The organism is Kribbella sp. NPDC043289 (genome assembly GCF_056436705.1).
Window position 1 is genome coordinate 337,862 of record NZ_JBWKCB010000006.1, and the last position, 57,671, is coordinate 395,532.

52 protein-coding genes (2 of these 52 running past the window's edge) are annotated in these 57,671 nt (G+C 68.9%); 30 read left to right on the top strand and 22 right to left on the bottom strand.

Annotated elements, in window-relative coordinates; all coding sequences use genetic code 11:
- The 8 genes from folP to dacB form a co-directional block, all read right to left on the bottom strand.
- On the bottom strand, positions 1-299 hold the start of the coding sequence (gene folP / locus AC0662_RS32360; RefSeq protein ID WP_452193797.1) for a dihydropteroate synthase. It extends 499 nt beyond the left edge of the window; the window shows 299 of its 798 coding nt (coding positions 1-299); the start codon lies at positions 297-299; its stop codon lies beyond the left edge, outside the window.
- Between the two features lie 125 nt (positions 300-424).
- Entirely contained in the window at positions 425-1,561 is a 1,137-nt protein-coding gene (locus AC0662_RS32365; RefSeq protein WP_452193242.1) for a S1 family peptidase, read from the bottom strand.
- A gap of 130 nt (positions 1,562-1,691) precedes the next feature.
- On the bottom strand, positions 1,692-2,264 hold the full coding sequence (gene folE, locus AC0662_RS32370) for a GTP cyclohydrolase I FolE (RefSeq protein ID WP_452193240.1): 573 nt from the start codon (positions 2,262-2,264) through the stop codon (positions 1,692-1,694).
- A 111-nt stretch (positions 2,265-2,375) separates the two neighbouring features.
- Positions 2,376-4,409: an ATP-dependent zinc metalloprotease FtsH gene (ftsH, locus tag AC0662_RS32375; RefSeq protein ID WP_452193238.1), complete on the bottom strand. Its 2,034-nt coding sequence runs from the start codon at positions 4,407-4,409 to the stop codon at positions 2,376-2,378.
- Positions 4,410-4,583: 174 nt separating this feature from the next.
- On the bottom strand, positions 4,584-5,135 hold the full coding sequence (hpt, locus tag AC0662_RS32380; protein WP_452193236.1) for a hypoxanthine phosphoribosyltransferase: 552 nt from the start codon (positions 5,133-5,135) through the stop codon (positions 4,584-4,586).
- A gap of 5 nt (positions 5,136-5,140) precedes the next feature.
- The gene (gene tilS / locus AC0662_RS32385; RefSeq protein WP_478305396.1) at positions 5,141-6,157 is read right to left on the bottom strand and encodes a tRNA lysidine(34) synthetase TilS; all 1,017 of its coding nucleotides are present in this window, start codon (positions 6,155-6,157) and stop codon (positions 5,141-5,143) included.
- Between the two features lie 37 nt (positions 6,158-6,194).
- Positions 6,195-7,289, bottom strand: a complete 1,095-nt coding sequence (locus tag AC0662_RS32390) for a zinc-dependent metalloprotease (protein ID WP_452193232.1) — start codon at positions 7,287-7,289, stop codon at positions 6,195-6,197.
- A 202-nt stretch (positions 7,290-7,491) separates the two neighbouring features.
- A complete protein-coding gene (dacB, locus tag AC0662_RS32395; protein ID WP_478305398.1) occupies positions 7,492-8,868 on the bottom strand; it encodes a D-alanyl-D-alanine carboxypeptidase/D-alanyl-D-alanine endopeptidase in 1,377 nt (458 codons plus the stop codon).
- A gap of 50 nt (positions 8,869-8,918) precedes the next feature.
- Between dacB and AC0662_RS32400 the strand changes: the two genes are divergently transcribed.
- Positions 8,919-9,407, top strand: coding sequence for an inorganic diphosphatase (locus AC0662_RS32400; protein WP_452193228.1), 489 nt, complete (start codon positions 8,919-8,921; stop codon positions 9,405-9,407).
- Between the two features lie 4 nt (positions 9,408-9,411).
- Here AC0662_RS32400 and AC0662_RS32405 read toward each other — a convergent pair whose 3' ends face one another.
- Positions 9,412-9,843 (bottom strand): MarR family winged helix-turn-helix transcriptional regulator, encoded by a 432-nt coding sequence (locus AC0662_RS32405; RefSeq protein WP_452193226.1) that lies wholly within the window; start codon positions 9,841-9,843, stop codon positions 9,412-9,414.
- Positions 9,844-9,930: 87 nt separating this feature from the next.
- Here AC0662_RS32405 and AC0662_RS32410 point away from each other — a divergent pair, with 87 nt between their 5' ends.
- From AC0662_RS32410 to AC0662_RS32420, 3 genes are read left to right on the top strand one after another with little or no spacing between them, the layout of a single operon-like run.
- Complete coding sequence (locus AC0662_RS32410; protein WP_478305400.1) at positions 9,931-10,893, top strand: quinone oxidoreductase family protein; 963 nt, start codon at positions 9,931-9,933, stop codon at positions 10,891-10,893.
- A 37-nt stretch (positions 10,894-10,930) separates the two neighbouring features.
- A complete protein-coding gene (locus AC0662_RS32415; RefSeq protein ID WP_478305402.1) occupies positions 10,931-11,821 on the top strand; it encodes a LysR family transcriptional regulator in 891 nt (296 codons plus the stop codon).
- A gap of 46 nt (positions 11,822-11,867) precedes the next feature.
- Entirely contained in the window at positions 11,868-12,575 is a 708-nt protein-coding gene (locus AC0662_RS32420) for an SDR family oxidoreductase (RefSeq protein ID WP_478305404.1), read from the top strand.
- Positions 12,576-12,631: 56 nt separating this feature from the next.
- On the opposite strand, the gene AC0662_RS32425 is transcribed toward AC0662_RS32420, so the two are convergent.
- The 5 genes from AC0662_RS32425 to AC0662_RS32445 form a co-directional block, all read right to left on the bottom strand.
- Positions 12,632-14,056 carry a C40 family peptidase gene (locus AC0662_RS32425; RefSeq protein ID WP_478305406.1) on the bottom strand — a complete coding sequence of 475 codons (1,425 nt, stop codon included), beginning with the start codon at positions 14,054-14,056 and terminating at the stop codon, positions 12,632-12,634.
- A 257-nt stretch (positions 14,057-14,313) separates the two neighbouring features.
- On the bottom strand, positions 14,314-15,138 hold the full coding sequence (locus AC0662_RS32430; RefSeq protein WP_478305408.1) for an endonuclease/exonuclease/phosphatase family protein: 825 nt from the start codon (positions 15,136-15,138) through the stop codon (positions 14,314-14,316).
- 94 nt (positions 15,139-15,232) lie between these two features.
- On the bottom strand, positions 15,233-16,303 hold the full coding sequence (locus AC0662_RS32435; protein ID WP_478305410.1) for a WD40/YVTN/BNR-like repeat-containing protein: 1,071 nt from the start codon (positions 16,301-16,303) through the stop codon (positions 15,233-15,235).
- Between the two features lie 155 nt (positions 16,304-16,458).
- Positions 16,459-17,343: a ThuA domain-containing protein gene (locus AC0662_RS32440; RefSeq protein WP_478305412.1), complete on the bottom strand. Its 885-nt coding sequence runs from the start codon at positions 17,341-17,343 to the stop codon at positions 16,459-16,461.
- A 43-nt stretch (positions 17,344-17,386) separates the two neighbouring features.
- A complete protein-coding gene (locus AC0662_RS32445; RefSeq protein WP_478305414.1) occupies positions 17,387-18,253 on the bottom strand; it encodes a helix-turn-helix transcriptional regulator in 867 nt (288 codons plus the stop codon).
- A 99-nt stretch (positions 18,254-18,352) separates the two neighbouring features.
- Here AC0662_RS32445 and AC0662_RS32450 point away from each other — a divergent pair, with 99 nt between their 5' ends.
- Positions 18,353-19,093 carry an SDR family oxidoreductase gene (locus AC0662_RS32450; RefSeq protein WP_478305416.1) on the top strand — a complete coding sequence of 247 codons (741 nt, stop codon included), beginning with the start codon at positions 18,353-18,355 and terminating at the stop codon, positions 19,091-19,093.
- On the opposite strand, the gene AC0662_RS32455 is transcribed toward AC0662_RS32450, so the two are convergent.
- From AC0662_RS32455 to AC0662_RS32465, 3 genes are read right to left on the bottom strand one after another with little or no spacing between them, the layout of a single operon-like run.
- On the bottom strand, positions 19,082-19,381 hold the full coding sequence (locus AC0662_RS32455) for a thiamine-binding protein (RefSeq protein ID WP_478305418.1): 300 nt from the start codon (positions 19,379-19,381) through the stop codon (positions 19,082-19,084). The two genes, AC0662_RS32450 and AC0662_RS32455, sit on opposite strands and share 12 nt — an antisense overlap.
- 24 nt (positions 19,382-19,405) lie before the next feature.
- Positions 19,406-21,016 carry an MDR family MFS transporter gene (locus AC0662_RS32460; RefSeq protein WP_478305420.1) on the bottom strand — a complete coding sequence of 537 codons (1,611 nt, stop codon included), beginning with the start codon at positions 21,014-21,016 and terminating at the stop codon, positions 19,406-19,408.
- Positions 21,013-21,615 (bottom strand): TetR family transcriptional regulator, encoded by a 603-nt coding sequence (locus AC0662_RS32465; protein ID WP_452193205.1) that lies wholly within the window; start codon positions 21,613-21,615, stop codon positions 21,013-21,015. Before AC0662_RS32465 ends, AC0662_RS32460 begins: the two co-directional genes overlap by 4 nt.
- Before the next feature lie 150 nt (positions 21,616-21,765).
- Between AC0662_RS32465 and AC0662_RS32470 the strand changes: the two genes are divergently transcribed.
- The 5 genes from AC0662_RS32470 to AC0662_RS32490 all read left to right on the top strand — a co-directional run bounded on the left by AC0662_RS32470 (position 21,766) and on the right by AC0662_RS32490 (position 24,886).
- Positions 21,766-22,302: a hypothetical protein gene (locus tag AC0662_RS32470; RefSeq protein ID WP_452193203.1), complete on the top strand. Its 537-nt coding sequence runs from the start codon at positions 21,766-21,768 to the stop codon at positions 22,300-22,302.
- Between the two features lie 98 nt (positions 22,303-22,400).
- Entirely contained in the window at positions 22,401-22,529 is a 129-nt protein-coding gene (locus AC0662_RS32475) for a keywimysin-related RiPP (protein ID WP_452193201.1), read from the top strand.
- A 19-nt stretch (positions 22,530-22,548) separates the two neighbouring features.
- A complete protein-coding gene (locus AC0662_RS32480; protein WP_478305423.1) occupies positions 22,549-24,225 on the top strand; it encodes an asparagine synthase-related protein in 1,677 nt (558 codons plus the stop codon).
- Entirely contained in the window at positions 24,222-24,473 is a 252-nt protein-coding gene (locus AC0662_RS32485) for a lasso peptide biosynthesis PqqD family chaperone (protein ID WP_478305425.1), read from the top strand. Before AC0662_RS32480 ends, AC0662_RS32485 begins: the two co-directional genes overlap by 4 nt.
- Entirely contained in the window at positions 24,470-24,886 is a 417-nt protein-coding gene (locus AC0662_RS32490) for a lasso peptide biosynthesis B2 protein (protein ID WP_478305427.1), read from the top strand. Before AC0662_RS32485 ends, AC0662_RS32490 begins: the two co-directional genes overlap by 4 nt.
- Here the strand turns inward: AC0662_RS32490 and AC0662_RS32495 are convergent.
- Positions 24,875-26,035, bottom strand: coding sequence for a cation:proton antiporter (locus AC0662_RS32495; RefSeq protein ID WP_478305429.1), 1,161 nt, complete (start codon positions 26,033-26,035; stop codon positions 24,875-24,877). The genes AC0662_RS32490 and AC0662_RS32495 overlap by 12 nt on opposite strands.
- A gap of 173 nt (positions 26,036-26,208) precedes the next feature.
- On the opposite strand from AC0662_RS32495, the gene AC0662_RS32500 reads away from it, so the two are divergent.
- The 9 genes from AC0662_RS32500 (at position 26,209) to AC0662_RS32540 (ending at position 36,622) form a co-directional block, all read left to right on the top strand.
- Entirely contained in the window at positions 26,209-26,505 is a 297-nt protein-coding gene (locus AC0662_RS32500; protein WP_452193192.1) for a hypothetical protein, read from the top strand.
- A 248-nt stretch (positions 26,506-26,753) separates the two neighbouring features.
- On the top strand, positions 26,754-28,964 hold the full coding sequence (locus tag AC0662_RS32505; protein ID WP_478305431.1) for a glycoside hydrolase domain-containing protein: 2,211 nt from the start codon (positions 26,754-26,756) through the stop codon (positions 28,962-28,964).
- Positions 28,961-30,280, top strand: coding sequence for a glycosyltransferase (locus AC0662_RS32510; RefSeq protein WP_452193189.1), 1,320 nt, complete (start codon positions 28,961-28,963; stop codon positions 30,278-30,280). The genes AC0662_RS32505 and AC0662_RS32510 overlap by 4 nt, the downstream gene beginning before the upstream one ends.
- 128 nt (positions 30,281-30,408) lie before the next feature.
- On the top strand, positions 30,409-30,999 hold the full coding sequence (locus AC0662_RS32515; RefSeq protein ID WP_478305433.1) for a hypothetical protein: 591 nt from the start codon (positions 30,409-30,411) through the stop codon (positions 30,997-30,999).
- A gap of 72 nt (positions 31,000-31,071) precedes the next feature.
- Entirely contained in the window at positions 31,072-31,518 is a 447-nt protein-coding gene (locus tag AC0662_RS32520; protein ID WP_452193186.1) for a MarR family winged helix-turn-helix transcriptional regulator, read from the top strand.
- Positions 31,515-32,729: an MFS transporter gene (locus AC0662_RS32525; RefSeq protein ID WP_478305435.1), complete on the top strand. Its 1,215-nt coding sequence runs from the start codon at positions 31,515-31,517 to the stop codon at positions 32,727-32,729. Before AC0662_RS32520 ends, AC0662_RS32525 begins: the two co-directional genes overlap by 4 nt.
- 104 nt (positions 32,730-32,833) lie before the next feature.
- Positions 32,834-35,254, top strand: coding sequence for a GH116 family glycosyl-hydrolase (locus tag AC0662_RS32530; protein WP_478305437.1), 2,421 nt, complete (start codon positions 32,834-32,836; stop codon positions 35,252-35,254).
- Positions 35,255-35,583: 329 nt separating this feature from the next.
- Positions 35,584-36,114, top strand: a complete 531-nt coding sequence (locus AC0662_RS32535) for a TetR/AcrR family transcriptional regulator (RefSeq protein ID WP_478305439.1) — start codon at positions 35,584-35,586, stop codon at positions 36,112-36,114.
- Between the two features lie 10 nt (positions 36,115-36,124).
- On the top strand, positions 36,125-36,622 hold the full coding sequence (locus AC0662_RS32540) for a DUF2867 domain-containing protein (RefSeq protein WP_478305441.1): 498 nt from the start codon (positions 36,125-36,127) through the stop codon (positions 36,620-36,622).
- On the opposite strand, the gene AC0662_RS32545 is transcribed toward AC0662_RS32540, so the two are convergent.
- Positions 36,579-38,405, bottom strand: coding sequence for an ABC transporter permease (locus tag AC0662_RS32545; protein ID WP_478305443.1), 1,827 nt, complete (start codon positions 38,403-38,405; stop codon positions 36,579-36,581). The genes AC0662_RS32540 and AC0662_RS32545 overlap by 44 nt on opposite strands.
- A 103-nt stretch (positions 38,406-38,508) precedes the next feature.
- Complete coding sequence (locus tag AC0662_RS32550) at positions 38,509-39,063, bottom strand: TetR/AcrR family transcriptional regulator (RefSeq protein WP_452193174.1); 555 nt, start codon at positions 39,061-39,063, stop codon at positions 38,509-38,511.
- Positions 39,064-39,154: 91 nt separating this feature from the next.
- Here AC0662_RS32550 and AC0662_RS32555 point away from each other — a divergent pair, with 91 nt between their 5' ends.
- Positions 39,155-41,722, top strand: coding sequence for a bifunctional FO biosynthesis protein CofGH (locus AC0662_RS32555; protein ID WP_478305445.1), 2,568 nt, complete (start codon positions 39,155-39,157; stop codon positions 41,720-41,722).
- Positions 41,723-42,209: 487 nt separating this feature from the next.
- On the opposite strand, the gene AC0662_RS32560 is transcribed toward AC0662_RS32555, so the two are convergent.
- Both AC0662_RS32560 and AC0662_RS32565 read right to left on the bottom strand, forming a co-directional pair.
- Positions 42,210-42,833 (bottom strand): hypothetical protein, encoded by a 624-nt coding sequence (locus AC0662_RS32560; protein WP_478305447.1) that lies wholly within the window; start codon positions 42,831-42,833, stop codon positions 42,210-42,212.
- Positions 42,826-44,748 carry an acyl-CoA dehydrogenase family protein gene (locus AC0662_RS32565; protein ID WP_452193169.1) on the bottom strand — a complete coding sequence of 641 codons (1,923 nt, stop codon included), beginning with the start codon at positions 44,746-44,748 and terminating at the stop codon, positions 42,826-42,828. Before AC0662_RS32565 ends, AC0662_RS32560 begins: the two co-directional genes overlap by 8 nt.
- Before the next feature lie 99 nt (positions 44,749-44,847).
- Between AC0662_RS32565 and AC0662_RS32570 the strand changes: the two genes are divergently transcribed.
- From AC0662_RS32570 to AC0662_RS32615, 10 genes are all read left to right on the top strand, one after another.
- The gene (locus tag AC0662_RS32570) at positions 44,848-45,243 is read left to right on the top strand and encodes a TOBE domain-containing protein (RefSeq protein WP_452193167.1); all 396 of its coding nucleotides are present in this window, start codon (positions 44,848-44,850) and stop codon (positions 45,241-45,243) included.
- Positions 45,243-46,028, top strand: a complete 786-nt coding sequence (gene modA / locus AC0662_RS32575) for a molybdate ABC transporter substrate-binding protein (protein ID WP_478305450.1) — start codon at positions 45,243-45,245, stop codon at positions 46,026-46,028. Before AC0662_RS32570 ends, modA begins: the two co-directional genes overlap by 1 nt.
- Entirely contained in the window at positions 46,025-46,831 is an 807-nt protein-coding gene (modB, locus tag AC0662_RS32580; protein WP_452193163.1) for a molybdate ABC transporter permease subunit, read from the top strand. The genes modA and modB overlap by 4 nt, the downstream gene beginning before the upstream one ends.
- Positions 46,828-47,916, top strand: a complete 1,089-nt coding sequence (locus AC0662_RS32585) for an ABC transporter ATP-binding protein (protein ID WP_452193161.1) — start codon at positions 46,828-46,830, stop codon at positions 47,914-47,916. The genes modB and AC0662_RS32585 overlap by 4 nt, the downstream gene beginning before the upstream one ends.
- A 43-nt stretch (positions 47,917-47,959) precedes the next feature.
- Complete coding sequence (locus tag AC0662_RS32590; protein WP_478305453.1) at positions 47,960-48,895, top strand: hypothetical protein; 936 nt, start codon at positions 47,960-47,962, stop codon at positions 48,893-48,895.
- 809 nt (positions 48,896-49,704) lie between these two features.
- Positions 49,705-52,260 (top strand): class III lanthionine synthetase LanKC, encoded by a 2,556-nt coding sequence (gene lanKC / locus AC0662_RS32595; RefSeq protein ID WP_478305455.1) that lies wholly within the window; start codon positions 49,705-49,707, stop codon positions 52,258-52,260.
- A gap of 4 nt (positions 52,261-52,264) precedes the next feature.
- Positions 52,265-52,402, top strand: a complete 138-nt coding sequence (locus tag AC0662_RS32600; protein WP_130387812.1) for a SapB/AmfS family lanthipeptide — start codon at positions 52,265-52,267, stop codon at positions 52,400-52,402.
- Between the two features lie 177 nt (positions 52,403-52,579).
- Positions 52,580-54,412, top strand: a complete 1,833-nt coding sequence (locus AC0662_RS32605) for a prolyl oligopeptidase family serine peptidase (RefSeq protein ID WP_478305458.1) — start codon at positions 52,580-52,582, stop codon at positions 54,410-54,412.
- Entirely contained in the window at positions 54,409-56,061 is a 1,653-nt protein-coding gene (locus AC0662_RS32610; RefSeq protein ID WP_478305459.1) for an ABC transporter ATP-binding protein, read from the top strand. The genes AC0662_RS32605 and AC0662_RS32610 overlap by 4 nt, the downstream gene beginning before the upstream one ends.
- A protein-coding gene (locus AC0662_RS32615) for an ABC transporter ATP-binding protein (RefSeq protein WP_478305461.1) crosses the window boundary here: on the top strand, positions 56,058-57,671 show its 5' portion. Its footprint extends 84 nt past the window's final position; the window shows 1,614 of its 1,698 coding nt (coding positions 1-1,614); its start codon is at positions 56,058-56,060; its stop codon lies beyond the right edge, outside the window. Before AC0662_RS32610 ends, AC0662_RS32615 begins: the two co-directional genes overlap by 4 nt.

The window sequence follows — 57,671 nt, forward strand, 5'->3', positions numbered from 1 at the left end:
GACACGTCGTTGATCATCGTGGCGCCGGCGTCGAGGGCCAGCGCGGCGACCTGCGACCGCATCGTGTCGACGGAGATGATCGCGCCTTCGGCGGCCAGCGTCTCGACCACCGGCAGCACGCGCCGGATCTCCTCCTCCTGCGAGGGCCGCGCGGCGCCTGGGCGGGTCGACTCACCACCCACGTCGAGAAGGTCGGCGCCTTCGGCCAGCAGCTCCCGGCCGTGCTTGATCGCGGCGCTCGGCTCGAACCATTCGCCGCCGTCCGAGAACGAGTCCGGCGTCACGTTCACGACACCCATGACGAGGCACCGGTCCAGCACCGGCAGCCCGTCCACGTGACTCCACGACTGAGTTCTCACCCACACACCGTAGTAGCCCCCGCCCCCAGCCGGGCAACCAGCCGCCGATCGGGCGGCCGCCGGGGTCAGTTCGCGAGGACCAGGCGGGACTCGGTGGAGCGCAGTACCTCGCCGATCGGCTGTGAGTACGACTCGTTGGTCCGGCCGGACTTCTCCAGGCACTGCCCGTTGATCAGCGCCGCGCCGCTGGTGATGCCCTGGGCGGTGTTCCCGGTCATGTTCGCGCCACCGGAGTCACCCGCCTCGACGCACGCGGTGTGCTGGAACAGGCCGCGGACCACGCGGTTGTTGCCGTAGTTCACGGTCACGTCCCGGGCGACGATCCGGCCGCAGGTCCAGCCGGTGCTCTTCCCGGACTTGCACAGGGTCGAGCCGATCGTGGCGTCGCCGATCCCCTTGACCGCGACGTTGCCGGAGCCCCAGCCCTCGACGTACCCCTGCTGGTCCCAGCCGTCGATGACGCCGACGGAGCCGAAGTCGTGGCCCGGGAAGTTCGAGGTGTAGGTGTTGCCGAGGACGTACCCGTTCCGCGAGAACGACGGCTTGCCCGAGGTGCAGTGGCCGGCGGTCAGGAAGATCCGGTTGCCCTTGCGGGTCCGGGCGTTGAACCCGAGCGAGCAGGTGTACCCGGTGTTCTTGTCGACCTGGAGGCCGCCGCGCAGGCCGAAGTCGTCCGCGGTCGGGCGGATCGTGCCGGCCGCCGGGCGCACCGTCACACGGTCGCCGTTGGCCACCGCCCGGGCCAGGAACCGCTCGGTGATCGAGTCGCGGGCGTTCTTCGGCACCGTGACCACCACGGTCCCGGAGATCGGGTCGACGTACCAGGACCGGACCTTGCCGGCGCTGGACGTCAGGGCCAGCTTGTTCAGCTGGTTCTGGACGGCGTTCAGCTGCTTCGCGGTGAACTTGACCAGGCGCGGGACCGCGCCGATCTGCCGGACCAGCGCGGCCGCGGACAGGTCGGACACCGCGACGACCAGTTGCCCGGCGTCGTCGTAGTAGCTGCCGACGACACCCGAATCGGATCCGAGCTGCGCGTCGAGGGTGTCCGGGACCAGCGGTTTCGTGTCCGCCTTGGTGGTCGTCTGCGGGCCGTTCTTGGCTCGCGTGTCCGCGGTGGCCCAGTTCGCCGCGACCAGCCCGGCGGTCGTCAGGACGACGACCCCGGCGAGTGCGGCGCCGACCCGGAAACGCCCTGACATCTGTCCTCCTCACACCGGCACCTGGTCCCCGTTGGCCAAGCACCACTACGGAAAGTAAACGTTCAGCGACAGAATGTCCATAGGGCTGGACTTTTAAACTCAACGAACGTGGCGACCCGCGAGCTACGGCTCAGCCGACGATCAGGCTCATCGCCTCCGCGCGGGTGACCGGGTTCCGGAGCTGGCCGCGGACCGCCGAGGTGATCGTCTTCGCGCCCGGTTTCCGGACGCCGCGCATCGTCATACAGAGGTGCTCGCACTCGATCACCACGATCACGCCGCGCGGCTGGAGGATCTCGACCAGGGACTCGGCGATCTGTGTGGTCAGCCGCTCCTGGACCTGCGGCCGTTTCGCGTACACGTCCACCAGCCGGGCGAGCTTCGACAGCCCGGTGATCCGGCCGTCCCGGCTCGGGATGTACCCGACGTGCGCGACACCGGTGAACGGGACCAGGTGGTGCTCGCAGACGCTCCAGACCTCGATGTCCTTCACGAGCACCATCTCGTCGTGCTCGAGCGCGAACGTGGTCGTCAGCACGTCCTCCGCCCGCTGTCCCAGGCCGGCGGTGATCTCGGCGTACATCCGGGCCACCCGGGCGGGCGTGTCCAGCAGGCCCTCGCGGTCCGGGTCCTCGCCGATCGCCAGCAGCAACTCGCGGACCGCCTTCTCGGCCCGTGCGTGGTCGAACTTCGGTGACGTCATTCCCGGATCTCCTCCCGACAGCGGCACTGGAACGCTACCCGGCGGCAAAACGAAAACGCCGCCACCCGTCCGGGTGGCGGCGTTTCCTGGAGTCTCAGCGCACTTCTGGGCTCACTGGTTGGTCGGCGGCGTCGGGCCGCTGCCGTAGTCCGGCGGGCGGATCGCCTCGTCCGGGCCGACGGAACCACCGGGCAGTACGTCGGACAGCGAACCGTTCTGCTCCGCGCGGGTCGGGATCGGCATCACCGGCGGCTGGTCGGACGGGACCCGGGTGGACGAGCCGGTCCAGGCCGGCCGCCGCTCGCGCTTGACCACCGGCGTGAACACGCGGGCGATCTGGTGCTTGTCCAGGGTCTCCTTCTCCAGCAGCTCCTCGACCAGGTGGTCCAGGACCGCGCGGTTCTCGACCAGGATGTCGAAGGCCTCCTGGTGCGCGTTCAGGATCAGCTTGCCGACCTCTTCGTCGACCGCGGCCGCGATCTCCTCGGAGTAGTTCCGCTGGCTACCGATGTCGCGGCCGAGGAACGGCTCGGCGCTCTCCTGGCCGAACTTGATCGCACCGAGCCGCTCGGTCATGCCGTACTGCGTGACCATGGCCCGGGCGAGCGCCGTCGCCTTCTCGATGTCGTTGCTGGCACCCGTGGTCGGGTCGTGGAAGACCATCTCCTCGGCGGCGCGGCCACCGAGCATGTAGGCCAGCTTGTCCAGCATCTCCGACCGGGTGGTCGAGTACTTGTCCTCGTCCGGCATCACCATCGTGTAGCCGAGCGCGCGGCCACGCGGCAGGATCGTCACCTTCTGCACCGGGTCGGAGTGCGGCAGCGCCGCGGCGACCAGCGCGTGCCCACCCTCGTGGTACGCGGTGAGCACCTTCTCCTTGTCCGACATCAGGCGGGTACGCCGCTGCGGACCGGCGATCACGCGGTCGATGGCCTCGTCCAGCGCGCGGTTGTCGATCAGCTGCGCGTTCGAGCGGGCGGTCAGCAGGGCCGCCTCGTTCAGCACGTTGGCCAGGTCGGCACCGGTCATACCGGGCGTCCGGCGGGCGACCGCGGTCAGGTCCACGTCCTGCGCCATCGGCTTGCCGCGGGCGTGCACCTTGAGGATCTGCGTCCGGCCCGGCAGGTCCGGGGCGTCGACGGCGATCTGCCGGTCGAAACGGCCCGGGCGCAGCAGCGCCGGGTCGAGCACGTCCGGCCGGTTGGTGGCCGCGATCAGGATCACACCGCCGCGGACGTCGAAGCCGTCCATCTCGACCAGCAGCTGGTTCAGCGTCTGCTCGCGCTCGTCGTGGCCACCGCCGAGGCCCGCGCCACGGTGCCGGCCGACGGCGTCGATCTCGTCGATGAACACGATCGCCGGCGCGTTCGTCTTGGCCTGCTCGAACAGGTCGCGGACCCGGGAGGCACCGACACCGACGAACATCTCGACGAAGTCCGAACCGGAGATCGAGTAGAACGGCACGCCGGCCTCACCGGCGACCGCACGGGCCAGCAGGGTCTTACCGGTACCGGGCTGGCCGTAGAGCAGCACGCCCTTCGGGATCTTCGCGCCGACCGCCTGGAACTTGCCCGGTTCCTGGAGGAACTCCTTGATCTCGCCGAGCTCCTCGATCGCCTCGTCACATCCGGCGACGTCCGCGAACGTCGTCTTCGGAGTGTCCTTGGTGATCAGCTTGGCCTTGGACTTGGCGAAGCTCATGACCCGGGAGCCGCCGCCCTGCATCGAGTTCATCAAGAAGATGAACACGACCGCGATCAGCAGGAACGGGATCAGCGTGGAGAACACCTGGCCGATGAAGCTCGGCTTCGGGTTCTCGACGTTGTAGGTCTGGATCTTGCCGTCCTGGAAGAGCCCCTGCAGGTCGCTGCCGAGCGAGTCGGCCTGCCCGTCCACCCAGTTGGCCTTGATCTTGGACCCGTCGGACTTCTCGACCCGGATCTCCTGATCGGGGTCGATCAGCGTCACCGACTTGATCGTCTTGTCGCTCGACGACTTCGCCTGCTGGATCAGCTGCACGACCTGGCCGGTCGGTTCGGACTTGTACCCGGTCGAGCCGGTCAGGAGCTGCCCGATCACCAGGACGCCAAGGAAGGCGACGACGATCCAGAACAGGGGTCCGCGGAAGATGCGCTTCACGTCCATGATCGAGGCCTAGGCCCCGTCCCTCCTAGCTCGGCAGGCCCGGGTTTGCGGGCTTGTGACGGTAACACCAGTCCAAGTGTCTCGTGCCGGGCAAGCCTGCCGACCACGAGGGTCACCGAACGACGGTACGACCTGTTGTACAGGCTGTCACCAAGTCTGCCCCGAGAGGCCGGGTCAGGAATAGACGTGCGGCGCCAGCGTCGCGACGCACCGCAGGTTCCGGTACTTCTCCGCGTAGTCCAGGCCGTACCCGACGACGAACTCGTCCGGCAGCTCCAGACCGACGTACTTCACCGGGACCTGCATCTTGGCCGCGTCCGGCTTCACGAACGCCGTGCAGAGCTCCAGCGAGGCCGGTTTCCGTGACTCCAGGTTACTGACCAGCCAGCTGAGCGTGAGGCCGGTGTCGATGATGTCCTCGACGATCAGCACGTGCCGGTTGGTGATGTCGGTGTCCAGGTCCTTCTGGATCCGCACCACACCCGACGACTTGGTCCCGGAGCCGTACGACGAGATGGCCATCCAGTCCATCTCGATGTGCCGGCTGAACGACCGGGCCAGGTCGGCCATCACCATCACCGCGCCGCGCAGGACGCCGACCAGCAGCAGGTCCTTGCCCTCGTAATCGGCCTCGATCCGCGCTGCGAGCTCCCGCAGCTTCTCGAGGATCTGCTCCTCGGTGTAATGGATCTTGGTCAGGTCCTTCTCGATGTCCGCCGCATCCACGGCGCTCAGCCTGTCACATTCGGCCCGAGGATGATGAATCCGGCCTTGCGGATGGCGCGAATCCCTTGGGGCAGATCGATCCAGCGCTGCCCGCGCCAGCCGGTCACCAGGGCGTCGACGGACGCCACATGGCCGGCGGTGAGGTCCGTGGCCCGGCAACCCGCCTCCAGCGCGGCCTGCCGCAGTACCCGGGTCCTGATCGCTGCGGGCTCGTCAGTGAGTACTGCGATCTCGCTGCGTACTTCACCTTCCCCGCGGCTCAGCGCGGTCTCGGCAACGTCCGCGGCGAGCTGATCGAGCGCATCCGCGTCCGCGCGCAGCAGCCCCGCCGTACGGGCCAGTGCCTCGACCACGCCAGGCCCCAGCGCCTCTTCCAGCACCGGCAGTACTTCGTGACGTACGCGAACCCGCGTGTACTGCGGATCGTCGTTGTGCGGGTCATGCCACGGCCGAAGCCCGCCAGCGATGCACGCGGCGGCTGTAGTGGCCCGCGGTACCTCGAGGAACGGCCGCCGCAGCAGACCGACCACTGCAGCCATCCCGGCCAGCGACCGCGCCCCGGACCCACGTCCGAGCCCGAGCAACACGGTCTCCGCCTGGTCGTCCCGCGTATGAGCCAGCAGTACGACGTCTGCGCCCAGCTCATCGGCAGCGTCGCGAAGTGCGTCGTACCGCGCTGTCCGCGCAGCGGCCTCCGGACCGCCCTCGACGCCGACCGTCACCTGCCGCACGTGGACAGGGTCGAGTCCGAGCGTCCTGCACTGGTCTGCGGCCGTCTCCGCGACATGGGCCGAGTCGGGTTGCAGACCGTGGTCCACGATGACCGCACCGGCCCGCAGACCGAGCTTCGGCGCTTCAAAGGCCGTTGCCGCTGCCAGCGCCAGTGAGTCGGTACCGCCCGAGCAGGCGACCAGGACCGTCGTGCCCTGCGGCAGCTCGGCCAGCGTGGCTCGCACCGCCTCACGTGTCCTGGCGACGGCGGGGTGCAGCTTTCCACGCCGCTGCTCGACCAGCTCCTCCATAGCCGACTCAGCCGACCCAGCCGGCTCAGAAGCGGGCTCAGCCGTGGAGTCGGGTAACCCAGGCATCCGGGTTCGCGATCTCGTTCTTGGTCGGCAGCGTGTTCGGTCCGGTCCAGACGCGGTTGAAGCCCTCCATACCGACGCGGTCCACCACCCGGCGTACGAACGCGGCTCCGTCCTTGTACTGCCGCAGTTTCGCGTCCAGCCCGAGCAGGCGCTTCAGCAGCTGGTCCACGGGGTTGCCGCTCTGCCGGCGGGACGAGAACTTCGACCGGATCGCGTCCACCGTCGGAATCACCGACGGCCCGACACCGTCCATCACGAAGTCCGCGTGGCCCTCCAGCAGCGACATCACCGCAGTCAGTCGGTCCAGGACCGCACGCTGCTCCGGGGACTGCATGAGGTCCACCAGACTCAGCTCGGCCTCACCGCGCACCGACCGGCCCAGCCGCTGCACGGCCTCGCGGAACATGGCGGCGTACGCCGAAGCGTCCAGCTCGGCCTGGTCCAGGAACAGCGCGATCTCCGAGCGCAGGTGGTCCCGCAGCCACGGCACCGCGGTGAACTGCACCCGGTGCGTCTCCTCGTGCAGACACACCCACAGCCGGAAGTCCCGCGGTACGACGCCCAGCTCGGACTCGACATGCACCACGTTCGGCGCCACCAGCAGCAGTCGACCGGTCAGACCGGGACGGTCCGGGTCGGGCTGCGCCGGGTAGAAGGGGTCGAACTGCCCGAGCACCCGGGACGACAGGAACGCGAGCAGCGCACCGGCCTCGATCCCCGTCACCCGGGACCCGACCGCGGAGGACAGACCGGCGGCCCCGTTCGCCTTCTCGCGGAGCTTGTCCGCCAGCGGCTGCAGCACGGTCCGGAAGCCGTCCGCGTTCGCCTGCACCCAGCCCGGCCGGTCCACGATCACGACCGGTGCGGTCGCCGATGTGGCCTGCAGACCGGTGAACTCGCGGACATGCCCCTCGGACTCGGCCGCGAACCGGCGCAGCTCGGCGACCACCTGGTCCGCCTCCGCGCGGCTGACCGCCGGCCCCGGGCGCACCAGCTTCCGCGCCACACCGGTCGCCAGCTGCCAGTCGACCATCTCGGTCGTGGTCCCGCCTTCCGCCGTACTCATACAACGACCCTAGGCCATCTCTCCTAATCCCCCGCCGTCGCGAGCAGGTGCTCGGCGGAGTGCCTCGGTGCGCTGGAGCGGAGGGCTCGATGTGGATTTCATCGTGCCCTTTGCTCCAGCGCGGCGAGGTGCCCGCCGAGTGCCGCGCAGTAGGCGGGGGGTTAGGAGAGATGGCCCGGTATGTCCCAACATGCGCGCCTGTTCAGCAGCCGCAGGTGGCCAGGGCTGCGGTGGTGCGGTCGAGGGCGGCGCGGGCGTCGAGGGTCTTCGGGACCGGGACGCTGTCGCTGGCGACGGCGAACACCAGCAGCGTGCCGGTGCGGTCGCGGGCGTACCCAGCGAGGCTGTGGACGCCGGTGAGCGTCCCGGTCTTCGCGTGGACCAGTCCGAGGCCCGTGCTGGTGCCGGCGGTCGTGAAACGCTCCCTGAGGCTTCCGTCGAACCCGGCGATCGGCAGCCCGGTCAACAGGTGCCGCAGCTCCGGATGGCTCTTCGACACGGCCACCCGGACCGCACCGGCCAGCAAATCGAGCGGAACCTTGTTGGCGCGCGTCAGACCGCTGCCGTCGTAGATCGTCGCCTTGGAAACGTCCAGGCCGAGACTGGTGAGCGTGGCGCGGACACCCTTGACGCCGCCGACGTACGAGCCGCCGTTCTTGGTCGCGATACCGACGTGCCGCAGCAGCACCTCGGCGCCGTCGTTGTCGCTGTGCAGGTTGATGTACTCGACGATCTGACCGAGCGTCGGCGACTTCACCTGCGCGAGCGGCGCAGCGGCGGCCGCCGCGACCGCAGGCTTGGTAGCAACCACCTTGATGCCGTACTGCGTCAGCAGCTTCTGGAACGCCAGCGCCGCGGCCTGTGCCGGCGCAGTCGACCGCTTGGCCATACCGGGCGCCGTACGGCCCTCGTTGACCCACAGCGCCGACGTAGGAGCCGCGATGCCTTCGGGCACGTAGTTGGCTTCCCAGCGCGCGTTGATCGCCGGTCCGGTGAACAGCGAGGCGTCGTACCCCAGGGACACGGAGGCGACGCCCTGCGCCTTGAGGGCCTTCGCTGTACTCGCGGCCAGGGTCTGGAGCGTGGCGCGGGTCGGGAAGCCGTCGCTCGCGGACGGCTTGGTGGCGAGCAGCGGGTCACCGCCACCGACGAGGACGATCGAGCCCTTCCCGGCGCTCACCACCTTCGTGGCGAACGTGTGGTCCGGCCCGAGCGTCGACAGCGCCGACACCGTAGTGAGGAGCTTCAGCGTCGAGGCCGGCGTGTACGGCGTGGTCGCCCCGACCGAGAACACGGGCTTGTTCCGCGACGCGTCGTACACGTAGACCCCGTGGTGCGTGCCGAGCGACGGGTCCTTGAGGACCCCCGCGAGCACCTTGGCGACGCCGACGGCCGTCGGCGCGGCCCCCTCGGTCGTGGCGGGTGCCAGCACCGCGGGCGCCTGCCCCATGGTCTGCGCCGTGGTCTGCTGGGTGGTCTGCACGGATGCGGGTACGGCGCGCGCGCTGCTCACCAGGCTGCCGCAGCACAGCGCCGTGGTGAGGAGCGTGACGAATGCCGCACGGGCAGGTCGGGCCACCGGGCTGCTCCTGTCATTCGGTCGGTCGGAACCGTGACAGTATCTGCCGTATGGAGTTCGACGTCTTCATCGAGATCCCCAAGGGCACCCGCAACAAGTACGAGCTGGACCACAAGACGAACCGTCTGCGGCTGGATCGGACCCTGTTCACCGCGACCCAGTATCCGTCCGACTACGGGTTCATCGAGGACACCCTCGGCCAGGACGGCGACCCGCTGGACGCGCTGGTTCTGCTGCCGGAGCCGACCTTCCCGGGCTGTCTGATCCGCTCGCGCGCGATCGGCATGTTCCGGATGACCGACGAGAAGGGCCCGGACGACAAGGTCCTCTGCGTCCCGGCCGGTGACCCGCGGCAGGAGCACCTGCGCGACATCCACCACGTGCCGGAGTTCGACCGCCTCGAGATCCAGCACTTCTTCGAGGTCTACAAGGACCTCGAGCCCGGCAAGTCCGTCGAGGGCGCGACCTGGGTCGGCCGCGCGGAGGCCGAGGCCGAGATCACCGCCTCGTTCAACCGCCTGAAGTCCGAGGGGCACTGACCCTTCAGTCGCCTGACAGCCGGCGGAGCAGAGACAGCAAGGTCTTGCGCTCCGCCGCCGTCAGCGGCTCGAGCAGGTCCGCCTCGGCGGCGTAGATCAGCTGGTCCATCGCCTCCAGCTGCTGCTCGCCGGCCGGGGTGATGGCGATGATCTTGCGTCGCCGGTCCGCCGGGTCGACCCGGCGCGCCAGGAACTCCAGCTGCTCCAACTCGTCCAGCAGGCCGACGAGATCGCTGCGGTCGAACCCGATCCGGTCCGCGACCGTCGCCTGCGCCGCCTCGCCGTCGTCGGCCAGGCTGGCGAGCACGTGATAGTGCTGCGTCCGGACACCGGCCTCCGCCATGTGCTGGCGGATCAGCCGCTGGGACTGCTGACTGGCCCGCCCCAGTGCCCAGAGCACCCGGTCGGACAGCCGATGCGTCGTCCCCTTCTTCACCCCGCAACTCTATTGGCAACCTCGACCTCTGGTTATATCGTGGGAATCTCCCATTATTTCTAGCACCCACGATATGGAGTACCCACTATGCGCGCAGTGCGCTTCCAGCGCCACGGCGGTCCCGAGGTCCTGCAGGTCGACGAGGTCGACGTGCCGGAGCCCGGCCCCGGTCAGGTCCTGATCCAGGCCGAGGCGATCGGCGCGAACGCGATCGACGCCGTACTCCGTCGCGGCGGCTCGCCGTGGGACCGCCCGCTCCCTGGCACCCTGACCGGCGACATCGTCGGGCGGATCGTCGACCTCGGCCCCGACACCCCGCCGGACGTCGCCGTCGGGCAACGCGTCTCCGCGCTCACCGAGGACGCCTTCGCCGAGTACGCCGTCGCCGCCGCTGGTTTCCTGGCAACCGTCCCCGAGGACGCCGACGCGGGCGAGGCCACGATGATGTCGCTGGCCGCGCCGCTCGCCCTCCGGATCCTCGAGGTCGGGCACGTCCCGGCCGGCGGCACCGTCCTGATCCAGTCCGCCGCCGGCACCATCGGCCACCTCGCGGTCCAGCTCGCCCGCTCCCACGACCCCAAGACGATCATCGGTACGGCGTCCTCCACGCAGCGCCTCGAGTTCATCCGCGAACTCGGCGCCGAACCCGTCGACCTCACCGATCCCGACTGGCCGGCCAAGGTCCGCGCGCTGGCACCGGACGGCGTCGACACCGTCCTGGACGCGGTCGGCGGCACCGTGTTCGCCCAAGGCCTCAACCTGGTCAAACCGCTCGGCACGATGGTCTCGTACGGCGCCATCACCACCGAGGTCCCGTCGGTCCCGGTGCTCGGTCTCGGCCTCCGCTCGCTCACCGGCGTCTCGTTCTGGGGCTGGCAGCAGGCCCGCCCCGAGGAGGCACGCGCCGACATCGCCGAGGTCACTCGCCGCTGGCAGTCCGGCGAGCTCCGCCCGGTCGTGCACGCCACCCATCCGCTCGCGGATGTCGCACGGATCCACGAGACGCTCGACGCCCGCGCCAACCTCGGCCGGCTGATCGCCGTACCGTAGCCACCGCCGTGAGGCGTTCGCGGATAAAATCCGCCGCGTGGAGCTTCGGCAGTTGCGGTACTTCGTCGGCGTCGCCGAGGAGCTGCATTTCGGCCGTGCCGCGGAACGCCTCTATATCTCGACCCCGACCCTCAGCCAGCAGATCAAGCAGCTCGAACGTGAGATCGGGACCACGCTGCTGATCCGGCACAGCCGCGGCGTCGAGCTCACCCCGGCCGGGCAGGTCCTGCTCTCCCGGGCCCGGGAGACGATCCAGGCGGCCGGCCTGGCGCTGAAGGACACGCGCCGGGCCGCCGGCCTGGACGAGCCGGTACTCCGCCTCGGTCTGCTGAACGGCATCCCGGGCTCGCTCCCGGCCGCCCTCGAACAGCTCGCCACCGAACGCTTCCCGAACAGCACCGTCACGCTGGAGGCCGGCACTACCGCGGACCAGCTCCGGATGCTGGTCTCCGGCGAAATCGACCTCGGCCTGGTCCGCACGCCACTGACCTTGCCCCCGGCAATCACCTCCGAGCATCTCGCCACCGAGGAGCTCGGCGTACTGCTCACCGCGTCCCACCCACTCGCCGCCCGGCCTCAGCTCACACTGTCCGACCTGACCGGCCTCGAGCTGATCTGGATCCCACGGTCCGCCGCGCCCGAGTTCCACGACGACACGCTGCGCCGGATCGGTAGCGGCGTACGGCTCAGCGACATCAGCATGAGTCATTCGCAGCTGCGCTCGGCCCTGCTCGTCCGGCGGACCGCGATCAGTCTCGGCTCCCGGCGGGCCGCGACACCGGAGGTCGTCTGGCGACCGCTCGAAGGCCGCCCGTTGGTCGCCCGGTACGCCGCGGTCTGGCGCACCGACTCGAACAATCCGGTACTCCAGGCAATGACTGTTAGTCCCGGCCTAACGGTCGTTAGCGAGCAAGTCGTGGTGGACTGACACTCCCGGTGGTTGGCTCGAAACGTCAACCACCGAAGGAGATTCAGTGCACGAACACGTAGTAGTCGTCGGCGGCAGCTCGGGCATGGGCCGCGCCCTCGCGGCCGAACTCGTTGCCCAAGGCAGCGAAGTCACCGTCGCCGGCCGCTCCGCCGACAAGCTCGACGCGGTACGTCGGGAGCTCGGCGTCCGCACCGTCGCCATGGACCTCGCCGTCGAGCAGGACATCGAACGACTGTTCGCGACCACCGGCAAGGTCAGCCACATCGTCAGCACGGCCGCCGACGTCCGCGGCGCCTACCAGCCGATCAGCGAGTACGACGTCCCCGCGGCCCGATCCGCCGTCGACTCCAAGCTGCTCGGCCCATTGCTGCTCGCCAAGCACGGCGCACCGCTGCTCGAACCCGGCGGCTCGTTCGTGTTCACGTCGGGCATCGCGGCGTACCGTCCGGGTCCCCGGGCTTCGTTGCTCGCGGCACTCAACGGAGCACTGGCCTCGCTGGCCGCGGCGCTCGCGGTCGAGCTCGCTCCGCTGCGGGTCAACGTGGTGTCACCCGGCTGGGTGGACACCCCGATCTGGCGGGACGTCGCGGGCGACGCCGCGCCGGAGACCTTGGCCGCGATGGCGGCCCGCCTTCCGGTCGGCCGGATCGGCCGCACCCAGGACATCGCCGCGGCGATCATCGCCCTGCTCCGCAATGGTTTCATCACCGGCACCGTTCTGCACGCCGACGGCGGACACCGGCTGGTCTGACAGGGTCTGAGAAAGAAGTGTCCCCGGCACCAGGGCATTGGTGCCGGGGACAACGATCAGGGACGGCCGAAGAAGTTCGGCGGGACCCAGTAGTACACGCTGTCGATCTGCACCGGCTTCCCGGTCCGCGGCGCGTGGATCATCTGCCCGTTGCCGAGGTACAGCGCGACGTGGTGGATGGTGCCCGGATCGTTCGGGTTCAGCGCCCAGAAGATCAGGTCGCCCGGCCGCAGGTCGTCTTCCTGGATGTGCTGGATCTGCTCGTACTGCGCGACGCTGTAGTGCGGGAGTTGCACACCGGCCTTCTCCCAGGCGCCCTGCGTCAGACCCGAGCAGTCCCAGCGGTTCGGACCGGTCGCACCCCACAGGTACATGTCGCCGAGCTGCTTGATCGCGAAGTCGATCGCGGCCCGGGAACCCTTCCGGGAGCCGTGGCTGCTGCCGCCGTTGTCGTTGTCCCGGGTCGGCGCCGACGGCTTGTGGTGCTTCGGCTTCTTGCCGTGATTCTGCTTCGCTTGTTCCTTCTCCTCGCGCTCCTCGCGTGCCTGCGCGGCCGCTTCCCGGGCCCGCTCGGCCGCCTCGGCGCGCCGCTCGGCGGCCTCCCGGGCGGCGATCCGCGCCTTCAGCTCGCGGGCCTTCTTCGCGGCGAGCGCGGCGGCTCGCTGGCGCGCAAGCTCCTCGAGCCCGGCCTGCCGCTGGGCGGCGACCTTCACCGAGATGTTCTGCAGGGTGGCGAGCTGCGCGATCGACTGCGTGCGCTGCACCCCCATCGCGGTCACCGCGGACGCCTGCGCGGCCTCCGCGTCCTCGGCCGCCTTCTTCGCCTTCGCGGCTTCGTCGGTCGCGTGCTTCACCTTTACGACCGCCTGGTCGGCCTGCACCTTGAACAGGTTCGTCATCACCTGCGTCGCGGAGTACCGCAGGTAGGAGCCCTGCATCGCGGCCGAGACCGAGTGCGCGGCACCGGCCGAGTCGAGCAGCTGCTGCGGCCCCTCGGCGGTGAACAGCGGCGCGATCTTCGCCACGTCGCCACCCCCTTGGTACGACGCGGCGGCGAAGCGACCGATCTGCTGCCGTTGGGTGGTCAGTGTCTTCTGCGCCTCGGCCGCGCGGGCAGCGGCGGCCGTGGCATCGGCCTTGGCCTGCTGCAGCCGGTACACGGCACCGTTGTAGGCCTCGTCGGCGATCCCGGACTGGATGCCGAGTTGCTCGAGCCGGGCGTTCGCCGCGGCGAGCTGCCGCTCGATCGCGGCGACCTGGCCGGCCTTCGAGGCGGCGGCCTGCTTGGCGCGCTCCACGGCGGCCTTGGACGGGATCACCGGCGGCTTCGGCTTCGTCGCCTCCGCCGGGAGGGTGGGGACGGCCATGGAGCCGGCCAGACAGATCGCGAGCACACCGGAGAGCAGGAGCTTGCCTGCCCGGCCGGTCTTCCCAGTACTCGCGACCCGCTCACCGGACGTGGCCCTCGAGGGCGTCCGCATCGGGTCGTTCCTTCCGCCGGTCACGAACCCCTTCCCCAGGGTTCGTGAACTTTTGGTCCTCCTGGACCACATAGGTGACACTAGTTGCCTGCAGCCCCATTGGGAACAGCTTTCACACAAGTATCTTTATTTCACCCGTGTGTCGACTTGACAAACTACAAGCTTGTAATTCCGCGAACTTGCAGGTGGGCGCACGAAAACGCCCCTCCGGCCGGAGCCGGAGAGGCGATGTGTGGGACTGGTGGTGCAGGTGTGATTCAGCTGAGGACGAACGAGGCGACCACCGGCAGATGGTCCGACGCGGGCGTCACCGGTACGGCGGCCTTCGTCGGGCGCAGGCCCGCACTGTGCAGCTGGAAGTCGATCCGCTTGGTCGGGTTGTCCGCCTCGATCGTGTAACCGGGGCCCTCGCCGACCTCGACCCAGGTGTCGTCGTACACCGCGGTCAGCGTCTTGATCTCCGGCGCGGTCGGGATCGCGTTCAGGTCGCCGACGAGCAGGGTCGGGGTCTTCGAACCGCCGAGCAGCTCGACCACCTTCTGCGCCTGCTCCAGCCGCTCGGCGTTGTTGTTGCTGGTCAGGTGCGTGTTCGCGAACCGCAGCTTGGCGCCGCGCACCGTGAGGTCCGCCACCGCCAGACCGCGCTGCTCACCGGCCGGGTATTTCGGCAACAGCGTGTTCTCGAAGTCCTGGATCGGGTACTTCGACAGGATCGCGGTCCCGTACTGGCGCCGCGGCTCCCCCGGGTTCACCGGCGGGAGGTCGAGGTTGGCGGCGTACGCGTAGTGCATCCCGAGCCGCTGCGCGAACCAGGCCGGTTGGTCGACCCAGTTGCTCCGGACGTCCCAATGCCGGTCGACCTCCTGCAGCCCGATCACGTCGGCGCCGGACTTCTGGATCAGGACCGCGATCCGCTCGAGGTCGAGGACGCCGTCGATCCCGGCGCCGTGGTGGATGTTGTACGTCATCACCGTCAGCGGCCGACCCGGTCGACCCGCGTCCGGCCGGGTGTCGGGCTGGGCCGCCGCGACCGTTGGCACCACCATCAGGAACCCCACGAGGACCGTCAGCAATTTACGCATGTGACCATCCTTCCGGAAAACCGGCGACACCCGCTCAACAAGCGAGTGTCGCCGGTCTGAACGCGAGCGGGCGTCTGGGTTCTACGTCTGGGGTCTAGTGGACGAGCCGGCCGACGGCACCCTTCGCGCCGGAGGCCCAGCAGCCGGCCTGAACGCCGTGGCCGGCGCACTCGACGCTGTCGAAGCTGCCGTCGTAGAACTGCGTCCAGCTCCGCCCGCCGTCCAGGCTCACGTCGCTCCCGGACGGACCGACCGCCACGACGGTCAACGGCGACCACGGCACGAAGTGCGAACCACTCCGGTACCCCTTCGGTGCCTTGTCCGCCGCGACCAGCGTCCAGGTTCGGCCGCCGTCGTAGGTGACCGAGGCCGCGTTCACCGCTTCGGTCGGCTTGGTGAAGTCACCGCCGACCGCGACACCGAACAGCGGGTTCCGGAACGCGAGGCTGAAGATTCCGGCCGCCTCGCCACTGGCCATCGGCGAATCGCCGACCTTCCAGTGCCGACCGGCGTCGATGGTCCGGAACACCCGCGGCCGATCGCCGCCTCCGGTCGCGAACCACGCCGTACCGCCAGGACCGGCGACCAGGCAGGTGCCGCTCGCAGCGAATGCGAACTCACCGGGGAGCGCGGCCGGCATTCCGTCGGCCGGCTGGACTTTCCAGGACTTTCCACCGTCGGCGGTCGCGGCGATCCGGAACTTTCCGTCCACCGGATCGCTCAGCGCCAGACCGTGCTTTCCGTCATGAAAAGCGAAGCAGTCGTAGAACGCGTTCGGATCCGTGTTCCGGAATGTTTCCGACCAGGTCTTTCCGCCGTCGGCCGTGCGGTAGACCCGGGAGTCCTCGCCGGTGCCGATCGTCAGCGCGACCGCACGTTGCGCGTCGAACGCCTCGACGTCGCGGAACTGCAGCTTCTCCGCACCGGCCGGACTGACGTTCTGCCAATGCTTGCCACCGTCGATCGTCCGCAGCACCGTCCCTTCGGTCCCACCCACCCAGGCGACGTCCTTGCTGACCGCCGCGAGACCGCGGAACTGCGCCGTACTTCCGGTCGGCGTCATTTCCCAGCGGTACGACGATCCGCCGTGCGCCTGGGCGGGAAGAACCTGAGACATCACCAACAGACCTCCTGCCGCGAGAGCGGCCACACGCAGGATTCTCATGCGCCGCAATCTAACCGCAGCCCAGGCCGCCCGCAGCTCGATCGGCCCGGCCGCGAGTCAGGCCGTCGTCAGCGTGATGGACTGCGCCGGACCACCGTCGCAGGTGAGTTGGACGAGTTGCGTGCTGTCCGCGGCGGAAACTCCGGTCACGTCGATCACCTTGGTCGCGTCGGTGCGGGTTGGTCGACCGGCGGAGTCGTTCCGGCGCCGCCCAGCCATTTCAGGGCGTCCATCATGAACTGGTTCTGGGCCGGGCTGTCGAAGGTCGACGAGAGCCGGGTGTTGGTCTCGTAGTTCATCGCGTTGTGGCCGAAGTTCGCGTAGATCATCTTGTAGTTCTTGTTCGTCCAGATGATCGGGTAGTAGCCGCTGTACCAGGTCTGGTTCGGATCCGTCCCGACCGGGAAACTGGACGGATCGACGGACGCCAGAATCTGGATGTCCGGATTGTTCCGCAGATCGTTCTGCCAGCTGTACCACTCGCTGACCGACGAGCGGAACGTCGCGCCGGTGTTCACCAGCGCCGGGTGCGACCGGTTCTCGGTCCGCAACGTCACCGCGGTCGGTCCCCACGTGTTGGACTGGAACCGGCCGGTGCCGAGGAACGTGTTGTTGAACCACGGCCACCCACCACTGGCGTCGTTGTACGCCGAGACGTGGAAGCCGAAGAACGCACCACCGTTGTCCATGTAGTGCTTGAACCCGTTGCGTTGCGCGTCGGTGTGCGGCGAATCGTCGAGGAACATCACCACCTGGTACTGCGCCGCGCTCAGCGTGTTCAGCTGATCCCAGTTGCTGGTGGCCGTGTAGGAGAAACCGTTGTCGGCGCCGAACTGCGGGAAGCGCTGGTTCGCTTCCTTCTCGAAGTCGATGTGGGCGGCGTCCCAGGTCCCGCTGTAGAACGCGAGCACCTTGAAGGTCGCGTCAACCGTGGCGACCGCGGTAGAGGTGAGCCCGCTGATCAGCAGGACCAGCGCCAGCAGGCCAGTGAGTAGGCGAGTGGACAGGATTGTGGGCAGGCGAAATCGATCGGAAAGCATGGGGGCGGACCTTTCCGTCAGAACCTTTATGAAATTTCAGGACTTAAATTAACTCCCGATCAAAACCCTGTCCAGAGTTCATCGCCTGACTTCCCAGAACGCCGAGCAACCGCAACCTCTCGGCACTCTCGCTGCCTGGCTCCGCGGTGAACACGATCAGCGTCTGCTGCTGATCACGGTTGTCGATCAGCTCGCAGTACAGCTCCAGCTCGCCGACCACCGGATGCCGGAATCGCTTGGTCCTGCTGTGCCCGTCCACGACTTCATGCGCGTCCCAGATCGCGGCGAACTCCGGGCTGAGTTTCTGCAACTCGCTGACGATCGAGGCGGCGTACGACTTCGGGCCGTCGACGGTCGCGACCGTTCGCAGCTTCGAGACCAGGACGCGGCTGTGCGTGCCGACCTCCGGCTCGGCGTACAGCGCCCGGGTCTCCGGATGGGCGAACCAGCGGTAGACCTCGCTGCGCTCCAGCCCGTCGTAGTTGGTCTGCTCGCCGGCGAACGCGACATGAGCCGGCGTTTGGGCGAGGGTCTCGCCGTGGCGGTTCAGCAGCAGCGCCGGGGTGTCCTGCAGGCGATCGAGGATCCGCAGCATGCCCGGGTCGACGTGGTCGGGACGTGTGGTGCGCGGCGGCGTACCGTGGCCGGCCAGCAGGAACAGGTGGTCGCGCTCGGCGAGGGTCAGCCGGAGCGCGCGAGCGATCGCGGTGAGCATCTCCACCGACGGCTGCGGTCCGCGGCCGCCCTCGAGCCGGCTGTAGTAGTCGGCCGACATCGACGCCAGCGCGGCGACCTCCTCGCGCCGCAGACCCGGCGTACGGCGGCGACGCCCGCGAGGCATGCCGACGTCCTCGGGTTGCAGGGCCTCGCGGCGTTTGCGCAGGAAATCGGACAGGTCGGCGTACTCCATGGTTCCAGTGTCCACGGCGTGCGGTCGTTAGCCACTGCTTGCCGAGCAGTGGCTGAGCGCAGCCTGGTTGCCGTCGGCATCCGGCCACAGGCTGGAGTCATGAAAACCACAGGCAACACGATCTTCATGACCGGCGGTACGTCGGGTATCGGCCTCGAGCTGGCGCGGCGGTTCCGCGACCTCGGCAACACCGTGATCATCAGCGGCCGGCGCCAGGACCTGCTCGACACGATCGCCGCCGAGGACGGGATCGAGGGCGTCACGCTCGACGTCGCCGACCCGGCGTCCGTCGCGGCGGCCTTCGACAAGGTGACTAGCGCCCACGAGGTCAACGTGCTGATCACGATGGCCGGCATCATGCAGGTCGAGGACCTCCGCGATCCGGAGCACCTCGCGACCGCCGAGCAGACGATCGACATCAACCTGCTCGGCACGATCCGCGTGATCGCGGCGTTCCTGCCGTACCTGCTCGAGCGGCACGATCCGGCGATCCTGACGGTCTCGTCGGGTCTCGCCTCGGTGCCGCTGACCGTCACCCCGACGTACAGCGCCACGAAGGCCGCGATCCACAGCTACACGCAGAGCCTGCGGATCCAGCTCGCCGACACCAAGCTCCAGGTGATCGAGCTGGTCCCGCCGGCTGTGCGGACCACGCTCCTGAACCAGGAGAACGACGAACGCGCGATGCCGCTCGACGAGTACATCGACGAGACGATGACCCTGCTCCAGCGGCAGCCCGAGGCCGACGAGATCCTCGTCGACCGCGTCCGCTTCCTCCGCGACGCCGAACGCGAGAACCGCTACGACCAGGTGCTCGGCGTACTCAACTCAGTCCACTAACGCTTGCTCGATCCGCTCGACCTTGGCGGTGAGCTGGCCGGTGTAGCCAGGGCGGATGTCGGCCTTCAACACCAGACTGACCCGCGGTGAAGCGGCGGCGACGGCGTCCACGGCCTGCTTCACCACCGCCATCACCTCGTCCCACTCACCCTCGACGTTGGTGAACATCGCGTTGGTCTCGTTGGGAAGACCGGAGGCGCGAACGACACGGACGGCCTCGGCCACCGCCTCGCTCACGCCCCCGGTCTCGTCACCTGCGGAAGGACTGATGCTGAATGCGACGATCATGCATCCAGCCTCCCACGGACGTTGTCAGTGGGAGGCAGGGATGTCAGGTTCCTCTGCGGCTCGGCGCTCGGCGCCGGATGTCGTCAGGAGGGCCTTCTCCTTGATGAAGAGGACGGCGATCAGGGCGAGGACCGCGAACGGGACCGACATCATGAACAGGTCCGCCGTCGCCGCGCCGTACGCGTTCTCGACGATCGAGCGCACCTCCGGCGGCAGCTTCGCGATGTTCGGTACGGCGTTCCCGCCACCCGACGAGGCACCGCCCGGGTTCAGCGTCTTGGCGACGTTGTTCGCCAGGATCGCCCCGAGCACGCTGACGCCGATCGTGCCACCCATGCTCCGGAAGAAGCTCACCGCCGAGGTCGCCGCACCCAGCTCCCGCGCCGGTACGTCGTTCTGCGCGGCGAGGACCAGGTTCTGCATCACCAGGCCGATGCCGACACCGAGCACGATCATGAAGGCCCACAGCATGTACTTCGAGGTGTGCGCGTCGATCGTGCCGAACAGCGCCAGCCCGATCGGCAGCAGGATGCTGCCGACGACCAGGTAGATCTTCCACTTGCCGTACTTCGTGATCAGTCCACCGGCGATCGTGGACGCGGTCATCATGCCGAGGATCATCGGCAGGCTCATCAGCCCGGCCTTGGTCGGCGAGTACCCCTGCGCGATCTGGAAGTACTGCGCCAGGAACACCGAGCCACCGAACATCGCGACACCGACCAGCGCGCTCGCGACGATCGCCAGCGTGACGGTGCGGTTGCGGAACAGGTCCATCGGGATGATCGGCTCCGGGTGCTTGCGCTCGACCAGCACCGCGGCGAGCAGCGCGACCAGGGCGACCGCGACCAGGGTGAAGCTCCAGCCCGAGACCCAGTCGAACTTGTTGCCGGCGAACGAGGACCAGACCAGCAGCGTGCTCACGCCGCCCATGATCAGGACCGCGCCCAGCCAGTCGATCTTCACCTCCCGGCGAACCGTCGGCAGCTTCAGCGTGCGCTGCAGCAGGACGATCGCGGCGAGCACGAACGGCACGCCGACCAGGAAGCAGGCCCGCCAGCCGAGGGGCGAGTCGACCAGGAAGCCTCCGAGCAGCGGTCCACCGACGGTCGCCGACGCGAAGATCGCGCCGAAGATGCCGGAGTACCGGCCGAGTTCGCGCGGCGGGATGATCGCCGCCATCACGATCTGCACGAGCGCGGTCAGACCGCCCGCGCCGAGACCCTGCAGGACACGGCTGCCGAGCAGTACTTCGATGTTCGGTGCGAAGCCGGCGACCAGCGAGCCGATCACGAAGAAGCCCAGCGACAACTGGACCAGCAGCTTGTTGTTGTAGAGGTCGGCGAGCTTGCCCCACAACGGCACCGTGGCCGTCATCGTGAGCAGCTCGAGCGTGACGACCCAGGTGTACGACGACTGGCTCGCCTGCAGGTCGCTGATGATCCGCGGCAGCGCGGTCGACACGATGGTGCCGGCCAGGATCGCCACGAACATGCCCAGCATCAGGCCGGAGATGGCCTGCACGGTCTGGCGTGGGGTGAGCGCCGCGGCAGCCGCCGCGTCCGCTTCGGGAGTCGCCGGTTCGGAGGCGGTGACCTCACCCACCGGTTCCGGTGTGGGTGACGAGGTCGTCGTCATGTGCGGCCTTTCTGATAGTCAGGGTCCATGCCCTGGGCAAGTAGTTCGAACGCGGCGTCGACGAGGTCGGCCGGTGAGCTGTCCGGTGCGGTCTTGTGCAGTTCGACGCAGACCCGGCAGGCGGTCCCGGCGGCGCTGACGATCAGGCTCGCCCGGAGCTGGTCGCCGATCCGCTCGGCGAGCGCGGCGGACAGCTGCCGCTCGTCGTCGAGGCTCAGCAGCATCAGGTGGTACAGCAGCGACTGCGAGCTCATGATCAGCTCGCCGCGCCGCGACAGCTCACCTTCGCTCAGCAGGTCGTGCAGGACGTCGCCGATGATCAGGCGCAGCGTGGTGAGTGGCGACTCGTCGTCCGGTGCCGTCCGGATCCGCTCCAGCGCCCGCTCGAGATGCTCGGGGTTGCGCCCGAGGATCGCGTGCTCCTTGTGCGGGAAGTAGTTGAAGAAGGTCCGCACCGACACGTCGGCCGCCTCGGCGATCTCCTCGACGGTGACGTGGTCCGGCCCCTTCTCGAGCGCGAGCCGCAGCGCCGCGTCGGCCAGTGCCTCCCGCGTCTGCAGCTTCTTGCGCTCCCGCAACCCACCCTCGACCTGCCTCACGGATCCAGGGTAAGAACAAACTTGCACTCAGTGCAAACTATTAATCCTGCAACTTTGCATCCCCTGCAGGACCTGCCCGCTCGACCCTGCCCCTGGCGTATAATCAACAGGAGCCTCTGACGCGGATACCCGCGGTCGGAGGCTTTTTTCATGACTCTTCTCTACAAGGCTGCCGGCGAAGTGCTCGGCGACGAGATCCTCCCGCTCAACCAGCTCCGCGACCGCTACCCGGACCTGTACGAACGCCACTTCCGCAAGTACGCCGCGCGCCCGGGCCGGGTGAACACGCCGGTCCATCCCCTCGACTGCACCTGGGGCGACGTGGTCTTCCTGTCCCCCGTCCACCCGGCCCCGATCTTCGAGGCCCTGCAACAGTCCGGCCGGATCGGTCCGGCCGTCATCGACTACTGGACCCTCGACGCAGACCTGCTCGACCCGGCCGTCACCTGCATCCTGCTCAAACGGCACGACCCCGAGATGCGGCCGCAGCCGCCCGAGGACTTCATCCCGTATTCGCCGGCCGCGGTCGCGGAGCTCGCCGTACCGTCGGAGCGGGCGCTGCACCGGCTCCGCAATCTGAACGCCACCGAGCCCCTCTACCCCTGGGCGGACATCCCGCACATCCTGCACCGCGGTCCGATCCCGGTGCGCCTGTTCCGTACCCCGGACGGCACCGAAGCGCGCTGAGAACAAGGGTTTCGAGCGCCGCTGAAAGGTCGTGCGCACGGCCGTCGCGCCACGTAGAACTGGTAAGGACCAGATCGCCGGAGATGGGAGAGACACCCATGCACGAAGAGACGGACAAGCAGGACTACGAACGCCCGACCCTGACGCGACAGGGTGATTTCCAGCGGGTGACCGCAGGCCGGACCGGCAAGTGGGAAGACGGTTCCGGCGGACGCCTGGGGCTGTGAGCTGACCAGCGACAGCCAGATGCAGCCCGTCCGCGATCGCGGGCGGGCTGCTGTCACGCACCCATGGTTCGTCGTACTGCCCGATCGAGCCGCCACAGTTGTCGACCGTCTACCAGCCGCTCAGGCCATCAACCATCCGTCCGGCCGACCGTTCGTCCTCGGCCGCTGGGACAACGCCACCGTCCTCCAGTCCCGCGACGAAGTCACGATCACCATCGGCGGCCACCACCTGACCTCGAAGAACGGCCGGACGCGTGCACGCGGTACGGCGTCCGGCCTGCACCGCCTCTTCCACACCACGAGGTACGACGTCACGCTCGCGGCCGACCGCGCCGACGCACTCGCCCGCCTGATCGGATCCACGCCAGATCCTTCCGGCCTCGTACTGCGCCTGCTCTCACCCAACGCACCCTGGCCGCTCACCTGGCAGTCGGTCTGGCGGGACATCGCAGCGGTTCCGCCAGGGCACTGGCTCGATCTCGACACCGCCGCGTACGAACGCTGGTGGACGCCACCCGCACCCGACCTTCCACTCGCGGAAGCAGGCCGGCTGTTACGAACGGCCCTCGAGAACCCGGTCGACCGAGGCGACCACGACCTGGTGGCATGCGATCTCAGCGGACTGGACTCCAGCTCGCTCTTCGGACTCGCCGCCCAACGCTGGCCGGTGGTCGGCCTCACCTACGAGGCCGACGATCCCGGAGACGAGGACGTCCCGTACGCGCGCCACCTGGCAGAGTCAGTCGGCGCCGCTCACGACGTCCTCCCGGCCGCCGACGCTCCGCTCCCGTTCCAGGGGTTGCGCGACGACGCCGGCCCGTTCGACGAGCCGACCTGGGTCTCGTCGTACCGCGCCCGGATCGGTACGACGAGTGCGCGGGCCGCCGCCCTTGGGGCGAGCCTGCGTTTCGCGGGGCACGGTGGAGACGAGGTGCTGATGCCGCCGCCGGTGTGGCTCGCCGACATCGCACGCCGGCATCCGTTGCGCGCAGCACGGTTGGCGCGTCGCGTGCAAGCGAAGTACAGACTCTCGGCCGCCGATATCGCGGGCATGGTCGCGGCGCGGACGACGTACCCCGAGTGGTTCGCCGGTTGTCTCGATGGTCGTCAGCCTGGCGAATGGCAGACGATGAGTTGGGGCATCCCGCCCGCGCTCCCGAACTGGTTGACCGCGGACGCCGTCGACCTGGTGCGCACTGCGATCGCCGGTACGACGGCCACCGCGCTGGCTGCTGATCGGGGGATGCACGCGACGCTCGAGGTCGTGCACACCGGCGCGCTCGCGGCACGGCACATCGCGCAGCTCGGCGCCGCGGACGGGATGCCGGTCGCGCTCCCGTATTTCGACGATCGCGTTCTCGAAGCCTGCTTGGCGATCCGCCCCGACGACGCGATCGATCCGGCGCGCTACAAACCACAGCTGGTGACCGCGATGACCGGCGTCCTGCCGCCGCGAACGCTGAACCGAGCGAGCAAGTCCGAGATCTCGATGACCGTCGGCCGCGGGTGGGCCACGCATCGGTCCGAGCTGATGGACCTCGTCGCCGACTCCGGACTCGCGCGACTCGGCCTGATCGACGCGGCCGCGGTACGCCGGATCTGCGCGGGCCCGTACGACGCGGCGAGCTGCGGCCCGGTCCGCCAGCTCCTCGACCTCGAATCATGGTTGCGAACGGCAACGAAAGGATCCGGATGAAGCTCAGGGCAGCGGTCACCCTGGTCGAGACGGAGTACGGCTGGGTGCTCCTGGACGAACGCGCCGGCGAGTTCTTCAGCCTCAACCCGACGGGCGTGCTCGCCGTCCAGGCCCTCCTCGACGGAGCCGGCCTCGACGACGCGGTGCGACAGATCACCACCCGGTACGCCGTCGACGCCGCGACCGCCCGCGCCGACGTGGAGGACCTCCTGCGCGAACTCGAGCAGGCGAAGCTGGTGACGATGTGAGCATCACGGGCGTCGTCACCCACGACCCACGAGCAGTACCGCGGCGGCAGCGGATCGCCGTACGGATCGTCGTACCGCTAGCCAGGCTCCTGGCCACGCGGCCGCCCGCGCAGCTCCGCCGACTGATGGCTGTGCTTGCGAAGGGCACCCGTCCGGCCGACGCCCAACTCGCTTCCCGCGCCCGCGCCGCGGTCGTCGCCGTCAGTCTGACGTGCGCGGGTCCGCAAGGCTGCCTGCCCCGATCCATCGCCACCGCGTTGTACTGCAGACTCCACGGCCGCTGGCCCACCTGGTGCGTCGGCGTACGCCGCTATCCCCCTTTTGGAGCCCACGCCTGGGTGGAAGCCGAAGGCAATCCGGTCGGGGAACCGCATCCCCCGAGCTACCACGCGAAACTCTTCTCAGTCGGCTGAGCCCGAGGCCGACTTCTCCTTGACCAGCCCACGGCGTACGGCGGCGCCGCCCGCGACCGCGCTGACGCCGATCGTCACCAGCGCGCCGAGGATCAGCGCGGACGGCTCGCCCGGCTGGAGAACGCCTAAAGACTCGCCGACCGTGGCCGCCGCCACCGGGACCCCGAGCTGGGCCGCCGACAACGCACCGATACTCATCGGCTGCCGGGACAGCATCCCCGACAGATGACTGGCCACGGCGCCCACTCCGAGCGCCAGACCGACACCGATGTACTCCGGTTTGTCGACGAGCTCCCGCAGATCCAGCGACGCCCCGAGCCAGACGAAGAACACCGGCCCGAGGAAGCCCTCGGTGAGCGCGAACAACTGCCGCGCCAGCCGCCGCGGCTCGCCCACCGCCGCCACGGCCAGCCCGAGCACGAACCCGGCCAGCATGATCGACACATGCATCGCGGTCGCGAGACCGGCGAGCGCGAAGAGCACCACCAGACTGAACCGCAGTTCGACCGCGAACCGCCGGTCCTCCGAGATCCGATGTGTCCGCCGCCGGATACCGGACCGCTCGGCACGGTCCAGGAGGACGTACACCACCGCGCCCGCCCCGATCACCACGAGCGCACCGAGCGCCGCCCGGCCCGCGTGCTTTGGATCGATCGCCAGCGGCAGCGCGACGATGCAAGCGGCGTCGGCGATCGCGACCTGCGGCAGCAACTCGACCACCGGCCGTCCGCTGAGCCCGAGCGAGTCGACGATCGGCAGCACCAACGCCGCGGACGAGGACGCCATGAGTACGGCGTACAGCGCAACGTGACCGGTCTCGAACACCGCGTTCAGGACGAACGCGAGACCGGTCGCGATGATGCCGGTCACCACCGCGCGGAGCAGGCCGGGGCGGATCGCCCGCCGCAGGCTCTCGTCCCGGACCGGAACGTGGGTGCCGGCCACGAACATCACCAGGCCGAACCCGATCTCGGCGAGGAAGCTGAACTCCACATTGGAGGCGACGAGGTACCCGATCCCGGTCTTGCCGAGGATGACGCCGGCGACCAGTTCGCCGAGCACGACCGGGATGTGCCAGCCGCGCCGCAGCGCGAGCAGTGGCCCGATCAGACCGACCGCGACGACCACGGCCAGCATCGTGAAACTCACCGCGCGGCTCCTCTCACCAGACCGCCATTGTGCCTACGACCTGCACAGGGCCCGCAAGACGGGACTTTTGGCCCATGCCCTGGAGCACTTCCTGCGGCAGAGTCAGATGGGAGTTTCGAGGGGGGCCAGATCTGGGGGGCGGCCCGCGAATCAGCGAGCAAAGGTCAGCCTGCATGACAGTACGCGACGACATGATCATCTCCGACGGCGTCACACTGCACGCCGATGTGGAGACCTTCTACCGCGACGGGTCCTGGCACACCCGTCGGTGTGACGACCCCGAACCGTTCGCGTCCGGCCCGAGCCGGTCGCGGATGATCGCGGTCGGGGTGGAGGTCGCCCGGTGGAACGGCCAGTGCCACATCATCCGTGACACCGATGGCAACGTTGTCGAGTTCAACCGGTACGCCGGCGGCCCGTATCCGAGCCGCTCTCCGGTCACGGCGATGTACCGCGGCCTCAGCTTTTAACCAGGATGGGCGCTTAACCGGGACCGGCGCGTAGCCGGGGCGGGCGCGGACGCCCGCCCCGGTCGGCACGCTCAGGCGTCGAGCACGAACGCCTTGAACACAGCGGACCGCTGCCGATGCCCGAACCCCATCCGATGTAGCCCTTGCGGCCCGCCCGGTCGTAACCTGCGCGTCTCCCACGGTCACGCGGCTGAAACACGCGCTTCTTACGTTGAGAACCCACGTCAGCCGGGCGAGGCGGTGAGCCGATGTACGAGCACGTCGACCCGTTCATCGGGACCGGCGCGACCGACCTGCCCACGCCCAAGGGCCTGGCCGGGACCTGGTGGTGGCCCAAGCCGCAGGTCGGCAACACCCATCCGGGCGCCCTCTACCCCTTCGGGATGGTGTCGGCCTGCCCGTACTCGGGCGCCTATCCGACCGGCTACGGGCAGTACGACTTCAACACCGAGGGCGTGCCCGGCCAGTTGTACGACCGCCCGGTCGCCTCCGGCTTCACCCACTTCCAGCAGTCCGGCACCGGCGCGATCCGCAAGTACTACAACTACTTCCGGGTCACGCCGATGCTCGGGCCGCTCGACGACCTGGGCACCACGTGGGACCTGCTGGACGAGGTGGCCGAGCCCGGCTACTACGCGGCGACGCTGAGCTCGGGGGTGCGCTGCGAGCTGACGGTCGGCCCCAAGTCAGCCGTCCACCGGTACACCTTTCCGGCGCACGACGCCGCCCGGATCGTCATCGACGCCTCGACCGGCGGTCTGGCCATCCCGCACAGCCGGACCGTACCGCTGAAGGCCCATCTCGCGATGCTCGAGCCGGGCGTCGCTCAAGGGGAGATCCACGTCGAGGGCGTACCGCTCGCCGTACACCTGGAGGTCGACGCCCCAGGCTGGCGGCAACTGCTGTGGTACGACCGGCGCCTGATGCCCGGCGGTACTCGCCTCGACTTCGACTACATCCGGCCGACCACGCTGCGGCCGTTCGGTCTGATCTTCATGGGCCATTCGCGCGCCGAGCAGACCGTCGAAGTACGACTGGGGTTCTCCCTGCGCGGGTGTGAGACGGCCCGCGACAACCTGCACACAGACGTCGGCCGCGCCCAGGCCACCTTCGCCGGACGACGCGACCGCACGGCCGCCACCTGGCGCGACCACCTCGGCAAGGTCGAGATCAAGGCGGAATCCGACGACCAGGCAACGATCTTCGGTACGGCGCTCTACCACTCGCTGGTCAAGCCGTGCTTCGCCCCGGACGAGAGCCCGTCGTGGACGACCGAGGGCCCGTACGCGTTCGACATCTGCACCATGTGGGACATCTACCGCACCCAGCTGCCGCTGATGACCACGCTGTTCCCGCAGCGTTCGGTCGCGTTGGCCGGCGCGCTGCTGTCGATCTGCGAGCAGGAGGGCAACCTGCCGATCGGCTACCGGATGGCCAAGGGCGCCGACCGGTTCTCCCGGCAGGGCAGCGCGCTCGCGCACACCTTCCTCGCCGACCTGTGCCAGCTGGATCTGCCGGGTATCGACTGGGACTGGGCCATGGTGCACCTGGAGATGGACCTGCGTCGCACGTACGGCGAGGACTACCTGGTGCACGGTGTGGCGCACCCGATCAGCCACACCCTCGACCTGGCGTACGCCTACAACTGCACCGCAGCGATCGCCGACAAGGTGCGCGACCGCCCGCTGGCCCAGCAGATGCGTGACCTCGCGCACGGCTGGCAGGCGGCGTACGACCCGGGCACCGGCCTGCTGCGCGACTCGACGTTCTACGAGGGCGGCCGGTGGAATTACTCCTTCCGGCTGCTGCACGACATGCGCGCCCGCATCGCGCTCGCCGGCGGCGACGAGGCGTTCGTGGGCCTGCTCGACCGGTTCTTCGGGTACGACGCCGTACCGGTCACCCAGCCGGGGGTGGCGCCGAGCGTGGCCGAGATGAACGCCGGGTACGACCTGCGCCGGTTCGAGGGATTGAACAACGAACCGGACTACGAGGCGCCGTGGTCCTACCACTACGCCGGACGGCCGGACCGAACCGCCGAGGTGGTGCATGCCGCGATCGCCAACCAGTTCGGCACCGGACGCGGCGGGCTGCCGGGGAACGACGACTCCGGCGGGCTGTCCGCCTGGTACGTGTGGGCGACGCTCGGGCTGTTCCCGGTGGCCGGTCAGAACCTGTTCCTGCTGAGCGCACCGGCTGTTGCGGAGTCCACGACCCAGCTGCCGGACGGCGAGCTGTCGATCACGACAACAGGATTCGAGCCGGTCGAGGCGGGCGGACCGGTCTCGTACGTCCAGTCCGTCGCGGTCGACGGCAAGGCGCTCGAACGCCCGTGGATCTCCGGCCGGGAACTACGGCGCATCCGCAATCTGCACATCGAGCTCGGCCCGCGGCCGTCCGGCTGGGGCACCCGGATCAGACCACCATCCACATCCGACGCCACTGGAGGTGAGGCATGACCATCGCCGACGACACATTCGTACCGTCCTTACCCAGTCGCCGCCTGGTCATCGTCGTCCGCGCCGACCCGGTGATCTGCGGACACTCCGGTGAGGCACGGTGCCTCGCCGAGGTGGCGCTCACCCGCGGGTACGACGACGTACGGATCGTGACCTGGCCATTGGACGCACTCGAGGCGGCTCGGCTGCCTTTGAAACCGCTCGATCGCGTGCTGCCGTACAGCCCTGGCATCACCGTGGAGCGGCCCGGTCCGGTCGGTGACTATCGGGTCCCGGACGGGCGCTATCTGTCCGGGCTGATCGGGCGATTGGTCGAGCTGTTCAGCGACGGCGTACCGACGGTGGCGATGTCGCTGTACCTGAGCCCGCACGCGATCGCCGTACAGGAGGCCGCCCAGGTCGCGCGCCGGATCGGGCCTGCGCGGGTGATCACGGTGGCTGAGGCAGTGGGGTCCGACATCACCAACGTGGTCCGCGACTGCGTGGACACCGGCCGGTTCGGGGCGGCCGCGCACATCCTGTCGGTCTATCTGGCGGCGGACCATTGCGTGGCGGTGTCGGAGTACACCAGGGACCTGATCGTGGCGTCAGCGGCGACCCTCGACGGCATGCACGGTACGACGTTCGCGCAGCGGTGCCGGGAGCGGATCGCCATCTCGTACCCGGCGGTCGACTCCTGGCCCTACCTGTCGCTGACCGATGACAGGATCAACGAAACGCTTGCCAGGCGTGGCCTTTCGCGCGACGGCTACGTGCTGTTCCTCTCGCGGATCGCCTCGGCGAAAGGGATCGACGACCTGATCGACGCGTACGCCGGGTCGCGGTCGGCCGAGCGGGTCCAGCTGGTCCTGGCCGGGCGTGGGCCGCAGGAAGACGAGGTGGTGGCGCGCGTGGCTGCAGCGGGTCTGGGCGAGCGGGTGCGGGTATTGACCGATGTGGACGACGCGGAGAAGGCGGCGCTGATGGCCGGGAGCGCGGCGTTCGTGCTGCCGACGCGCGAGCAGCCGGAGTTCGTGGAGACGTTCGGGATCGCGCTGGTCGAGAAGGCCCTCGCCGGCGGCGGTCCGGTCATCACCTGCGCGACCGGCGGCGTACCCGAGGCTGTCGGCGACACGGCCCTCCTGGTCCCGCAACGCGACCCGGCCGCCCTCCGAACCGTTCTCGACGAGGTCGTCTGCGACTGGACCCCCGAACAACGGTCTGCCGCGGAGCAACGTGCACGCGCCTACGCCCTGCAGTTCGACCGTTTCGCAGTCTTCGACCGCCTCTTCGCCCGCGTCTTCGCACTGGCCGAGCCACCCGCCGTACCCGTCTGAGATCCGAGGCGCCCGGACCGCCGGCCCGCGGGCGTACCGTGGTGAACGTGGGTGGTCTTCGGGGTGGGGATTCCGGACCTGTGCGGGGAGAGCCACGGTGGCCGAGTGTGACGGCCGTGGTGGTAGCCATGTTGCTGACGCTGGTTCGGCCCAAGGACGTACGGCTGCTGCCGCTGTGGGTGCTGCCGGTGGTCGAGATCGTGCTGCTGACGGTCCTGATCGTGCGGGACCCGGGGCGGATCGACAAACGGTCGTCGTTCCTGCGCGGGGTGTCGATCACGGTCACGGGGTTGCTCGTGCTGGACGCGCTGGGGTCGACCGTGCGGCTGGTCGCGGCGCTGATCCACGGTGGGTCGGTGACGAACTCACCGAGCAAGTTGCTCATCGCCGGCGCCGTCGTGTGGTTGTCGAACCTGCTCTCGTTCGCGCTGCTGTACTGGGAGCTCGACGCCGGCGGCGCCGCCAACCGCGCCCATCGAATGCCGCAGTACCTCGACCTCGCCTTCACACAGCAGATCAGCCCGGAACTCGCTCCGCCGAACTGGCGCCCGGGCTTCGGCGACTACCTCTACCTCGGGCTGACCACCTCCACCGCCTTCAGCCCCACCGACGTGATGCCCCTGGCCCTGTGGGCCAAGTTCGCCATGGGCCTCCAGTCGATGATCGCCCTGGCCGTCGTAGGCCTCGTGGTGGCCCGAGCCGTCAACGTCTTCACCTGAGGCCGTCACGGCCCGCCGTGAGCTGGTTCACTTCTGTGGAGATACATAGCAAAGCTATGTATATTTGTGGGTGTGATTGCTACGGATCTGACCAAGCTCGGTGAGCAGCTGGTGGTCGCATCGACCAGGTTGTCGCGGCTCGCCACCCGGAACGTGAACACGCTGCCGCACGCCGCGATGCGGGTGCTGGGGCGGCTCGACGAGCTCGGTCAGGCCCGGATCAGTGAGCTGGCCAAGGCCGACCGGTGTTCCCAGCCGACCATGTCCAACCTCGTGCAACGGCTCGAGGAGCAGGGCTGGGTACGGCGCAGCGCCGACCCCGCCGACTCCCGCGCCAGCCTGATCAGCCTCACCGACGCGGGTCTCGCCGAATTGCGCAACGCGCGCAACCAGGCCGGCGCCGCGCTCGCGGCCCATCTGGGCCAACTCCCCGCGCACGACCTCGCCACCCTGGAGGCCGCCGCCACCGTCATCCACAAACTTCTCACCCTCGAGCCATTGGAGGACACGCCCCGGTGAGCAACTCGTCGTTCCTGAAGCAGCCCAAATCCGTCTGGGCGGTCGCGTTCGCCTGCGTGATCGCTTTCATGGGCATCGGTCTGGTGGACCCGATCCTCAAGCCGATCGCCGAGCAACTGCATGCGAGCCCGTCCCAGGTCTCGCTGCTGTTCACCAGCTACATGGCGGTCATCGGGGTCGCGATGCTGATCACCGGCGCGGTCTCCAGCCGCATCGGCGCCAAGCGCACCCTGCTCATCGGCCTGGCCATCATCGTCGTGTTCAGCGCGCTGGCCGGCCTGTCGAACAGCATCGGCATGATCGTCGCCTTCCGGGCCGGCTGGGGCCTCGGGAACGCGCTGTTCATCGCGACCGCCCTCGCCACCATCGTGAACTCGGCCGCCGGCTCGGTCGCCGAGGCGATCATCCTCTACGAAGCCGCCCTTGGCGTCGGCATCGCGGCCGGCCCGCTGGTCGGCGGTGAGCTCGGCACCATCTCGTGGCGGGGCCCGTTCTTCGGTGTCGCAGTCCTGATGACGATCGCGCTCGCCGCGACCGCGTTCCTGCTCCCCGCGTCGCCGCCTGAGGCCCGTCGTACGTCGATCCTCGAGCCGCTGAAGGCGCTGAAGCACCGGTCGCTGGCGACGGTCGCGATCACCGCACTGCTGTACAACTTCGGGTTCTTCACGCTGCTCGCGTTCACCCCGTTCCCGCTGGCGATGTCGGCCCGGGAGATCGGGCTGATCTTCTTCGGCTGGGGTCTGTGCCTGGCGTTCACGTCGGTGTTCGTGGCGCCGCGGTTGCAGCGCAGGTTCGGCACGCTTCCGGTGGCGATGACGGTGCTGTTCCTGTTCGCCGTCGACCTCGCGGTGATGGGCGTCTACGCGCACCACAAGCCGGTGCTCGCGATCGGTGTGGTCGTGGCCGGGCTGTTCCTGGGCATCAACAACACGCTGATCACCGAGGCCGTGATGGGTGCCGCCCCGGTCGAGCGCGGTACGGCGTCCGCGGCGTACTCCTTCGTCCGGTTCTCCGGCGGTGCGGTCGCGCCGTGGCTGGCCGGGAAGCTCGGCGAGGAGGTCAACGTCCAGCTGCCGTTCTACGTCGGCGCGTTCGCGGTGCTGCTCGCGGTCGGCGTACTGGCCACGGGGTGGAAGCCGCTGGCACACCTGCGGGTCCCCGCCAACCACTCGGAGGTCGAGGCCGAGGCGCTCACCGTCGCCGACGCCTGATCGGCCGAGGCCAGCGCCTGATCGGCCGGATTGGCCTGATTGGTCTACCCGACCCGCCGGAGATCGATTTCTCCGGCGGGTCTTCGCGTTTAGGGTCGATGAGTATGACGACCTGGCCCACCCTGCGCACGTACACCGGCCGCCAGCTCCGCCGGATCGCCCTGCCGCTCGGCGGCATCGGCACCGGAACGGTCAGCCTCGGCGGCCGCGGCAACCTCCGCGACTGGGAGATCGTGAACCGCCCAGCGAAAGGATTCCGCCCCGGTACGGCGTTCTTCGCGATCCGTACCGAGTCGCCGTCGGGTGCCGTGACAGCCCGCGCGGTGGAAGGCCCGCTGGATCTCAGCGAGTACGAGGGCGCGCACGGCAGCGGCGCGCAGAATCACGGTCTTCCGCGTTTCCGGGACGCGACGTTCGCCACCGCGTACCCGTTCGGGCGCCTCGAGCTCCGCGATACCGACGTTCCGGTTTCCGTCGACTTGGAGGCGTTCAACCCCTTCGTCCCCACGGACGTGGCCGCGAGCTCCTGGCCCGTTGCCGTACTCCGGTTCGCGGTGACCAACCACGGCACGGAAATCCAGACCGTTTCCGTCGCCGGCGCGCTTCAGAACTTCATCGGCCGCGACGGCACCACCGACGTAGCCGCCGGAAACTACAACACGCTTTCCGAGGGTGAGCCCGGTCGGCCGGTAGGCGTGCTGCTTCGTAGTCGTGGTGTTGATCCCGAGGCCGAACAGTTCGGATCGATGGCGCTCGCGGTCCTCGACGGACAGGATGTCTCCCGGCGGACCGGCTGGGCCGATCGCACCTGGGGCGACAGCCTGCTCGATTTCTGGGACGACTTCACCGCCGACGGCCGGCTCGACGACCGCGAGAGCGAGTCGCCGACACCGGTCGCCTCCGTCGCGGACCGCCGTACCGTCGCTCCGGGTGCCACCGAGCACTTCACGTTTCTGCTTTCCTGGCATTTTCCGAACCGGCGCGCGTGGGAGAAATCGGAAACTGTCGGAAACCACTACACGACGCTGTACGCCGATGCGTGGGACGCGCTGACCCGGTTCGCGCCGCAGCTCGCCGACCTGGAACGCCACACCGTTGCTTTCGTCAACGATTTCCTGGCGAGCGACCTGCCGGAACAGGTCAAGGAAGCCGCGCTCTTCAACCTCAGCACGCTCCGCACGCAAACCGTTTTCCGCACCCCGGACGGACGTTTCTTCGGCTGGGAGGGATGTTCCGACCACGAGGGCAGCTGTTTCGGAAACTGCACGCACGTGTGGAACTACGAGCAGGCCACGCCGTTCCTCTTCGGTGAGATCGCGCGCTCACTCCGCGAGATCGAGTTCGCCCACGCGACCGACGAGAACGGGTTGATGAGTTTCCGCGTCGGCCTGCCGCTGGAGACCAACGCCCGCGACTGGAAGGTCGCGGCGGCGGACGGGCAGCTCGGCTGTCTGGTCAAGCTGTACCGCGACTGGCGGCTCAGCGGCGATGACGAACTGCTGCGCTCGCTCTGGCCTGCGGCTCGTCGCGCACTCGAGTTCTGCTGGATCCCGGGCGGCTGGGACGCGGACCGCGACGGCGTCATGGAGGGCTGCCAGCACAACACCATGGACGTCGAGTACTACGGTCCGAACCCGCAGATGCAGTCGTGGTACCTGGCCGCGCTACGGGCCTGCGAGGAAATGGCGACGTACCTCGGCGACGACCTCGCCGACGAGTGCCGGAAGTTGTTCGAGCACGGCAGCGCGTGGATGGACGCGAACCTGTTCAACGGCGAGTACTACCGGCACGAGATCCGACCGCCGGCATCAGCTGACGACATGGCCGCGGGGCTGCGCGAGACGATGGGCGCCGCCGATCCGACCCATCCCGTGCTGCAACTCGGCGACGGCTGCCTGGTCGACCAACTCGTCGGGCAACACCTCGCCCGGCTGACCCAGCTCGGCACATTGCTCGACGAGGACCGCGTCCGTACGACGCTGCGCAGCATCCTGAAGCACAACGGGCTGTCCGGGTTCACGGGTCATTTCAACCACATGCGCAGTTACGTGCTCGGCGACGACGAATCCGCCGTACTGATGTGCAGCTACCCGCGCGGCAACCGCCCCGAGCGCCCGTTCCCCTACTTCACCGAGGTCATGACGGGCTTCGAACACATCCTCGCCGTCGGCCTCATCACCGAGGGCCTCGTCGACGAAGGCCTGGCGGTCATCACCGACATCCGCAACCGCTACGACGGCGAACGCCGCAACCCCTTCGACGAAGCCGAGTGCGGCCACCACTACGCCCGCGCCATGGCCAGCTGGGGCGCCGTCATCGCGCTCACCGGCTTCGACTACGACGCCCGCACCGGCACCCTCCGCTTCGCACCCCGCCAACCCGACGCCGAACAACTCTTCTGGTCCACCGGCAACGCCTTCGGCACCTTCAACACCACCACCCACGAACTCACCATCCGCGAAGGCCAAGCCCCCATCCACACAGTCGAACTCAACGGCACCCCCATCACCCCACACCTCACCTGACCCGCCCCGTCCCTTCCCCGACCGCGGCCACCTCGATCGGCGGGACTGGACACCGGACCTCCACCACTCACCAACTCGTTCCGACGCAGCTCGCAGAGCTCATCTCCCGCGTACGGCCGGTCGGGCCGCGACGGTTGGTGAGTGCTGCAGGTCCGCCCCGCCGCGGGCGGTGCGGTCGTCGCGCGGTGCAGGTCGCAGAGCGCGCCACCCGCGTACGACCGGTGCGGCGGGGACGGTTGGTGAGTGCTGCAGGTCCGCCCGCCTCGGCGCTCCGGTCGCGGTCTCGCGATGACTGTCGACCATACCAAACGGTATGGTATGTTTTGAGCGTGGTGAAGCGGGTGGAGTGGTTGGACGCGGGGCTCGAGCTGTTGGCGGCCGAGGGGGCGCCGGCGGTGACTATCGAGCGGTTGACCGCCGAGCTCGGGGTGACGAAGGGCTCGTACTATCACCACTTCAAGAGTGCGAGCGGGTTCAAGACCGCGCTGCTGGAGCACTTCGAGGCGCAGTACACGAGCCGCCTGATCGACGTCATCGATGCCGACGACGCGCCCCCGGCTGACAAGCTCCGGCACCTGCTGCGGCTGGTCCTGGCCGATCCGGACAACGCTGCACTGGAGATCGCCGTACGGGCGTGGGCGCTGCAGGATCCCGCAGTACGGGCGGCGCAGCAGCGGGTGGACGTGGCGCGGACGGAGTACCTGAAGAAGTTGTGTCGTGGGCTGGACGCGGACGTGGATCCGGACCGGTTCGCGCAGTTGCTGTACCTGATCCTGATCGGTGCCGAGCAGGTGCTGCCGCCGATCGACCACGAGGGGCTGCGGGAGATCTACGACCTGACGCTCCGCCTCATCGACTAGAGGAGCGCGCATGCCGACCACTCTGCACGAGCTCGACGATCTGGTGCCGGTTGTGGACGAGATGGACGTGAAAACGGCGCACGGCGACGTGACGCTGCGGGAGTTCATCGCCGGCGCGCTCGGCCACAGTCCGCTGTGGGTCAAGGGCTTGTTCGCCGTTCGGATGGCCGTGGCGGCGGTCCTCCGGCTCGAGACCACCGGCATTTCGGAAACACGGAAACTGCGACCGGAAACAGTGAGCTTCACGCCCGGCGAGAAGGACGCCTTCTTCACCGTCGTGCGCGGCGAGGAGGACCGCTACCTGTTGCTGAAGATCTCCGACAACCACCTCGACGGGTACCTCGCGTTCTTCACCGACAACGAGCGGCCCGCGACATTCAAGGTCGTGACCCTGATCCAGTTCCTGCGGCCCGCGGGGCGGTTCTACTACAACCTGATCAGGCCGTTCCACCACGTGATCATGCTCAGTATGTGCCGAGCCGGTGAGACGTGGCGCGATAGGCAGTGAGCGCTGCCGCCGACCCGACGACCACCAACGCCGAACAGAAGATCAATCCGAGCAGCTGCCACGGAATCGCCAACGCTGCAAGGCCGTACGGGCCCGCGGCGATCCCGGCAAGCGCGGCCCCGGCGACCACCGCTCCGAGCAGTACGCCGACCACCACAACGGTCCCGGACTCCACCAACGCGACCGTCACCACCTGACCGCGGGTCAACCCCGCCATCCGTGCCAGCGTGAACTCGCGCCGCCGATCGGCCGTCGACATCACGACCGCGTTGACGACCGCCACCGCGGTGAAGATTCCGGCCAGGCCCATCAGCGCGGCGAACAGCCCCGAGTTGCTGCGCTGCTGCACCTCACCACGCGCGGCCGCCCACTCCTCGACCGACTGGCCGTCCATCGTCGCGCCCGGCGCCAGCTTCACCAGTGTCTCGGTCCGCCCGCCGGCCGGCAGCAGACTCCGCGGAATGAAGAAGTTCTCGCTGACATCGAGTGTTTCCGGCATGATCGCCACGACCCGCACCGCGATCTTTCTGTTGCCGAGCGCAACCGTGAGCGTCGACCCGAGCTTGTACCCCTCGACCGCCATCCCCGGCCCGATCGCGATCGTCCGGCCGGCGAGGCGATCCAGCGAACCCTTCCGCGGCCGCAGTTTGTGCGTCTGCTGGTACGCCACCGGATCGATCCCGATCGCCTCGGAGTACACCGTTTTCCTTCCGCGCGTGATGGCGATCGGAACGGCGGTCTGCGCCGAGGCGACGACGATTTCCGGACCCGGCGCGACCACATGGTCGACCACGACATCCGCCGTGATCAACCGTTCCTGCTCGACCCCGACCGCTTTCGCCAGGGACCCGAACGTTCCCCACAACCCGATCACCAGCCCGACGAGCACGATCAACGGCGCCGCGGTCGCCGCGCTCCGGCGTACCGCGTGCAGGACGCCGGCTCGCGCGAGGTCCGCGATCAAGTTGCCTCGAACAACGAGCGCGGGAACGCGACCGACCAGCGGTACGACGACCGGGCTCAGCTGGCTCAACGCCACGGAACCGCTGGTCATCACGACGAGACCGATCATCAACCCGGCCACGAGATCCCGCGCCGCCTGTGCCGCGATCACCAGCACGACCGTGCAGAACGCGGCCGACAGCCCCCAGAACCATCGCCAGGCCGTCATCACCTGCCGCGCGGCCCGCCCCTCGACGACCGCCTCCAGCGCGTTCACCCGCGACGCCCGCCAGGCCGCGGCGAGTACCCCGGCCAGCGCCGTACACACGCCGACCAGCATTGCCGCCCAGACCGCGCCCTGATCCCACGGCGCATCGAACCAGCTCGGCAGCATTCCCAACCGGATGAGCAACCACGACTGCGCCCAGGTCGCGAGCGCGCCGAGCGGCAGCCCGACCACACTGCCGACGATCCCGAGGAGACCTGCCTCGGTCACCACCATGAGACAGAGGTAGCCCCGCTGCGCCCCGACCAGCCGCAGCAGTCCGAACTCCCGCCGGCGCTGCACCGTCATGAACCCGAACGTCGTGCTGACGATGAACACGCTCAGGAACATCGCGAGCATGACCGACATCCCGAGCAGCGTCGCCGCGCCAACGTACCCCTCCCGGACCCTGGCGCGGTCGTACGCCGACAACCCGGCAGGCAGCACCGGCCGGTCGGTGGCGGCCAGCATCTGCAGACCCGACTGGACCAACCCGACCCCGAGCGCGACAGCGACCACGGCGCCGGCGAACAGCTGCCACCTGGTCCGCAGCGCCCCGACAGACAACCTCAGCATGTGCCCAGCCAACCGGCTACGAGCGCGGCTGACTCTGGCCCGCACACCCGGCCGTGGGTAGCTCGCGCGCTACCTCAAGCGCCGCGGCGAGGTCTCCCGCGCTCTACCGCAGCACCTCGAGCAGGGCAGCGAAGTCTCCCCGGTCGACCTCGCGCGCGCCGATCAGCGCCTGCATGAGCAACCCGTCGAGCGCGGCGACCAGCAGTCGCGCCTTCACCGGATCGCCAGTGAAGGTTCGTGCGATCTCCGTCAGCGGCTCAAGCCACGCCCCGGCCGTCTCCCGCAGTTCCGGCCGCCGAGCGGCGTACAGGTACAGCTCGTAGAGCGCCAGCGTCCGCCCGCGCCGTCGTACGACGCTGTGCTCGATCAGCCGCGCCAGCTCGTCGGCCGGTCGCGCGCCGAGCTCGCTCCCCCGACCGTGCAACTCGACGGCGAGGTCCTCCGCGGCGGACCGCAACGCGGAAATCAGCAGATCGTCCAGTGTCGGAAAGTGATAGGTGATCGACGCGACGGAAACGTCGGCAACCGCGGCCACCGCACGGTGGCTCACACCTGCGACTCCGTCGCGTTCGATCACGGCCAGGGTCGCCGCGAGCAGTTCGTTCCGGCGCTGCTCACCACGGACCCGGCGACCGTCGGCACCCCGGCTGACCTGCACGAACAGCAAACTATCAGGACGTCTGTACGGATTGATTTTGGTCTCCGGAATCGCGAGATCGACCGGTTTCCGCGACTTAGGCTCGGATTCCGTGGCCCCTTCGGAAAACGCAGCAGAAATCGGTACGGCGATGCGCCGCGCACTCAAGCGCGCAGCCGACGGCAAGACCCTCGACGCGGCGGAAGCGGAGGTGCTGCTCGGCGCGAGCGGCGACGCGCTGACCGCTCTGATGGCGACCGCGGCCCGGGTCCGCGACCAGGGCCTGGCCGACGCCGGCCGACCCGGCGTCGTCACGTACTCAAAGAAGGTCTTCATCCCACTGACCCGGCTGTGCCGGGACCGCTGCCACTACTGCACGTTCGCGACCACGCCCGGCCGGGTGCACGCGCCGTACCTCTCGCCGGACGAGGTGCTGGAGATCGCGCGGCAAGGAGCGGCGCTCGGCTGCAAGGAGGCCCTGTTCACGCTGGGCGACGCGCCCGAGGACCGGTGGGACGCGGCGCGGACGTGGCTGGAGGAGGCCGGGTACGACAGCACGCTCGACTACGTCCGGGCGATGGCGATCCGGGTGCTCGAGGAGACCGGCCTGCTCCCGCACCTGAACCCGGGCGTCATGTCCTGGCAGGACCTGCAGCGGTTGAAGCCGGTCGCGCCGAGCATGGGGATGATGCTCGAGACCACGTCGCGGCGGTTGTTCGAGGAGAAGGGGCAGCCGCATTTCGGGTCGCCGGACAAGGACCCGGCGGTGCGCCTGCGGGTGCTGGAGGACGCCGGACGGTCCAACGTCCCGTTCACGACCGGACTGCTGATCGGCATCGGGGAAACGCTGGCGGAACGTTCCGACTCGATCTTCGCGCTGCGGAAAATCGCCCGGCAGTACAACGGCATCCAGGAACTGATCATCCAGGGTTTCCGGGTGAAGCCGGACACGGCGATGCGGAACGACGCCGACGTTCCGCTGGACGAGTGGCTGGCCGCGATCGCCGTCACCCGGATCGTGCTCGGGCCGCGGGTCCGGGTGCAGGCGCCGCCGAACCTGGTCGACCTGGCCGAGTGCCGCGCACTCCTCGACGCGGGCATCGACGACTTCGGCGGGGTCTCGCCGCTGACGCCTGACCACGTGAACCCCGAACGCCCGTGGCCCCAGATCGACGACCTCGTCAAGGTCACCGCCGATGCGGGGTTCGTTCTCCGCGAGCGTCTGACGGCGCACCCGGAGTACCTGCGGGAGCCGTGGCTCGACCCGCGGCTGATCTCCCACGTGGAGGCGCTGCTCGACCCGGAAACCGGGTTGGCCAACGAGGACGCCAAGCCGGTCGGCCTGCCGTGGCAGGAGCCGGACGGCGGATGGGACAGCGTCGGGCGCACCGACCTGCACACCGCGATCGACACCGAGGGCCGCCGTACCGAGACCCGCTCGGACTTCGACGCGGCGTACGGCGACTGGGACGTGCTGCGCGAGGACGTCGCGGCGCGGCGCGCGGCCGAGGCAACAGCCGGCGGGACCGGAGCGGCAGGCACCACCTCCCCCGAGCGGATTTCCGCCGAGGTGAAGGCGGCGCTCGCCGCTGCCGAGCGGGATCCCGCGGGCCTGTCGGACGCGCAGGCGTTGACGCTGATGACCGTGACCGGGCCGGCCCTGGACGAGCTCGCGCGGATCGCCGACAACTTGCGCAAGGCAACGGTCGGCGACGACGTCACCTATGTCGTGAACCGGAACATCAACTTCACCAACGTCTGCTACACCGGCTGCCGTTTCTGCGCTTTCGCGCAGCGCCGGACCGACGCCGACGCCTACTCGTTGTCGATGGACGAGGTCGGCCAGCGCGCCGAGGAGGCCTGGGTGATCGGCGCGACCGAGGTCTGCATGCAGGGCGGGATCCACCCCGACCTGCCGGGAACGGCGTACGCCGACCTGGTCCGCGCGGTCAAGGACCGGGTCCCGGACATGCACGTCCACGCGTACTCGCCGATGGAGATCGTGAACGGCTCGGTCCGCACCGGTCTGTCGATCGAGGAGTTCCTGATCTCGGTCAAGGAGGCCGGCCTGGACAGCGTCCCGGGCACCGCCGCGGAAATCCTCGACGACGACGTGCGCTGGATCCTCACCAAGGGAAAGTTGCCGACGGCAAGCTGGATCGAGGTGATCAGCACCGCGCACAAGGTCGGTCTGCCGTCCAGCTCGACGATGATGTACGGCCACGTGGACGCACCGCACCACTGGGTCCAGCACCTGCGAACGATCGCCGCGGTGCAGGACCAGACCGGCGGCTTCACCGAATTCGTGCTGCTCCCGTTCATCCACCAGAACTCGCCGATCTATCTGGCCGGCGTCGCCCGGCCGGGTCCGACGTACGACGAGAACCGTGCGGTGCACGCGATGGCGCGGATCATGCTGCACGGGCGGATCGACAACATCCAGTGTTCGTGGGTGAAACTCGGCGTCGACGGCTGCGTCGCGGTGCTGAACGGTGGCGTCAACGACATCGGCGGCACGCTCATGGAGGAGACGATCAGCCGGATGGCGGGCTCCAAGCACGGCAGCCGCAAGTCGATCGCCGAACTCACCGCGATGGCGGACGCCGCAGGCCGCCCGGCCCGGCAGCGCACCACGACGTACGGCGAGGTTCCGAGCCGCCCGGCACTCGAGCTCACGTAAGCAAACCGGCCGAAAGTTGTTGAGGATCGGACTATTCCGGCCGTCGGTAGTTGTTGCAGCAGGCAACGTCTCTACGGAAAGTGAAGGACCTTTTACTCAGCGTCGCCTACTTCAAAGGCAATGCAAATGTTTGATCCCGGGAGTTCCCGGCCAGTAGGCCTGCGTGACAACGTTCAGTTGTCGGCGACGGACGGGTCGCCGGCACTGGGTCCAGGTGGTTCCAGGGATTCCCGTCCGCGACCGGACTGTACCTCCCCTGCCGGCCGCGGAATGAGACTCGGGCCACCCTCCTTCGGGCCATGCCCTCTCGGGGCAACAGCAGGACGCCGGCCGTGTCGGTGGGGTGTTGGTCGCCAGTGAGGTGGCGACCAACGCCCGGCACGGTCGGCGTTTCTCTTGGAGTCTTCCTCGCTGTACTGGTGCTGCTGGGGACCAGTACAGCGAGGAAGCTCTCGTTGCCGGGTGCTCGTTTGTGGGGGGCTCGCTGTCAGTACGGGTAGGTGTCGTCGCGGCGAGTCGGGTCCAGGTCCCACAGCGAGAACTTGACGACCTTGTGGGATTCCTCGCCACCGCCCGGGACCAGCCCGAACGACTCGTACTCCTTCGAGCCCAGTCCGTCGAGGTAGCACAGCAGCTCGAACGCGGACTGCGCGTCCTCGATGTCGTCGACCACGTCGTCGTTCTGGGCCTCGTCGGCCCGACTCCGCACGTACCGCACGAAGGCTTCCGGGTCGGTCACCACGTAGTCGTAACGCGCCTGGTAGCTGAGCCGGACCCCGTTCTCCGGCAGCAGCGGCTCCTCGAGCTCCTCGAGGTCGTCCAGGCCACCCTCGACGATCTCCCGATAGTCCGCGGGATCGTCGAAGTCGTCCGGCCCGAGCGGCAGGTCGTCCAGTTCGTCGGGGTCGTACGAGTCGATCCCGAGGAAGATGTCACCCCACCCCCGTTCGTGGACGGCGTCCGCGAGCGCCCGGGACTGGACCCGGACGTTCTCGATCGCGCCGGTGGCCCGCAAGTCGTGCAGGTCCAGAGCGTCGGCCTGCTCCAGCAACACCCGGGCAAGTTCACGGGCGGCCTCGGCGGCCGACGCGGGTTCGATCGGCTCACTCATGCTGCGACGGTACAACCATCGGCACCTCCACTGCCGCGCCCGGTACGCCGAATGCGTCGACGAGCTCCAACGCCGCCGGCCGGACGGTCGCGCACATCTCGTTGACCAGCGCCGTGATCGCCTTCGACCGGCCCGGCGACAGCCGCCCGTGCTCGAGGTACCACGCGCGTTCCGACTCGATCGTCACCAGCGCGTGCAGGTCGTACACGTCCTGCAACAGCGGCCGGATGTCAGCCGGCGCGTTCCGCACAGCGGACTGGAACGCCTCCAGGACGACCCGGTCGACATGCGCCCGCCCAGCCGCGATCACGTGGTCCTGGCACCGGTTGAACACGTCGAACGGCTCGTCGCCCGCATCGACGCCGCCCTTCAACCGCCGCGCCACCCCGGACAACATGTGCTCCTCCCGGAACCGGAGCAGCCCCGAGTGGTAGTCGTCGTCCCGCAACCCCGCATCCGGATCCGCCGTCTCACTCCGATTCGGTACGGCGTCGCGCAGCCGCTCGATCAACGGACGCAGTGCCGCCTTCTCGACCGCGATCTCCACCGCCTGCGCTGTGACGAACCGCGCCGTACCGAGTGGGTCCAGCTTGCCGAACGACTCGCGGTAGTCGGTGAGCAGACCCTTCGCGACGAGCTGCAGGAGGACCGTGTTGTCGCCCTCGAACGTGGTGAACACGTCGGTGTCGGCCTTCAGCGTCGCCAGCCGGTTCTCCGCGAGGTAGCCGGCGCCGCCGCACGCCTCGCGGCAGGTCTGGATCGTCTCGGTCGCATGCCAGGTGCCGAGCGCCTTCGTCCCGGCGGCCTGCGCCTCCAGTGCGCGGCGGTCGTGTTCGTCGCGGTCGTCGGTGAACACCCGGGCGAACTCCTCGACCAGCTCCGCCTGCGCGAAGTGCAGCGCATAGGTCCGGGCGAGCAGCGGCAGCAGTCGTCGTTGATGCATCCGGTAATCGAGAAGCAGTGCCTCGTCAGCACTCCCCGGGGCGCCGAACTGGCGGCGCTGAGCGGCGTACCTGATCGCGATCGTCAGGGCGACCTTGCTGGCGTTGATCGCCGCGCCGCCGACCGAGACCCGTCCCTGGACGAGCGTCCCGAGCATGGTGAAGAAGCGCCGGTCCGGGTTCTCGATCGGACTCGTGTAGTTGCCGTCAGCATCGACCTGCGCGTATCTGTCGAGCAGAGCGGCGCGGGGCACTCGGACCTGGTCGAACACGATGCGACCGTTGTCGACACCGTTGAGCCCGAGCTTCGGCCCGCAATCGGTCAGCGTGACGCCCGGCAGCGCCGCACCGTCGTCGTCGCGGATCGGCACCAGCAGGCAGTGCACGCCGTGGGTCTCGCCACGGACGACCAACTGCGCGAACACGGCTGCCATCCGCCCATGGCGCGCCGCGTTGCCGATGTAGTCCTTCCGCGCCGCCTCGGTCGGTGTGTGGACGACGAACTCGTCCGTCGAGGCGTCGTACGTCGCCGTGGTGCCGAGGGCCTGCACATTCGACCCGTGGCCGGTCTCGGTCATCGCGAAGCACCCGAGCAGCCGCCCGCTGACCGCGTCCGCGAGGTACCGCTCGTGGTGCTGCTCGGTCCCGAGATGCTGGATCGCACCCGCGAACAGCCCGAACTGCACACCCGCCTTGACCATCAGCGACAGGTCACCGAAGGCGAGCGTCTCGAACCCCGCGATGAACCCACCGAGGTCCGCCGCGCCGCCATACTCCTTCGGGTACCCACGGGCGGGCAGCCCGTCCGCCGCCGATTCCAGCAGCAGCTCGAGCACCTTGTCCCGATACTCGTCCCGCGGCAGCCGCACCGCCAGGTCGGCCATCTCGGCGTGCGCGGCCAACTCGGCCCGCACGACATCCCGCGCCGCCTTGTGCGGCCCGTCCAGGTAGTCCCGCATCCCCGATGTGCTCATACCCTTAACTTACGAGGATTCGTGGGCACTTTCCGTCACCTCTTCGTGACTGTGGAAAAGCTGGCATGAATCCGTATCTGCGGAAGTATGCTGTCTACCGTGCCGAACTTGCGGGTCAGTGAGGCGGCCGCGCTCCTCGGGGTCAGTGACGACACGGTGCGTCGCTGGATCGACCAGGGCCGGCTGCAGTCCAAACAGGAGGGCGGCCGGATGGCCGTCGACGGGGGAGCGCTCGCCGCGTTCGCCCAGGAGCTGGCGGACTCGCCGGAGCCTGGCGCCACCACGGCCGCGTCGGCGCGCAACCGGATGCGCGGGATCGTCACCCGCGTCCTCAAGGACGGTGTGATGGCCCAGGTCGAGATGCAGGCCGGGCCGTTCCGCGTCGTGTCGCTGATGAGTCGCGAGGCCGCCGACGAGCTCGGGCTGGAGCCCGGTGTGGTGGCCGTCGCGTCGATCAAGTCCACCCATGTCGTCGTCGAAATCCCGGAGGCCTGATGTTCCGCCGTACCGCGTTCGCCGCCCTCGCCGCCGTCGCAGCGCTCGCCCTGGCGGGGTGTGGCAGCGACTCCCCGGCCGGGTCGTCGTCCTCCCCGAGCAGCTCGGGTACGCCGACCTTGTCGGGCCAGGTCCAGGTGTTCGCCGCCGCGTCGCTGACCGGCACGTTCACCCAGCTGGGCAAGGACTTCGAGGCCGCGCACCCTGGCGTGAAGGTGACCTTCAACTTCGCCGGCAGTTCGGCGCTCGCGAAGCAGATCAACGAGGGTGCGCCCGCCGACGTGTTCGCCTCCGCGGCGCCGAAGAACATGGACGACGTGAAGGACAAGAACACGCCGACGACGTTCGTGACGAACACGCTGGAGATCGCCGTACCGAAGGGCAACCCGGGCAAGATCACCGGCATCAAGGACTTCGCCGACGAGAGCAAGAAGATCGCGATCTGCGCGCCGCAGGTGCCGTGCGGCGCGGCGGCCGAGAAGGTCTTCAAGGCGGCCGGGATCACCGCCAAGCCGGACAGCCTCGAGCAGGACGTGAAGGCGGCGCTCACCAAGGTCAGCCTGGGTGAGGTCGACGCGGCGCTGGTGTACAAGACCGACGTACTGTCCGCGAAGGACAAGGTCGAGGGCATCGAGTTCCCCGAGGCGAAGGAGGCGGTCAACGAGTACCCGATCGCCACGCTGACCAAGGCTCCGAACGCTGACGGCGCCAAGGCGTTCGTCGACTACGTCCTGTCCGACAAGGGCAAGACCGTCCTCACCGCAGCTGGATTCACCGCACCGTGAGTCGTCGTGGCAGGAGTACGAGCGGGCGACTGCCTCTCGTACTCCTGCTGCCTGCACTACTCGGTCTGGCGTTTCTACTCGTCCCAGTCGTCGGTCTGCTCGCGAAGGCTCCGTGGTCGACGTTGCCTTCTCGGCTGTTCAGTGCTGACGTCTGGCAGGCGCTGAGGCTGTCTCTGGTGTGCGCGACCGCTGCTACTGCGGTCTGTCTGGTACTGGGCGTCCCACTGGCCTGGTTGCTCGCTCGTGGCGGCCTGCCGGGGCGGAGTGTCATCCGAGCGTTCGTAACGGTGCCGCTGGTGCTGCCGCCGGTGGTGGGTGGCGTGGCGCTGCTCCTGGTGCTCGGGCGACGCGGTCTGATCGGTCAGCACCTCGACACGTGGTTCGGGATCTCGCTGCCGTTCACAACCGCCGGAGTGATCGTGGCGGAGGCCTTTGTGGCCATGCCGTTCCTGGTGATCTCGGTGGAGGGTGCATTGCGCGCGGCCGACCCGCGGTACGAGGAGGCGGCCGCAACACTCGGTGCGGGTCGGTGGATGACGTTCCGGCGCGTAACGCTCCCGTCGATCGCACCGGGCATCGTGGCCGGGACGGTGCTGTGCTGGGCACGCGCACTGGGCGAGTTCGGCGCCACCATCACGTTCGCCGGCAACTTCCCGGGCCGTACGACGACTATGCCGCTGGCTGTCTATCTGGCGTTGGAGACCGATCCCGACGTGGCCGTCGTACTGAGTCTGGTGCTCCTGTTCGTGTCCGTCGTCGTACTGGCGTCTCTCCGCGAGCGCTGGATCAGTGGGCTCCGATGACTCTGTACGCCGACCTTCGCGTGAGCCGGGGCTCCTTCGACCTGTCGCTGGACCTGACTGTCGAGCCGGGTGAGGTAGTAGCCCTTCTGGGCCCTAATGGTGCTGGCAAGACCACTGCGCTCCGTGCGATCGCCGGACTGCTCGCGTTGGACGGCGGACGCATCGCACTGGACTCCACCGTCTGGGACGAACCACCACGTACATTCAGCACCCCTGACCAGCGGCCGATCGGCGTGGTCTTCCAGGACTACCTGCTGTTCAACCACCTGAGCTGCTTGGAGAACGTGGCGTTCGGTCTCCGCGCTCGGGGCGTCGACAAACCCACAGCACGCCGGGAAGCCGCACGCTGGCTCGAGATCGTCGGCCTGTCCGAGTACGCGCGCTCACGGCCCCGCGCACTGTCCGGCGGGCAAGCCCAACGCGTAGCACTGGCGAGAGCTCTGGCCACCGAGCCCGACCTCCTGTTGCTGGACGAGCCATTGGCCGCGTTGGACGCCAGTACGACGCTGCACGTCCGCGCCGAACTGGGCCAGCACCTGGACCGCTTCGAAGGCCACACTCTGTTGGTCACCCACGACCCGCTGGACGCGATGGTCCTGGCCGACCGTCTGGTCATCATCGAGAACGGCAAGGTGGTGCAGGAAGGCAAACCAACCGAGGTGGCCCGCCGGCCACGCACCGACTACGTGGCCCAGCTGGTCGGTCTGAACCTCTACCGAGGCACGGCGTCCGGCACCACAGTCGTACTGAACGACGGCAGCAAGATCACCTTGGCCGAACCGGCGATTGGTGGCGTCCACGTCGCGTTCCCGCCCACCGCGGTCAGCTTGTACCCCGACCTCCCATCCGGCAGCCCGCGCAACACCTGGCCGGCGGTTGTCACCGGCATCGAACAGCACGCCCACACGGTCAGAGTCCGCCTGGACGCCTCCCCCACCGGCCCCGCCGACCTACTGGCCGACATCACCCCAGCGGCCGTCGCCGACCTCCACCTCTCCCCCGCCCAACACCTCCACGCCACCCTCAAAGCCACCGAGGTCCACACCTATCCGGTATCGCCAGGCGTGGCCCCTTCGTCCACCTAGGGTTCGGGACTGACCATCCCATCACTACCGAGTGGGTGTACACGTGGCGCAGGAAGACGATGTTGAACTCGGGCGTGTCATGAGGGTCGCAATGAGCGGTGTGGGTAGTCCTCCGCGGCGCGCTCCGATCGCGGACCTGGAACAGACGACGACACAGCACCCTCAGGCCGAGCCTGAGAAGGAGGCCGCGGCGAAGTCAGCCGCCGCGGAGCAGGCCGCGCGGGACAAGCAAGCACTCGTCAAGGCGATCGACACCGCCCGAGACACCGTCGCCTCTGTGCGCGGTGGCTTGACCGAGATCGGAACGCAGGCGCCCACCGAGGAAGAGCTCCACGAGGCAGTGGCTACCACTCGTGCCGAGATCGTGGCGGGCACGCACGTAGCCGGCGAGCGGGCAACGCAGCACCTCCGTGAGACCGTCGGCGACTGGGGAGAGCGGATGGAAGGGGCCGCACAGGCGTTCAAGCCGCTGGAGGAGCAGCTACGGAGTGCCCGAGAGACGCTCAGCGACGCCGCCGGCACGGCCAACGAAGCCCTGCGCCCGCAGTTCGATCGGCTGCAGACCGCTCTCCAGAGCCGCGAGGACGACCTCGCCGGCCTGCGCGCCGGTTTCGAGAAGGTCACTTCGGAGGCGAAGTCTGTCGCCGACCCCGAGTCGAGGGTGCCGGAGCCTGTCCGGATCATTGGCGAACCGGACAGGGACCGGTCGACCGAAGACCGCACAGCCGACCTGGCACGGCATCTGCACGAAGAAATGATCGACGGCTCGCCGGCCAAGCAGACCAACCAGTTCCAGTACCTCTTCAGGGTGACCGAGACCTCGATCGGCGATTTGTCCACCAAACTCGAGCAATCCGATCCGGCCGCCGTCCTGCCCGCGGCACAGGACACCCAGACACAAGCGACCCAAGCAACCGACGGCGCGGCACACCGCGCTACTCGCCCGACCCCACGCCGGGCTTCCGGGCAATCGATGTAAGCCATCGACACGAGGGCGTCGCGCAGCTGCGTCGCAGTCGCCCGCGAGCGGGAGCTCGCAGATCGCCGGCGGCTGTCTTTGGGTTCGCGCCAACCGTTTGGGACGGGGTGAAGTGGTTGGTGGGGGCTCAAGGTGGCCCGGGCACGGACGAGGTGCAACCCACCCCGGAGCGGGGCGGGAGCACGCTGAGCGGGTGCGCTGAGGAGCGCCGCGACGACGGAAGCGCTGCGTAACGCGCGTGGGAACCACAGTTGCCCGTCAACACAGCCCGATCGATGAGGGTCACCGGCTGAGCAGTCGCTACAGGGCGGGTGGGAGCTCGCGGAGCGGGTGCGCTGAGGAGCACCGCGACGAAGGAAGCGGCCGCGCAGCGTGCGCGGGGTACCACGCTCGCCCGTCGGCGCGGCGAGCTAGGCGAGAAGCGCGGGCTGAGTAGTCGCCCGCGAGCGGCAGCTCGCAACTCGCCGGCGGCAGCCGGCAATACAGCGCAGGGCGGGTGGGAGCTCGCGGAGCGGACGCGCTGAGGAGCGGCGCGACGAAGGAAGCGGCCGCATACGCGTGCGCGGGGAGGATCGCGGCACGACGCACCTTGGGTGGGGTTACGGGCTGTGATGGGTTCGGGACGGATTGACATGTTGTAACGGGGGGAATCACGCTCAGGATGCGCGGTGCGGTAACGAAGAGTGTTTAGTTACTCACTCGTAGTGTATGTGTTCTTCACGCGAGAGTGATGACATCGTGCACTACGCCGGGCCCTCGGGTGCCGCCCAAGATGTGGCGGGGCACCACGAAAGGGGGGTCGGACAGTCATGCACGAGAGTTACGAGTTCTACTGCCTTGCGGATCGGCGGTTCTACGAGACGCCGGCCAACCGCGGCGCTCAGCACCCGGACTTCGCGATCACGCAGCGACCGGTGCCGGAGCACTGGCAGCACGTGCCGGGCGAGCAGTGGATGCACTACGCGCCCGAGGACCTGGAGCTCGCCAAGCAGGGCTGGAAGATCCACGTGTCCGCCCGCCTGCAAGATGTCGAGCGCACCCTCGAGGCGGTCTGGGAGTACTGCGTCCCACGCGGTATCGCCTTCAAGTTCCTGCGCAACGAGGCCGTCCTGGTGATGGTCAACTCGAAGGCCGCTCCCCGTGGGTCGAGCGGCAAGCTGGTGACGATCTACCCGACGGACGACGCCCAGCTCGAGCTCGTCCTCAAGGAGCTCAACGAGATCCTCCACAGCGTCGAGGGCCCGTACATCCTCAGCGACCTGCGCTACGCGGACGGCCCGCTCTTCACCAGGTACGGCGCCTTCGTCAGCAGGTACTGCCTCAACCAGGCCGGCGAGCGTGTCCTCGCCCTCGAGGGCCCGCACGGCACCCTGGTCCCCGACCACCGCGGACCGACCTTCGTCACACCGCCATGGGTCGAGCTCCCCAAGTTCCTCCAGCCGCATCTCGACGCCCGCAACGCGGTCACCACGAACGACCTCGCGTACACGATCGACGGCGTCATCCAGTTCTCCAACGGCGGCGGCGTGTACCTCGGTCACCACACCGAGTCCGGCGACCGCGTGGTCCTCAAGGAGGGACGCCCCTACGCCGGTCTCGACATGGCCGGCCGGGACGCGGTGGCGCGGATCGCTCACGAGCGCGACATCCTCGAGCAGCTCGACGGACTGGACGCCGTACCGAGGACGCACGACTACCTGCAGCTCGGTGACCACCATTTCCTCGTTCAGGAACACATCGACTCGGTGTCCCTGCAACGCGAGCTGGTACGGCGTTATCCGCTGACGCACCCGGACGCGACCGAGGCCGACAAGGCGGCGTACGCGGAATGGGCGACCGCGATGGTGGCCAAGGTCGGTGCGGCAGTCGGGCAGTTGCACGAGCGCGGCGTGGTGTTCTGCGACCTGCATCCGGACAACCTGCTGCTCGATGTGAACGGCAAGCTGACCCTGATCGACTTCGAGGTCGCGACGAAGGCCGAGGACCAGGCCCGTTCGACCCTCGCGCATCCGGGGTACGCCGCTCCGCCGGACCGGCAGGGCATCGACGTCGACCGGTACGCACTCGCTTGTATCGCCTTGAGCGTTTATGCGCCGCAGGCGACGATCTTGCTGAATCTCCATCCCGGTAAGGCGTTCCAGCTCGCCGACATGATCGCCGAGACCTTCCCGGTCCCGCGCGCCGAGCTCGACGAGGCCGTCACCACGATCGTCGGCGCCGCCGCGACCAACGACCTCCACGACCTGCCGCTCCCCGGCAAGGCAGACTGGACCGAGGTCCGCGCGGCGCTCGCCACGGCGATCGTCGCCAGCGCGACTCCGGAACGCACCGACCGCCTGTTCCCCGGCGACATCGCGCAGTTCCGCGACGGCGGCGGACTCGATCTCGCGACCGGTGCGGCCGGTGTCCTCTACGCGCTGGCCAAGACGGGCGCCGGACGATTCCCGGAGTACGACGATTGGCTGCGCAAGCGGGCCGTCGACGCCCCCGCCGGACCGGGTCTGTACGACGGTCTGCACGGTGTCGCGCATGTCCTCGACGAACTCGGCTACCGGCAGGACGCACTCGACCTGATCGACCGCACGCTGGCCGACGACTGGAGCTCCCGCGAGCTCGGTCTGCACTCCGGTCTCGCGGGCATCGGCCTGAACCTCCTGCACTTCGACACCGAGTCGACGCTGCGAGCGCGCGCGGTCCGGGTCCTCGATCTCGTCGCGGATCGCCTGCACGCCGACGTACCGGAGATCAGTGGCGGGCAGTACCCGCGGGCCGGTCTGATGTACGGATCGTCCGGACCCGCGCTGCTGTTCCTCAACGCCTTCGAGCAGCTCGGTGACACCGGTCTGCTCGACCTCGCGGAGATCGCGATCCGGCAGGATCTCAGGCGGACGGTGCTCACCGAGGACGGGATGCGCCAGGTCAACCAGGGCTGGCGAACGCTGCCGTACCTCGAAGAAGGTTCGGCCGGCATCGCGCTGGTCCTGGAGCGGTACCTGCGCCACCGCCCGTCCGAAGAGCTCGCCGTCACGCTCCAAGAGCTGCAGCGGGTCACGCACTGCTCCTACTACGTCCAGCCCGGGCTGTTGATGGGTCGCGCCGGTCTGCTCCTCACGGCAGCCGCACTCGGCGATGAGGTCGACGACCTGGTCCACGGCCTCGGCTGGCACGCGATGCCGTTCGAAGGCGGCCTCGCGTTCCCCGGCAACCAGTTGCTCCGGCTCTCGATGGACCTGGCGACCGGATCGGCCGGCGTCCTGCTGGCCCTGGGTACGGCGTTGCACGACGCGCCGGCGACCCTCCCGTTCCTCGGACCTCCCCAGTGGTCCGAGTCCCTGTCCCGACGAACGACATCGAAGGAGGTGTAAACACATGGCACTTCTCGACCTTCAGGGTCTCGAGACCCCGGGTTACGGCCACGGCGGCCACCACCACGGCGGCTCCACGCTGACCGTGCTGGGCTGCGCTTCGCAGACCCCGAGCAACCTGAGCCTGCTGCTCTGCCACTGATGTGGCACCTGTTACATCACCTGTTATGCCAGGTAGAGGCCCTGGGTGGGCGGCAGACCCGCCCAGGGCCGACCTGTTTCACGCCGGTGACCGACTCGCCTCGGTCGCCGGCGGGTAGCCCGGCGGCGCCGCGCTCGTTGTGTGGGTGGGACAGAAGGAGAGTGAGGTGATCTTTCCGTGCAGTCTTATCCATGCGCCGAGCGTCTGACGCTCGTGGAGCAGGTGCACGGTTGTACCGTCGCCGACCCGTATCGCGGGCTCGAGGACGCCGAAAACCCGGTCACGCAGCGCTGGCTGCGGGACCAGGACGATCTATGGCTGACGTACGCCTGCTCGCTGACGACACGCTTCCGCTGGAAGCACCGCGTGCGCCAGTTGTCCGAGGTCAGCAGTGTCTCCCCGCCTGTCTGGCGCGGCGACCGCTGCTTCACCCTGCGCCGCGAGGCCGACCGCCAGTACGCCGTACTGTTCGTCGACGAGACGCCGCTGATCGATCCGAAGCAGCTCGATCCGACCGGTCTGACCACGCTCGACGCCTGGCAACCGTCACCGGACGGCACGAAGGTCGCGTTCCAGCTCTCCCGCGGCGGCGACGAGCAGTCCACGCTCTCGGTCCTCGACATCGCGACCGGACAGCTGATCGACGGCCCACTCGACGGCTGCCGCTACTCACCCGTCGCCTGGCTCCCGGACAGCACCGCCTTCTACTACCTCCGTTTCCGCCAGGTACGCCGCCATACGCTCGGCGACCCTGACGACATCACGGTCCTCGCCGACGAAGCGTCGTACGGGCTGGAGATCAGCGGCGACTGGCTGACGATCTGTACGCCGACCGACGTCTGGCTCGCGGACCTGTCGACGGATGCCCCGCTGACCCACCTCCCGCAAGACGCGACCACGATCATGTCCGTCGGTCCTGACGGCCGTCTGTATGTCGTCACGACTCAGGACGCGCCCACCGGCCGGATCTGCGTCGGCGACCCGACCGAGCCGTCCGTCTGGCGCGACTACATCCATCCGGACGGGCCGCTGACCGGGCTCGCGATCCTCGACGACGTCGTCCTGGTGAGCACCGCCGACAAGATCACCGAGCACGACCGCGAGACCGGCCGGCTCCTCGACACTCTCGACCTCGCCGGCGGGTCCGTCGGCTCACTCACTGCCCACGGCAACCAAGCCTGGTACACGTACACCGACGCGATCACGCCGCCGACGGTCTACCGCTACGGCGACCGGCCGCAGACCCGCCCGGACCTCGAAACACACACGTTGCACACCAGCTCCGGCGTCGAGCTCCGCGTGATCGGCACACCAGGCCCACGCCCCACGATCCTCTACGGGTACGGCGGATTCGGGCAATCGCTCACTCCGACGTACTCCGCCTTCGCGCTGGCCTGGGTCGAAGCGGGCGGCTCGTTCGTGACCGCGACGGTCCGGGGCGACGGCGACCGAGGCGCGACCTCGCACAAGGCAGCCGTCCGCCACGCCAAGCAGAACACGTTCGACGATTTCATCGCGGCCGCGGAGCACCTCACCTCCGAAGGCTGGACGACGCCGGACCAGCTCGCGATCTGCGGCGAGTCGAACGGCGGGCTGCTGACCGCTGCCGCGCTCACCCAGCGACCCGAGTTGTTCGCCGCCGCGGTCTGCTCGGCGCCGTTGACCGACATGATCCGCTACGAACTCTCGGGTCTAGGCGAGCGCTGGACCGCGGAGTACGGGACGGTGAAGGACGCCGACGACTTCCGCGCACTGCTCTCCTACTCGCCGTACCACCGCGTCGCCGATGGCGTGAAGTACCCGGCCGTGCTGCTGACCGCGTTCGGGAACGACACCCGGGTGGATCCGCTGCACACGCGGAAACTGTGCGCGGCGTTGCAGCACGCGACGGCGAGCGCGCGACCGGTGCTGCTCAGGCACGAGCCGGACGCCGGTCACGCGACGGGCGGCATCGCGCTGGCCGCCGACATGCTGGCGTTCCTCGCCGATCAGACGGGCCTGGACCGATGATCACCTTCGGAGAGGTGGCGAAGCGCGGCCGGGGCTGGCTGCCGTTGATCGGCGTGAACGCGCTGATCGGCAGCGGGGTGACGCTTGCGCTGCCGACCGTTCTCGGCCGCTCGGTCGACGCGATCGTTGCCGGCGACGGCTACACCCGCTGGTTGATCACCGCCGCCACGCTGATCGGTCTCGGGATCGCGGCGAGCATCATCGACGCGTTCGCAGGCGCGGCGTGCGTCGCGGAAACGACGGCCTGGCTTCGGCGTCGTCTGGTCCGGCACGTCGTCCGCGGCGGTCCCGACAGGACGCGTGACTTCGAGACCGGCGACCTGGTCACGCGCGTCTCGGCGAACGCCACCGACGCTGCCCAGGCCGGTCCGGCCGCGGTGACGGCGATCGCCGCGATCGCGCCGCCGCTCGGAAGTCTCGTTCTGCTCGCGGTCATCGACGCGTGGCTCGCCGCGGCCTTCTTCGGCGGCGTCGTCCTCGTGATCCTCGTGCTGTGGACGTTCGCGAAACGAACCGCCGACGTCAGCCTGGCTTACCAGGAGACCCAGGGCCGCATCGCCGCCCTGCTGTCGGAGTCCCTCACCGGAATCCGCACCATCACCTCCGCCGGTACGACGGACCGCGAAGAGACCCGCATCCTCAGCCTGCTCCCGGAACTGCACCGGCACGGCGTCGTCACGTGGCGCATCCTGGCCCGTTCCGGCGCGCAGGCCGCGGTCGTCGGCCCGCTCGTCCTGGTCGCCGTCCTCGCGGTCGGTGGACTGCAACTCGTCGCCGGCCGGATCACCGCCGGCGAGCTGTTCGCCGCCTCGCAGTACGCCGTCCTCGGGGCCGGTCTCGGCAACCTGACCGGTGTCCTGGGTGAGATCGCCCGCGCCAAGGCCGGCGTGAAGCGATCCGCCGAGGTGATCTCGATCGAGACGGTCGCGCACGGCACGCTGCCGTTGCCGGCCGGGCCGGGGCAGCTGACGTTCGACAACGTCAGCGTCGTCGCGGACGGGAATGTCCTGCTGCACAACGTGAATCTCGACCTGCCAGGTGGCCGCACGATCGCGGTCGTCGGCCCGAGCGGCGCCGGCAAGTCCGTGTTCGCGGCGGTCGCGGCCCGCTTGCGGGACCCGTCGACGGGGCAGGTCTCGCTGGACGGCGTACCGCTGCAGGCTGTCAGCCGGCGTGCGCTGCGGAGCGCGGTCGGGTGCGCGTTCGAGCGTCCGCAGCTGGTCGGCCGGACTGTTGGTGAGTCCCTCGACCCGCACGCGGTCAGCCCGATCCGCACGCTCGCCGCGGCGCGCGCCACGCACGCGCACGACTTCGTCAGCCGCCTTCCCGACGGCTACTTCACTTCGTTGCGCAAGGCACCGATGTCCGGCGGCGAACGGCAGCGCCTCGGCCTCGCCCGCGCCTGGTCGGCCCGTCGGCTGCTGGTTCTCGACGACGCCACGTCGAGCCTCGACACGGCCACCGAACGCCAGATCAGCCGCACCCTCACCGAGGACCGGCACCACCGCACGCGCCTGATCGTCACCCACCGCCCCGCCACCGCGGCCCGCGCCGACCTGGTCATCTGGCTCGACCAGGGCCAGGTCCGCGCCATCGCCCCCCACGCCGACCTCTGGCACAACCCGTCCTATAGAGCCGTCTTCGGATGAAGCGCGAGTTGTCGTTCGGTGCTGTCGCGTTGCGGAAGCGGGCCACGGTCGGGCTGATCGGGTGGTCGATTCCGGAGATCCTGCCGACGGCGGTCTACGGGATCGCGGTGGCGCGGGCGACGGACAGCTTTCTCGGCGGGCACGCGTGGCAAGGGATCGCGTGGCTGGGTGGCTTGGTGGCGACCGCGGGCTTGGGTGCCACGGGAGCACGGCAGGTCTACGGCCGGCTCGGTGATCTGGTCGAGCCGCTCCGCGACGATCTGGTACGCCGGGTCGTCGGCGGCGCGCTCCGGTCCGGCGACGACAGCGCCGTCGCGCGACTGAACCGGCAGGTGGAGATTGTTCGCGACACCTTCGCCGGACTGGTCCTGGTACTGCGGAGTTTCGCGGTCACGCTGTTCGGCGTACTGGCCGGGTTGCTGTCGCTCGCTCCGCTCGTCGCCGCGTTCGTCGTACCACCGTTCCTGGTCGGGTTCGCGTTGTCGCTGGCGGTGCTCGGGATGGCCGCGGATCGGGTGCGGGCGTCACTGACGGCGGACGAGGAGCTCGCGGCATCGGCGGGCATGGTGTTCGGCGGCGTGCGCGACATCACCGCGACCGGGACCGAGGAGTACGCCGAGTGGCTCGTCGGCGAACCGATCGCGGCGCATGCGGCGGCGGAGCGCGCGCTCGCGAAGGTGTCGGCGCTGCGGACCCTGTGCTTCGCGGTGGGCGGCTGGCTGCCGTTGCTGATCCTGCTCGCGACCGGACCGTGGCTGGTCGGGCGTGGCGTGAGCACCGGCACGCTGCTGGGCGGACTCACGTATGTCTTGATCGGTTTACAACCGGCGCTGAACACCGTCATGAACGCGCTCGGCGACAGTGGCCTCCGGTACGTCATCACCCTCGGCCGGATCCTCGACACGTCCACTGCGGCAGCACAGCCCAGGCCGGTCGACGCGGTGAACGGCTACCAGGTCCGGCTGAACGACCTGACGTTTGCCTACGGCCCCAAGGCCGAGCCGGTGCTGGACAGCCTCGAGCTGAGCATCCCCGAAGGCGAACACCTCGCCGTTGTCGGGCCGAGCGGTATCGGCAAGTCGACGCTGGCCGGGCTGGTCTGCGGGATGCTCGCGCCGACCGGCGGCCGAGTGCTGCTCGGCGGTGCGCCACCGACGGAGTTCGCCACGGGACTGCTCGCGCGGACCCGGGTGCTGATCCCGCAAGAGGCCTACGTCTTCAGCGGCACCGTGCGGGACAACCTGAACTACTTGTTGCCCAGCGCAACGGATGATCAGATTTCCGAAGCAGTACGGGCGATCGGTGCCGGAACACTGGTCGACCGGATCGGCGGATTGGATGCCGAGGTGAAGCCGGCGCAGCTGTCCGCGGGCGAGAAGCAGTTGCTCGCGCTGGTTCGCGCCTACCTGTCACCTGCGCCGCTCGTCGTCCTCGACGAAGCGACCTGTTACCTCGACCCGGAGGCCGAACGTCGGGCCGAGGAAGCGTTCGCCCAACGCCACGGGACTCTCGTCGTGATCGCCCACCGGATCAGCTCGGCGCTGCGGGCGCGCCGCATTCTCGTGCTCGACGGCAACAAAGCGACCCTCGGCACCCACGCCGGCCTGATG

What these genes read in the sequence shown, in the direction of transcription:
- AC0662_RS32455 (WP_478305418.1), bottom strand. Translation starts at nt 19,381, where the DNA reads ATGATCGTCGCATTCAGCATCAGTCCTTCCGCAGGTGACGAGACCGGG.
- ftsH (WP_452193238.1), bottom strand. Translation starts at nt 4,409, where the DNA reads ATGGACGTGAAGCGCATCTTCCGCGGACCCCTGTTCTGGATCGTCGTC.
- AC0662_RS32410 (WP_478305400.1), top strand. Translation starts at nt 9,931, where the DNA reads ATGCGCGCAGTGCGCTTCCAGCGCCACGGCGGTCCCGAGGTCCTGCAG.
- AC0662_RS32400 (WP_452193228.1), top strand. Translation starts at nt 8,919, where the DNA reads ATGGAGTTCGACGTCTTCATCGAGATCCCCAAGGGCACCCGCAACAAG.
- AC0662_RS32365 (WP_452193242.1), bottom strand. Translation starts at nt 1,561, where the DNA reads ATGTCAGGGCGTTTCCGGGTCGGCGCCGCACTCGCCGGGGTCGTCGTC.
- tilS (WP_478305396.1), bottom strand. Translation starts at nt 6,157, where the DNA reads ATGGAGGAGCTGGTCGAGCAGCGGCGTGGAAAGCTGCACCCCGCCGTC.
- lanKC (WP_478305455.1), top strand. Translation starts at nt 49,705, where the DNA reads ATGCACGAGAGTTACGAGTTCTACTGCCTTGCGGATCGGCGGTTCTAC.
- AC0662_RS32425 (WP_478305406.1), bottom strand. Translation starts at nt 14,056, where the DNA reads ATGCGGACGCCCTCGAGGGCCACGTCCGGTGAGCGGGTCGCGAGTACT.
- AC0662_RS32540 (WP_478305441.1), top strand. Translation starts at nt 36,125, where the DNA reads ATGCCGACCACTCTGCACGAGCTCGACGATCTGGTGCCGGTTGTGGAC.
- AC0662_RS32560 (WP_478305447.1), bottom strand. Translation starts at nt 42,833, where the DNA reads ATGAGTGAGCCGATCGAACCCGCGTCGGCCGCCGAGGCCGCCCGTGAA.
- AC0662_RS32435 (WP_478305410.1), bottom strand. Translation starts at nt 16,303, where the DNA reads ATGAGAATCCTGCGTGTGGCCGCTCTCGCGGCAGGAGGTCTGTTGGTG.
- AC0662_RS32530 (WP_478305437.1), top strand. Translation starts at nt 32,834, where the DNA reads ATGACGACCTGGCCCACCCTGCGCACGTACACCGGCCGCCAGCTCCGC.
- AC0662_RS32600 (WP_130387812.1), top strand. Translation starts at nt 52,265, where the DNA reads ATGGCACTTCTCGACCTTCAGGGTCTCGAGACCCCGGGTTACGGCCAC.
- AC0662_RS32515 (WP_478305433.1), top strand. Translation starts at nt 30,409, where the DNA reads ATGTTGCTGACGCTGGTTCGGCCCAAGGACGTACGGCTGCTGCCGCTG.
- AC0662_RS32475 (WP_452193201.1), top strand. Translation starts at nt 22,401, where the DNA reads ATGCACGAAGAGACGGACAAGCAGGACTACGAACGCCCGACCCTGACG.
- AC0662_RS32450 (WP_478305416.1), top strand. Translation starts at nt 18,353, where the DNA reads ATGAAAACCACAGGCAACACGATCTTCATGACCGGCGGTACGTCGGGT.
- AC0662_RS32440 (WP_478305412.1), bottom strand. Translation starts at nt 17,343, where the DNA reads ATGCTTTCCGATCGATTTCGCCTGCCCACAATCCTGTCCACTCGCCTA.
- AC0662_RS32390 (WP_452193232.1), bottom strand. Translation starts at nt 7,289, where the DNA reads ATGAGTACGGCGGAAGGCGGGACCACGACCGAGATGGTCGACTGGCAG.
- AC0662_RS32510 (WP_452193189.1), top strand. Translation starts at nt 28,961, where the DNA reads ATGACCATCGCCGACGACACATTCGTACCGTCCTTACCCAGTCGCCGC.
- AC0662_RS32500 (WP_452193192.1), top strand. Translation starts at nt 26,209, where the DNA reads ATGACAGTACGCGACGACATGATCATCTCCGACGGCGTCACACTGCAC.
- AC0662_RS32610 (WP_478305459.1), top strand. Translation starts at nt 54,409, where the DNA reads ATGATCACCTTCGGAGAGGTGGCGAAGCGCGGCCGGGGCTGGCTGCCG.
- AC0662_RS32445 (WP_478305414.1), bottom strand. Translation starts at nt 18,253, where the DNA reads ATGGAGTACGCCGACCTGTCCGATTTCCTGCGCAAACGCCGCGAGGCC.
- AC0662_RS32480 (WP_478305423.1), top strand. Translation starts at nt 22,549, where the DNA reads ATGCAGCCCGTCCGCGATCGCGGGCGGGCTGCTGTCACGCACCCATGG.
- AC0662_RS32430 (WP_478305408.1), bottom strand. Translation starts at nt 15,138, where the DNA reads ATGCGTAAATTGCTGACGGTCCTCGTGGGGTTCCTGATGGTGGTGCCA.
- AC0662_RS32485 (WP_478305425.1), top strand. Translation starts at nt 24,222, where the DNA reads ATGAAGCTCAGGGCAGCGGTCACCCTGGTCGAGACGGAGTACGGCTGG.
- AC0662_RS32470 (WP_452193203.1), top strand. Translation starts at nt 21,766, where the DNA reads ATGACTCTTCTCTACAAGGCTGCCGGCGAAGTGCTCGGCGACGAGATC.
- AC0662_RS32545 (WP_478305443.1), bottom strand. Translation starts at nt 38,405, where the DNA reads ATGCTGAGGTTGTCTGTCGGGGCGCTGCGGACCAGGTGGCAGCTGTTC.
- folE (WP_452193240.1), bottom strand. Translation starts at nt 2,264, where the DNA reads ATGACGTCACCGAAGTTCGACCACGCACGGGCCGAGAAGGCGGTCCGC.
- AC0662_RS32585 (WP_452193161.1), top strand. Translation starts at nt 46,828, where the DNA reads ATGACTCTGTACGCCGACCTTCGCGTGAGCCGGGGCTCCTTCGACCTG.
- modA (WP_478305450.1), top strand. Translation starts at nt 45,243, where the DNA reads ATGTTCCGCCGTACCGCGTTCGCCGCCCTCGCCGCCGTCGCAGCGCTC.
- AC0662_RS32505 (WP_478305431.1), top strand. Translation starts at nt 26,754, where the DNA reads ATGTACGAGCACGTCGACCCGTTCATCGGGACCGGCGCGACCGACCTG.
- AC0662_RS32460 (WP_478305420.1), bottom strand. Translation starts at nt 21,016, where the DNA reads ATGACGACGACCTCGTCACCCACACCGGAACCGGTGGGTGAGGTCACC.
- AC0662_RS32565 (WP_452193169.1), bottom strand. Translation starts at nt 44,748, where the DNA reads ATGAGCACATCGGGGATGCGGGACTACCTGGACGGGCCGCACAAGGCG.